Raw genomic sequence first — 56,744 nt, forward strand, 5'->3', positions numbered from 1 at the left:
TCGCCAATCCAAGGACGGCAGCCACGGTAAGAGCCAGGCATCAGGTGATCGGGATCCAACCACCGCACGAAGCGGCAGCACCACCCTCACACTGACGCCACGGTAGCCAGCTGGCTCAAGCAGTAAGGCGGTTGCGGACAGTGGGGTCCAGTCAAGCAGACTGTGACCATGGTGTCCGACGGCAGTCCCGAGCTCGTGCTGAAACGGCGGCCGTTCGGATCCTGGCTGCTCGGACCTGCCGACCAGAGCCCCCAGCGGCTGCGGTATCGGCTGCACCTCCTGATGACGGGGTCCTCGGTCATCACGAACTTCGGCGGCGCGGTCGTAGTCTACGTGCTGACGATGTATGTGCTGCCGGGTCCGGCGCACAGCGGTCGCCTCAAGCTGGTCGACTGGGTCGTCATTCCGTCGTACTTCGTGATCGCGGTGGCGGTGGGCTGCGTGTGGAGCAACCGACTCACGCGGCGCGTTACTCGGTGGGTGGACGAGGAACGGCCGGCCACCCGGAAGGAACAGATCGCGACTCTGCAGCTCCCGCTGCGGCTCACCTTGATCGAGGTAGCGCTCTGGCTCCTGGCGGTTGTCTTCTTCAGTTCGCTGGTGTTGTGGCTGCAGCCGGAGAACCTGCTCCGGGTCGCGGTGACGATGTTCGACGGCATGATCGTCACTTGCTCGGTGTCCTATCTGCTGACCGAGTTCGCGCTCCGGCCGGTCGCCGCGCGGGCGCTGGCCGATTCGGCGCCGCCGCGTCGGTTGCTGGCGGCAGGGCTCAAGGCGCGCACTCTGTTCTTCTGGGCGGTGGGTTCCGGGGTGCCGATCGCCGGGTTGATGCTGGCCGCCGTACTCGCGCTGATCGAGCAGAATGTATCGCCGACCCGGCTGTCGGCGATGATCCTTGCCCTCGGCCTCGTTGCGTTGCTGAACGGGTGGCTGCTCACGATGTTGTCCGCGAAGTCGGTGGTCGCGCCGGTACGATCGGTGCGCAATGCGCTGACGCTGATCGGCGACGGGCAGCTGAACGTCCGGATCCCGGTGTTCGACGGCACTGAGCTGGGGTCGTTGCAGGCCGGGTTCAACCGGATGGCCGACGGCCTGCGGGAGCGGGAGCGGATCCGGGATGTATTCGGACGGTACGTCGGTCCGGAGGTTGTGCACGAGGCGCTGAACAGTGATCGACTCGGCGGGGAGGAACGGTTCGCCGCCGTACTGTTCGTCGACCTGGTCGGGTCGACCGAGCTCGCGGCGGAGCGGCCGCCGGTCGAGGTCGTTCAGTTGCTGAATCGATTCTTCACGATCGTGGTCGACGAGGTGGACCGGCAGGGTGGGTTCGTGAACAAGTTCGCGGGTGACGCCGCGCTGGCGATCTTCGGCGCACCGGCCGAGCTGCCGGACGCAGCCGGAAGCGCCCTGCGGGCCGGACGCGCGCTGGCCCGGCGCCTCGCCGACGAGTTGCCCGAGGCAACCGCCGGCATCGGCGTCACCGCCGGCGTCGTGGTCGCCGGCACTGTCGGCGACGTACGCCGCCACGAGTACACCGTCATCGGCGACCCCGTCAACGAAGCCGCCCGCCTCTCCGAACTAGCCAAAACCCTCCCCAGCCACCTGATCGCCTCCATGACCGCCGTCTCCGAATCAGCGCCCACCGAAGCCACCCACTGGCACCCCGGCGACCAACTAACCGTCCGAGGCCGCCCCCACCCCACCCACCTCGCCCTACCCCACTGACCTTGTGCACGCACCAACCGTCACGTGCGCCGCGAATTGGTTGGAGGCTTCTCAAGGTGCCGACTGCCTCGACTCGATGAGTTGGTGGAGATGAGCGGCGCCGTGGAGCATGGCGTTGGTGCGGTGGTCGTGGGCGGCTCGGCGTTCGGCTAAGGCGGCGCGGAGGGCCTCGGTGCTGCCGGTACGGCGGAGTCCTACGAGCACTGGCTTGATTTGCTCGAAGTAGTAGCGGCCCTCGCGCAGCATATGGATGATCCGGGCATCACGCACCTGCTCCGGACCGTAGCGCCGGTACTTCGTCCCCGGCTCGCGCGTCGGCGCCAGGAGCCCCGCGGCTTCCCACACCCGGAGAGCCGACGTACGCACGCCCAACCGATGCGCAAGCTCACCCACCAGCAGCGAAGGACCCGACGCCGGTGCGTCGTCGAGGAACTCGGCTGCGGCTGCACCAAGCGCCTCACTCGCGGCGTCCGTGGCCAGCCGCTGCTCATGGAGCTCGGCGTGCGTGGCGTCCACGAGCCGATACGCCAATGCCTCATCACCAGCGTGCACGGCTCGCATGATCTCGGTCGCGACCTCAGCACCGAACCCCGGCTGCAGCGCGCGATAGGCGAGCAGAGCCGACAGATGCTCCTCGCCGTACTGGCGATACCCGCTCTCAGTCCGCGGCGCCGGCGGCACGATCCCGGCCGCCTCGTAGTTCCGCACGAGTTGCGTCGAGATCCCGGCCCGCCGAGCCAGATCTACCGGCCGCAGCCCCACGCCGCACCTCCTCCCGAACTCGGCCGATCACCGACCGCCGGCAACATCGACGGTCGAACCCGTCATGTACGACGCGCCGTCGGAAACCAGGAAGGCGATCAGGGCCGCGACCTCCTCGGGCTTGCCCGGGCGACCCAGCGGCGGGGTCGCGCCGAGGCGATCCAGGCGGCCGCTCTCGTGGATCTCGGTCTCGATCAGCCCGGGACGAACGCCGAGCACGCGGACACCCTCTTTCGCCACCTCGTTCGCCAGGCCGGTGGTGAGCGCGTCGACCGCCGCCTTGCTCGCCGCATAGTCGACGTACTCGTTCGCCGATCCCAAGACCGCCGCGCGCGAGGACACGTTGATCAGCACCCCGCCGGATCCGCCGTACGCCGTGGACATGCGCCGTACGGCGGCACCCGCGACCAGGAAGGCGCTGATCGAGTTGATCCGGAACACGCGCTCGAGCCGCGCGGCGTCGTACTCGGCCACCCGGCCGGCCGGCGACACCACGCCGGCATTGTTGATCACGGCACCGATCGGCCCGAGTTCGGCCGTCACCGTGTCGAACAGCCGCTCGATCTGATCCGCTTCGGCGACGTCGGCGTTGACTGCGATCGCCCGCCGGCCGAGTTCCTCACACGCCTTCACAACCCGCCGCGCGTCATCCACGCGGACCCGGTAGTTCACCCCGACGTCCCATCCGCCGGCCGCCAACGCGACCGCCGCCGCGGCCCCGATCCCGCGGCCGCCACCCGTGATCAGGGCAACACGTCGTACGCCAATCTCAGTCATGCCCCAACCCTGCCACGTCGTGGCCTCAGGGCGACGGGATGGTCAGCTGCAGCTGCGTCTCGGTGTCGCTGAACCCGAGTGACCGGTAGATCCGGATCGCGAGGTACTCCGGATCCGCGACCATCACCAGCGTGTGCGCGCCACCTGCGGTCAGCCCGTACGTCGACGCGTGGTGCACCAACGTGGTCGCGATACCACGGTTCCGGTCGTCCGGATGCGTCTCGACAGTCTGGAACCGGGCCAGTCCGCGGCCGTCGAACATCAGCCCGAGCGCCGCCTGCAGCCGGTCACCGCCGAACGCACCGAACCACTTGCCATGCCCGGCGTCCACGAGCCTCCGCTTCGACATCACCTTGCGCCGATGGAAGTCCTCGTACGCCGCGTCCACCGTCATCGTCGCGGTCGCCAGGCCTAACGCGGTCAACTGCTCCCAGTCGTCGTCACTGCTCAGGAACCGGTACGTCGACTCCGTGTTCGGCCGGCTCGGCGGAACCACCGCGCCGGTCGTCATCACCACATCGCGCCCGATCTCGAAGCCGGCCGCGGCCAGTTCGTCCTCGGCACCGACCACACCGTCGACGCTGTCGATGCCTATGGCAACGTGTTTCGCGTCCGGGAACTCCTTGCGGAACAGCTCCGAGCGCGCCTGGGCGTCACCAGGCCCGAACGGCGTACGGAAGAGCAGGAAGTTCCCCCACCAGAACGCCGGGTTGTCCGGCGTGCGCACCACGACGTACTCACCCGTGTCGTGGACCTCGCTGCCCGACAGCTCCTGCAACATCAGGTCGGTCCGGAACCCCAAGCTCGTGATCTCCACCCGCCCATCGTCCTGCGACCGTCAACCGGATTCCGCCTCCACTCAGATCATCGTCAAGCCGCCACCCAGCCTTGACATGCAGCCATTTGGCTGCCTATGGTCTTTATGCAGCCAAGCGGCTGCCTAACCTGATCGGAAGGCGTATGGACGACGAGGTGTTCCGCGCATTGGCCGACCCGAGTCGCCGGCAGCTGCTCGACATGCTGAACGCGAACAACGGCCAGACCCTGCGCGAGCTCTGCGGCGGCCTCGACATGGCCCGGCAGTCGGTGAGCAAGCACCTCACCGTCCTGGAGACCGCCAACCTCGTCACCACGGCGTGGCGCGGCCGGGAGAAGCTGCACTACCTCAATGCCGAGCCGATCAACGCCATCGCCGACCGCTGGATCCACCAGTACGACCGACGCCGGGTCCAGCTGTTCGCCGACCTCAAAACGGTTCTGGAGGCCGAAACCATGAGCAACGACTTCGTCTACACCAGCTATATCAAAACCACGCCCGAGCGGCTGTGGCAGGCACTGACCGACCCGAAGTTCACCCAGGAGTACTGGGGCGTCCAGCTGGAGACCGACTGGAAGGTCGGCTCAGAAATCGTCTGGCGGTACGGCGGTGCCACGATGGCCGGTCCTGGTCAGGTCGTCCTGGAGTACGACCCGTACCGGCGGCTCGCCTACACCTGGCACCACATCACGCCGGAGTTCGCCCAGGTCACGGAGATGAGCGACGAGGTCTTCGAGAAGGCCAGCGCCGAACCGTTGTCCAAGGCGAGCTTCGACCTCGAGCCAGTCGGCGACCAGGTCAAGCTGACCGTCATCCACGGCGGCTTCGAGCCCAGCAGCGAGATCCACGCGTCGATCAGCGAAGGCTGGGTCCAGCTCATCTCCGACCTCAAGTCCTTCGTCGAATCCAGCCCCGAACTCGCCGGCGCCAAGTAGTCAGGGCCGCCGGTGGATGAGCAGGGGAAGAACTGCTCCGGCCCCGGCCTCGAGGAGTTTGGCGGCGCCGACGGTGATCGGCCATTGCGACGAACTCGCATCCACGACCAGCAGCACCGAACGGCCACCGATGGCCTGCGCCGTCGCACCATCCACCTGTAGACCATCACGCCAGACCTTCGCCTCCTCCGCCGATGACAGATCGTCGGTGAAGCCGGTGGCATCGACGGTGAGCTCGGCGCGCTCCAGCCGACCCACCGTCGCCACGTGCTCCGCGATCGCTGTCGTCAACCGCCCGTACCCCGCAGCCGGCAGCGGTACGACGACCTCCGGCCGGCTCGACCAAGAGTTCCGCCACTTCGACAGCGCCGCCACACAGCCGGCCTTCAACGCTTCGAGAGCATCCGGATCGGGCGCGTCGGCGGTGAACACACCACGCAGCACCTCACGCCACTCCGGCGCATCGGCATAAACGATGGTCCGCCCTGGCTCGGGCATCAGGTTCGCCGGGATCTTGCCCCGCGCTCCGAACGCACCGCCCGGCCACATCTTCCGTGGCTCGAGGATGTGGACCTCACCGCGCAGCAACCGGATGATCGCCTGTACCGTCTCCGCTTCCGGCTTCTCCTGCAGGGGATCCGGCAGCTTGCCGAGGCATACCGAGCAGCGTCCGCACGGCTCGGCCGAGGGGTCGTCCAGCGACTCCTGGAGCAGTTGCATCAGGCAACGGTCGCCGCGGGTGTACGCACGCATGATGTCGGCCTCACGCCGTCGTACGGCGACGATCCCGTCGTAATGCGCGGCGTCGAAGGTCCAGTCCGCGCCGGTCCGCACCCAGCCCTTTTCGACCCGCTCAACCACACCATCGACCGCCAACTGCTTCAGCATCAGCTCGACCCGCGTCCGGCGCAGCCCGGTCTCCGCCTCCAACGACGGAACCGATGCCGGCTGATCCGGCCCGTAGCTCTCCAGCCCACGCAGCAACCGATTCACGTTCTCCGGGATCGGAATCGTCGCCGTCGCGAAGTAGTCCCACACACCCGCATCCGCGTCCGACGGCAGTAGCGCGACCATCGCATGATCGATCCCACGCCCGGCACGGCCGACCTGCTGGTAGTACGACACCGGCGACGGCGGCGAGCCGACGTGCACGACAAACCCAAGGTCTGGCTTGTCGTATCCCATCCCCAACGCCGACGTCGCGATCAACGCCTTCAGCCGGTTGTCACGCAGCGCGTCCTCGAGGCTCTCCCGCTCCCCCGCCTCCAACTGACCCGTGTACGCCGCGACTGGCACATCCCGGCCGTGAACCTCCTGGATCGCCGCGGCCAGCCGCTGCGCGTCGGACACAGTCAGCGTGTAGACGATGCCCGACCCAGGCAACTTCGGCAGATGATCGATGACCCAAGCGAACCGATCCAGCGGCGACAACGCATCGACAACCGCAAGCTGCAGACTCGACCGGGCCAGCGGACCCCGCAGTACCAGCGTCGACTCCCCGAGCTGATGCGCGACATCCTCCGTCACTCGCGCGTTCGCCGTCGCCGTGGTCGCGAGCACCGGCGTCTTCGGGTTGAGCTGCTGCAGTACGTCGGACACCCGCCGATAGTCCGGCCTGAAGTCGTGGCCCCAGTCCGACACCGCGTGCGCCTCGTCGATCACCAGCAGACCGATCTGCCCAGCCAGACCATCGAGCACTCGCCGCCCGAAACCGGGGTTGGCCAACCGCTCGGGCGACACCAGCAGTACGTCGATCGCCCCGGAACGAAGGTCATGTTCGATGCTCGACCAGGCGTCGATGTTGGTCGAGTTCAGCGTCGCGGCCCGCAGACCGGCGCGGCCGGCAGCAGCGACCTGGTCGCGCATCAACGACAACAGCGGAGACACCACCAGGGTCGGGCCGGCGTTCTCCGCGCGCCGGATCGCAGTCGCCGCCCAGTACACAGCCGACTTGCCCCAGCCGGTCGCTTGCACGACGAGCACGCGCGCGTTGGGTTCGCACAGCGCGGCGACCGCGGTCTCCTGGTCGTCGCGCAACCGCGCGCTGTCGCCCGCTATCGCGCGGATCACGCCGCTCGCGATCTCGGCCCGCGTGTCGGTCAGGGCGATGGTGTTCTCAGCCATGCCAAGCACCCTAGACGCCCGCTCCCCCAGTTCGCTCGGCCCGACGGACGTCCTGTGGATAAGTCAGGCGCACTTGCCCGGGTGACAAGGCTCGCCACCGGCCGTGACAAGGCGCTGCGGACCCGGGCCTTTGGCGGCCAGAGCGTCGTACGGGTTGGCGAGGGCGCAACGGTCGAGCGAGAGGCAGCCGCAACCGACGCAGTCCTTGAAGTCGTCGCGGAGCTGCTCCAGATGCAGGATGCGCTTGTCGAGCTCGGCCTGCCAGCACTCGGAGATGCGTTCCCAGTCCTGGCGGGTCGGGGTGCGGTTGTCCGGCAGCAGCGCGAGGATCGCCGCGACCTCGGCGAGTGGGACGCCGACCCGCTGGGCGATCCGGATGAGTGCGACCCGGCGCAGGGTGTCCCGCTTGTACCGTCGCTGGTTGCCTGCCGTACGGCGGCTGACGATCAGGTTCTGCCGCTCGTAGAAATGCAAGGCCGAGATCGCCACGCCGCTGCGCTCCGACAACTGCCCGACCGTCAACTCACCCGGCTCGATGTCCACAGATCGAGGCTAGCCGACAAGATCAGGCCGTCACGAGGCGACGTCCGATGCTCGCGGACATCAGCGCGGCCGCCGCGCACAAGCCGCCGGCCAGGTACCAGGCGAGGTTGTAGCTGCCCTGTACGTCGCGGATCGCGCCGGCTCCGGTCGCGGCCAGCGCGGCGCCGATCTGGTGCGACGCGAAGACCCAGCCGAAGACGATCGGCCCGTCGACACCGAACCACTCGCGGCACAATGCCACCGTCGGCGGCACCGTCGCAACCCAGTCCAGCCCGTAGAAGATGATGAACACCCAGATGCTCGGCTGAGCCGTCGGACCGAGCAGAGACGGCAGCACCAGCAGCGAAAGTCCGCGCAGCGAGTAGTACGCGATCAACAGGTACCGCGGATCCCACCGGTCCGTCAGCCAGCCGGACACGATCGTGCCGCCCACGTCGAACACGCCCACCAACGCCAGCAACGACGCAGCGGTCGTCGCCGGCATGCCGTGGTCGTGCGCAGCCGTGACGAAGTGGGTGCCGATGAGCCCGTTGGTGGACGCACCACAGATCGCAAAGCCACCCGCGAGCATCCAGAACGCGGGCCGACGCATGGCGGTCCGCAACGCAGTCAGAGCGCGCAGTGCGCTGCTCCCAGTCGCGTCGACGCGCTGCCCGACTGTGCTGCCCTCCGGAGCGCCGTACGCCGTCAGTCCGACATCGCTCGGGTAGTCGCGCAAAAAGAGCAACACCAGCGGTACGACGGCCAGCGCGGTGCCGGCCGCAACGAGAGCAGGGACGCGCCAGCCGTAGGCGCTGGCCAGGGAGGCGATGAGCGGCAGGAAGATGAGCTGACCGGTCGCACCCGCAGCAGTCAGGATGCCGGTGACCAGTCCGCGCCGCTCGACGAACCAGCGGCCGGTGATCGTCGCGACGAACGTCATCGACATCGATCCGGTGCCGACGCCGACCAGCAGACCCCAGCAGAGCAGTAGCTGCCAGGACGCGGTCATGAAGACGGTGAGCCCGCTGCCGAGCGCGATCAGCACCAGCGCCCCGCTGACCACCCGGCGCAGGCCGAGCCGATCCATCAGCGCGGCGGCGAACGGCGAGATCAGCCCGAACAGCAGGAGGTTGATCGACACCGAAGCCGAGATCGTCGCGTGCGACCACCCGAACTCGTCGTGCAACGGATCCAGCAGCACACCGGGCACCGAGCGGAACCCGGCCGCACCGATCAACGTCACGAACCCGACCGCCGCGACCGCCCAGGCCAGGTGCACGCGGGCCGTCTTCTTCTCCACAATCTGCGTCACCCGCCAAGTTTGACGGTTCGACACGGGTCAAACTACTGGCCAAAATGCCAACATGTGTAAAGATGTGGCCATGCCAACTCCGCCGTCTCACGTTGTGGCTGTTCTGGCCCTCGAACCGGTCGTCGGGTTCGACCTGACCATCCCGCCGACCGTGTTCGGAGCGGCGACCCGCGCCGACGGGACAAAGCTGTACGACGTACGGATCTGCGGGCTGGAGCTGGGCGCGCCGGTGCGGGCCAGCGCTGGGTTCAGCCTCATCCCGGACTACGGACCGGAGGCGCTGGCCGAGGCGGACACGGTGATCATTCCGGGCACCTACATCCCGCAGCCGCGGCACGAGGGCTCGCTGCCTGACGACCTGGCGAAGGCGCTGGACACCATCCGGCCGGGCACCCGGATCGCGTCGATCTGCACCGGCGCGTTCGTGCTCGCCGCGGCCGGGCTGCTCGACGGGCGGCCGGCCACCACGCATTGGCAGCGGGCGCAGATGTTCCGCGACCTCTATCCGCAGGTGAAGCTCGACGAAGAACTCCTCTTCATCGACGACGGCGACATCGTCACGTCCGCCGGGCTCGCCGCGGGCGTCGACCTCTGCCTGCATCTGATCCGCCGCGACTTCGGCAGTGAAGTCGCCAACCGCGCCGCCCGGCATTGCGTCGTACCGCCGTGGCGTGATGGTGGGCAGTCACAGTTCATCGAGCGCGTCGTACCGGACGAAGGCAGCGAGGGCACCGCGCCGACGCGCGCGTGGGCGCTGGCACGGCTCGACGAGGAGCTCAGCCTGCCTGCGATGGCCGAGTACGCACGGATGAGCGTGCGCACCTTCAGTCGTCGCTTCAAGGCCGAGACCGGTCAGTCGCCAGGCACGTGGCTGCTGCAGCAACGCGTGCGGCACGCGTGCCACCTGCTGGAGACGACAGACCTGTCCGTCGACCGCGTCGCCGAATCGGCCGGACTCGGCACCGCTGCTTCCCTGCGTCATCACCTCCGTTCCGAACTCGGGGTCTCTCCCCTCGCCTACCGCAAAACCTTCCGCACCGGTTAGAGCTCGACCAGCTCGTGCGGGCGGTTGTTCATCGACTCCACGCCGTCCTCGGTGACCACGACGATGTCCTCGATCCGTGCACCCCACCGCCCTGGTTGGTAGAGGCCCGGCTCGACGCTGAACGCCATCCCTGGTTCGAGAATCAGCCCGTTCCCACTGACAATGTACGGGTCTTCGTGCACGTCGAGCCCGATCCCATGACCGGTCCTGTGGATAAACAGCTCGCCGAGCCCGGCCGCCTCGATCACCGACCGCGCCGCCGCATCGATCGACTCCGCCGAGACTCCCGGCCGGACCGCATCCACCGCCGCCTGCTGCGCCTCCCGCAGTACGGCGTACGTCGCGGCGACATCCGCATCGCGCGGCGCACCGACGGCGTAGGTCCGGGTCGAGTCGGAGTTGTAGCCCTCGGCAACCGGTCCGCCGATGTCGACGACCACCACGTCACCGGCCTCGATCACCCGGTCCGACACAGAGTGATGCGGGCTCGCACTGTTCAGCCCGCTGCCGACGATGATGAAGTCGGCCGCGGCGTGGCCCTCCTCGACGATCGCGGCGGCGATGTCCGCGCCGACCTCCGCTTCGGTCCGGCCCGGGCGCAACCACTCGCCGACCCGCGCGTGCACCCGGTCGATCGCCGCGCCTGCCTTCCGCAACGCCTCGATCTCCGCCGCGTCCTTGCGCATCCGCAGCTCACGCACGATCGGCCCGGCCAGCTGCTGCTCAGCCTTCGGCAACGCCTCCCGCAACGCCAGCACATGCAACGCAGGCGTGAAGTCACTCACCGCCACGCGATCCGATCCCCGCAGCCGATCCGCGGCAACGGCGTACGGGTCGTCGCCATCGACCCACGTCACCACCTCGACGCCGAGCTGCTCCAGTGGTACGTCGGCGAAACCGGGCGCCTCCAGCTTCGGTACGACGAGCGCCGGCGGCCCCTCCGCCGGGATCACGAGCGTGGTGAGCCGCTCGAACGAGCCGCCCGCCTGACCGAGCAGATAGCGCAGATCTGACCCCGGCGCGATCAACAGACCGGTGCCGGCCGCGGCTTCCCGGGCGCGCTCCAACCGGGCACGCAGTACGGCGGAATCGGGTACGGGACCGTGTGGCGTTCGACTCGACATGAGCCGACGATAACCCGTGATCAGAAACTGTCGGCGGGGCTTGCTACAACTTCTGCCGAGACCTGATCCCAGGGCGAAAGGCGACGATCATGGCACTCCACTATGTGTCCCACGGCGAGGGCGTACCCGTGCTTGCGCTGCACGGCTGGACTCCGGACCACCGGTTGATGTCCGGCTGTCTGGAGCCGGTGTTCGCCGACCTGCCGGGATACCGGCGGCTCTACCCAGACCTGCCCGGGATGGGACAGACCCCAGCTGGCTCGATCGACAGCTCCGACGGGATCATGGCGGAGGTACGCGCGTTCATCGACGAGCAGATCGGCGACGAACCATTCGTCCTGATCGGCGAGTCGTACGGCGGCTACCTCGCGCGCGGCCTCGTCGCCGAGCGCCCCGAGCAGATCCTCGGGCTCAGCCTGATCTGCCCGGTCGGCACGATCCTGGACAACGCGCAGCGGAACGTGCCCGAGCACGTCGTACTGCGGTCGGAGCCGGGCGTGGTCGAGTCGCTGGCCGAGGGCGAGGACTTCACCGACATCGCGGTCGTCCAGACCGCCGCGGCGTTGAAGGCGTATCGCTCCGACGTCGCGCCAGGCCTCGATGCCGCCGACCTCGAGGCGCTGGAACGGATCCGCAAGAACTGGACGCTCTCCATCGCGCCGGAGAGCGGTCCTGCCTACCAGCGACCATCGCTGATCGTCTGCGGCAGGCAGGACTCGGTCACCGGCTTCGAGGACCAGTACGTGCTGCTCCCCCACTACCCACGCGCGACCTTCGCGGTTCTCGACGTCGCCGGCCACAACCTCCAGCTCGAACAGCCCGGCCTGTTCGCCACGCTGACTCGCGAGTGGTTGCAACGAGTCTCGGAGGAGGCCGGCTAGCTCACGGCGCCTCGAGACTTCCGTCCGGCTTGCGGACCTGGGCGACCCAGCGCTCGAACAGGTGGTACGTCGGCGGGAACTTGGCCGCCGCCTGCTCGTCGAGGTCGACACCCCAGCCCGGTTCGTCACTCGGATACAAGTGGCCATCGGCAACAACCGGCGTACCCGGGAAGACCTCGTGCGTCGCGTCGTTGTACTCGTGCGACTCCTGGTATCCGAAGGCCGGCGTGGAGACGTCGAGCGCGAGGTTGGCCGCGACGCCGACGGGCGTGATGTCGCCGGGCGAATGGAACGCCGTCCGGACGCCGGTCAATTCGGCCATCGCGACGAGCTTGCGCGTTGGTGTCAGGCCACCGACCGCTGACGTGTGGAGCCGGAGCAGGTCGACTCCACCGTCGCGGATCAACCGGGCCGCGTCGGTGACCGAGCCGATCTGCTCGCCGACCGCGAGCGGCATCGGCGACGCCGCGCGTACCTCGGGCAGGCGGTGGTAGAGCTCGGGCGCGATCACGTCCTCGAGGAAGGCGAGGTGATAGGGCTCGAGTGAGCGGGCGAGCACGATGGCCTGCTTCGGCGTCAGCCTGCTGTGCACGTCGTGCATCAGGTTGATGTCGTCGCCGAGCCGCTCGCGTGCGGCCGCGAACAGCCGGGGGACCTCGCGCAGGTACTCCTCTGGCTCCCAGCCGTCCCGATGCGGTGAGCGAGGGTATCCGCCGAGCGTGCCGGGTGCGCCGTACGTCCCGGGACCCTTGCCGCCGACCTGCAGCCGAATGTTGCGGTAGCCGGCAGCACGTAGCTGCTCGGCTTGGTCGAGGGTGACGTCTATGCTCGGCCCGGCGGCGTGCGTGTACACCTCGACACCGGCCCGGCTGCGACCACCGATCAGCTCGTAAACCGGCATCCCCGCGCGCTTGCCGGCGATGTCCCACAGCGCTTGGTCCAACCCGGACAGCGCGTTGTTGAGCACCGGTCCACCACGCCAGTACGACGAATAGTGCACGAGCCGGGTGATGTCCTCGATGTCCGCCGGGTGCCGTCCGATCGCCAAGGGTGCGACGTGCTCGGTCACCGCGGCGGCCACTGCGGCGAACCGCTGGGTGAACGTTGCACAGCCCAGCCCGTACAGCCCGTCGTCGGAGGTGTCGACCCGGACGACGACGAGCGGGATCCCCTCCGGTGCGGTGACGATCGGCCGAACCCTGGTGATCCGCAGCTTGTCCCGCCCTGTCCACGGTGGAAGAGCTTCCGGCAATCCGCCGGCGGGATCGAGCAGGTGATGTGAGTCGTGCTCGGTCACACGGTCTCCTCTGGTGATGTGAGCGGCACCGCCCCGGTAGCTCCAGACAGCCGCGAACGAGGCGGAATCGTCGAGCTGTTCAAAGCCTAGACTCCGCGGTCCCCAACGATCGGCCCTGCCCATGCGGGCTACCTGCGGGTAATGTCGGGGCATGGCGAGTGCAAAGCGGCCGGCCGGGTGGGGGTTGCTTGTCGCGTTGGTCCAAGGGCGGACGCGGATCGCCGACGAACGTCTCGAGGCGGCCGTCCGCGGCCAAGTCGTCCTGGTGACCGGGGCGTCGTACGGGATCGGGGAGGCGACCGCTCGGCGGTTGGCGCGGGCGGGCGCGGTTGTGTTGCTCGTCGCGCGTACAGCGGAGCAGCTCGAGCTGGTGGCGGATGAGATCCGCGGCTCTGGTGGGCAGGCGTTCACCTATCCCGCGAATCTGGCCGACCCGGCGGCGGTCGAGGAGCTGGTGCAGACCGTCCTGGCTGAGCACGGGCGCGTGGATGCGCTGGTGAGCAACGCCGGCAAGTCGATCCGGCGGTCGGTCGCGGACTCGTACCAACGGTTCCACGACATCGAGCGGACGAACGCGATCAACTACCTCGGCCCGGCCAAGCTCGTGCTCGAACTGCTGCCGTCGATGCGCGAACGCGGCTCCGGCCACATCGTCAACGTGTCGACGGCTGGGGTCCGCACGCCGCCGCTGGCGCGCTGGTCGGCGTACCTCGCGTCGAAGAGCGCGTTCGACGTCTGGCTGCGGTGTGTCGCGCAGGAGATCCGGGGCGATGGGGTGACCACGTCGACGGTCTACATGGGCCTCGTCCACACCCGGATGAGCGCGCCGACCGCGCTGCTGAACAAGATGCCCGGGCTCACGCCGGAGCAGGCCGCCGATCAGGTCTGTACGGCGGTCGCCGTACGCCCGCACAACATCACTCCACCCCTAGTCCGCCCAGCCGACGCCTTCGGCAACTTGTTCCGAGTCCCCACCGACCGCCTCTTCGAGCTCTACTTCCGGCTCAGTAGCAGGACCTCGAAGCGGCGGCGCGACAAGCAGGAGGAGCGGGGAGAGCAATGAGGACGATGCGACCGATTGGGCCGATGCGGCCGCCGGAGTGGCTGGTGCAGGGGGCGACGGAGGTTGGTGGGGTGTCGGTCGCACTCATCAAGTCGGGCGTCTGGAAGTCGGTGCGGCCGTCGCAGCTGGTTGCGATCGAGCGGGCGTTGCGGCAGTGGGGTCAGTCGATGGCGGCGCTCGGCGTGATTGCCGCGATCCGGTATCCCGATCGGCCTGCGGTGATCGACGAGCAAGGCAGCCTCACGTACGCCGAACTGGATCGCCGCTGTGAGCGGATCGCGGCCGGCCTGCACGCCCAGTACGGCATCGTTGCCGGGAGCAAGGTCGCCGTACTGTGCCGGAACCACCGCGGCTTCCTGGAAGCAACCCTGTCGGCATGTCGCCTCGGTGCCGACGTGTTGTTCGTCAACACCGAGTTCGCTCCGCCGCAGATCGAAGCCGTCCTCGAGCGGCATCGGCCCGATCTCCTGATTCACGACGCGGAATTCGCGCCCGAAACAACCGTCTCCACGGTGGTCGCCTGGCGGGACGACGCTCAGCCAGCGGGGTTGGAAAGTCTCGCGCATTCCGATGCGCCTGAGCCGCCGAAGCCGGACTCACCCGGGCGCATCACCATCCTGACCTCCGGAACGACCGGCACACCAAAGGCGGCGCCACGCGCACCGACCGCGTCCGGCCTCGCCGGGCTGACCGCGAGTGCACTCAACCGGATCGGCCTGAGGTCGGGTGAGCCGATGATCATCTGCCCGCCGCTGTTCCACGGTCTCGGTCTGCTCACGTCGATGCTCGCGCTCTTCCTCGGCTCGCCGATGGTGCTCGCCCGCAAGTACGACGCCGCCGCCGTACTCGCCTCCGTCGAACAGACCCGCGCCGGCGCGATCGTCGCCGTACCGGTGATGTTGCGGCGGATACTCGACCTCGGCGCCGCTGAGATCGCGCAGCATGACTTGCGGTCTCTGCGGGCCGTGCTCTCCGGGGCGTCGACGCTGGGCGCGCCGTTGGCCGAGCGGTTCATTGCGCAGTTCGGGCCGATCCTGTGCGACGGATATGGATCCAGCGAGGTCGGGATCGCCACGATCGCGACGTCCGCCGATCTACTCGCCGCACCAGGGACGGTCGGGCGGCCGTGCCTCGGGAGCTCCATCCGGATCCTCGACGACGAAGACAAGCCCGTGCCGACTGGTGTGACCGGGCGGATCTTCGCCGGCGGCGGGCTGGTGTTCGGCGGGTACTCCGATGGGTCAAGCAAGACGGTCGTCGACGGGCGGATGAGCACTGGCGATCTCGGACATCTCGACCGCGCCGGCCGGTTGTTCGTCGACGGACGCGAGGACGACATGATCGTGTCCGGCGGCGAGAACGTCTACCCAGTCGAGGTCGAGACCTGCCTGGCGACTCACCCGGCCGTCGCCGAGGCCGTGGTCGTCGGCGTGCCGGATGACGAATTCGGCCAGCGGTTGGTGGCGTACATCGTACTGCGCGAGGCTGCGACGGAGGACGAGCTGATCGAGCATGTGCGCGCGAATCTGGCGCGATACAAGACGCCGCGGCAGATCGTCGTATTGGACGAGTTCCCGCGCAACGCGACCGGGAAGGTACTGCGAAGCAAGCTCACTCCGCCCTGATCTCGAAGAAGGCGAAGTCGGCTGGCAGGCGGCCGGCGTAGGAGTCCACGGCGGCCAAGCCGGTGAAGGCGCCGGTGAATCGGAGCGCACTGCCGTAGTCGTCGGACAGCACCGACGCATCGAGGGTCGCGCCGATGTCCTGCCAGGATTCGCCGTCGGTCGAGATCGCGAACTGGAGGCGGTGACCGTCGAGGGTTCCGCGCAGGAGCAGCGGCCCGTCGACCTCGATGGCGGTGACGTCTTCGGTGTAGCGGCCGTCGTCGGACTTCGCCAGTACGACGCGCGGACCTTCCTCGGAGCCGGTGACGCCGAGGAAGAAGTGCGTCGTGGTGTCGTACCAGAAGACGATCCCCGCTTGCTGACCCGAGTACGACGGCTTGCACTCGACCGAGGCGGTCACGACCACCCGAGTACTGGTCAGCCGCTGAGCCACCAAACTCAACCCGAACCGCGACCACAAACTCTGCCTTCCCCTCAACCGCAGCCACCCAGGCCGCTCCTCCAAACTCACCCAATCCCCACTCATCGGCTGCCGCAGAGAATTCCAGTCGGATGACAGCTCCGGACTCTCGAACTCATCCCGCGCGACAGGCGCGGCGGGCAGTGCGGCGAGAGCCGCCGGCTCGGCCGCGGTGGGTAGAGCGGCGAGAGCCGCCGGCTCGGCCGCGGTGGGTGGAGCGATGAGTGGCGCCGGGTGGGCGGCGGCGTCTGCCGGTGTGGGAGGCGGCGAAGCGGACGGCGGGACGGGCACTTCCTCGGCCGGCCAGTGGCCGCCGTGGTGGAGGCGGAGCCAGCCGTCGTCGGTCCAACGGACCTGTTGGAGGCAGGTTTCGCGGCCGAGGATGGAGCGGCGTTCGCCGTGGGCGAGGACGGGGCGGCTGGCGAGGTGGACGAGGTACCACTCGCCGGTCGGAGTCTGGACGAGCTCACCGTGCCCGGCCTTCTGCAGAGTCAGGCCCGGGTTGTCGCGGGACGTCAACAGCGACCCCGAAGGATCCAGCTCGTACGGTCCGTCGATGGTCCGCGACCGCGCCATCAGGATGCCGTGGTTCCAGCCAGTGCCGCCCTCGGCGAGCATCAGGTAGTACCACCCATCGCGGCGATAGAGATTCGGCCCCTCGACCAACTCGTCGTGCGTCAGGATCCGCCGCTGCTCCCCCACCAGGCACCCGCGCAAGAGATCGACCTCCTGCAGCACGATCCCGCCGAACGGGTGATGACCCGGCCGAGCGTCCCACGTCATGTTGACCAGCCAACTGCGCCCGTCGTCGTCATGAAACAGCGACGGATCGAACCCGCCCCCACCCAGGTACGCCGGCTCCGACCACGGCCCGGTCATCGACGACGCGTGAACCAGGAAGATGTCGAGGTCCTTGAACGGCCCGCCCGTCGTGTAGACCACGGCGTACACCAGCCAGAACCGCCCGTCGTGATAGCTCAGCGACGGCGCCCACACTCCCCCGGAGTTCGGCACTCCCCGCAATGGCAGCGCCGCCGGCGACGTCAGCGCGTGACCGATCGGCGTCCAGTCCCGCAGGTTGCGGGAGTGGTGCAGCCGGATCCCCGGATACCACTCGAACGTGCTGTTCGCGATGTAGTAGTCCTCCCCGACCCGCAGGATCGACGGATCCGGGTGGAACCCGGGCAGGATCGGGTTCCGGACAGTTGAGTTGCTCATTTCACCGGGTTTCGTCGAGGCTAAGGCGGAGGAGGTGGGGCACGTGGTGGACGCGGTCCGGTCTGGTCCGACGATGGCTGTCGTCGCGCGGATGGCCGGTGTGTCGGTCCCGACGGTCAGCAAGGTCGTGAACGGGCGTGAGGGCGTCGCGACGGCGACCCGCGACCGGGTGACCGCTGCGCTCAAGCAGGTCGGCTACCTGCGCGAGCCGAGCACCCCCGCCGACCAGCGCGGCTCCGGCCGGCTCGTGGACGTCGTCATGCACGGCCTGCGCAGCACCTACGCGTCGAACGTCCTCGGCGGCATCGAGGCCGCCGCGCGCGAAATCGGCCTCGACGTCGTGGTCGCCGCTTCCGATGCCGAACTCGGAAGCCGTGAGTCGCCGGCGGGCGGCTGGCTCGACCACCTGATCGATCGCGGCACGGGCGGCGTACTGCTCGTATTGGTCGAGACCACCAGCGCGCAACACGAGTGGCTCACCCACTTCGGCATCCCGTGTGTGATCGTCGACCCGATCACCACCCCACCACCCGGCGTACCGACTGTTGCCGCCAGCAACGAGAAGGGCGCGTACGACGTCACCCGGCATCTGCTGGACCTCGGTCACGAGCGCATCGCGCACATCGGCGGCAGTCCGCCGAAGCTCTGCTCCAAGGCTCGTTTGAGCGGCTATCGGACCGCGCTCAACGAGGCCGGGATCGAGCTCCGATCGGACTACGTGCTCGACGGCAACTTCCACGAGCCCGAGGCGATCACGGCGATGCACCAGCTCCTGGACCTGCCCGAACCGCCCACCGCCGTATTCGCCGCCTCCGACCTGATGGCGGTCGGTGCGTGCCGTGCCATCCGCGCCCGCGGCCTCGAGGTCGGCCGCGACATCAGCGTCGCCGGCTTCGACGACGTGGACGAAGCGCGGGTGACCTACCCAGCGCTCACCACCGTCCGCCAACCACTCATCGACATGGGCCGCGTGGGGCTCGACCTCCTCGCCCGTCGCATGCGCGGCGAAGAGATCACCGGTCACACCGAACTGCCCACCGAGCTCGTCATCCGCGAGTCGACCGTGCGCCGGCACTAGCGACCCGTGAACAGTACGACGGTGCTGCGCGGCGGCACGTCGATCGCACGGCGCAACGGGACCCTGGCGCCGGTCCGCAGGTCGGAACCCAGGCCGGTGCCGGTCGGTCGCCAGGTGAACGTCCGGTCCTTACTGGTGTTCATCGCGATCTGGTACCCGGCGTACTCGAGGACATAGAAAGGCGCCCGCCCGACCTCGATCTTCTCGATCCCAACCGTCGTGCCACCGAGCGCCGGGTCCATGTCTGATGGGACCGGCGCCAGGTACAACGTCTGACCGGCGTACACCTGATGCAGTTCAGGCCCCGGCTGCTTCCAGCCGCCGGCCGGCACGCTCGACGCCTGGCCGCTGTCGTTGATCGCGAAGTCCCAGCACACCCAGTCCTGGATCGTGTAGATGTTCGCCGGGTCCTTGGGGAAAACCGACTTCTCGCGAATCGTCCCCGACCGCTCCGACTGCGGCGTCACCAGATGCACGCGCGCAAAGTCATTCACCGCCTGCTTGGCGCGCCAGTACAGCGACGCGTAGAAGATCTCCTCACCGCGCTTGATCGCGACCGCACCGGCCTCCTCGTCGGTGAAGACGAAGTCCGGCCGATCCCATGCCCCAGGCAACCGTTCGGGTGACGCGGGCAACTGTTCGAACACGGGCAGATCGCGCGCGATGAAGTGGAACGCGTTCAACCCGACCCGGCGACTCGTGTTGGAAATCAGCAGATCGAGCTGCGGCGCCAATTGGCCGTCGGCAACCATCTGCTGCGCCCAGCCCACGATGCGCGGATCCTTCAGTACGGCGGCAGCCTCGAGCGGATGCCCATCCCACGCCGTGCGCTGCGCGTAGACCATGTCACCTGGATAGTGCTCGTTGCGCCAGCCGATCATCTGCTCCAGACGCATCGCGCGCTTGCCGTCCTCGTCCTCGGCCGGATGCCGGAACCAGCCCCTGGTGTGGACGATCTTCAGGATCTGATCACGCATCGGCGGATCGTCGGTACCACCCGGGCCGCCGACCACCGACTCGTACATCGCGATCAGCCAGTCCGTCACTTCGCCGTACGTGCCGACATAGCCGAGCTCGCGGGTCAGTCCCTTCGCGGAGACCACGTGGTAGTCGTGCCCGAGCGTCCACGTTTTGGTGCCGTCGGCGAGCTCGGGTCCGCGCCACGGCTCGAGGCCCACACTCTCGTAGAGCCAGCTCCGCGCGCGCTCTTCCGGCCACGCGTCCGCTGGCGACAGCAGCGCCAGACCGCGGTTGGCCTGATAGACACCGATCGAGGTGATCTGCGCCTGGTTGCTGTAGTGCCGCTGATGCTGTCGCCAGTACTCACGGCTCGCGAGCAACATCTCCCGGTACGCCGACCTCCGCGGAACCGGATCGGGTTGCACAGGAGCCGGGGCGACCACTGCGATGTCGTCGAACCACACGACCTCACCGTTCGCCACCGACATCCGGAACTCGAACTCGACCGCACCATCCGGTACGTCGATCGTCGTCTCGAGCTTGACCCAGCCGTCGGAACCCGTCGGCCGGAAGACGCGGTGATCGCCACCGACGAAGACATTCTGCGCGGTCCAGAACAACAGGTTCATATGCGCCGACGTCACGGTCGATGCGGCCTTCGCCCAGCAGGAGAAGGTCAGTTGCCCAGGGCCCGTTTTGGTGCGACTGGCCGGTTGCACGACGATGCTGCCGCCGGCGTTGGCGGTGAGCTTCAGCGACGCAGCGCCGGAGTGTGCGACCGTCAGGTCTTTGAGGGCCGTGCCCTTGTTGGCCCACCCCGGGACGGTCCAGCCCGCTGGCGTCGTACCGCCGACCTCGAAGCCGGGGTTCATCACATCGGTTCCCCCGGAGCTGACGTTCTTGTCGAGCTCCGGCTGGATGTCGTCCCACAGCGTCATCAAGGCGAGTCCGACTCGGCCGAATCCCTGCCACTGCTGGTCGGAGTCGGTCAGCACCTTGCTGTCCGCCTTCCACGCCAGATAGCGGCCGTCAATCGCCTGACAGACCTTCGACAACGCGAGCGGGTTCTTGTACGCCGGACTGTCGGCCCAGTGGTAGCCCTCGGCCAGGGTGATGTAGCCCCACGCGTCCAGGCTCGCCGGGTTGACGGCGTACAGGAGAGCGTTCTGGTCGTCGAGAACGCGCCGGCGGATCCGCGCGATCATCTCGTCGTCGGTGCTCTGCCGAGTCCCGGGCGGCGCGGCCTGACCGAACACGTCACCCGCCGGCGGGTCGAAGTACGGCGTGGTGTGGGTGTAGATGCGGTACAGACCGCGCGACGGCGTGGTCATCGGGCGGTAGAAGCTGTCCTGGTTGCCGTAGGCATAGATCCGGCCCATCGCGCGGATCTCCAGCTCCAGCGACTGACGTCCTTGGGTGACGAACTCGGGCAGCGGCAGAGTGTGCAGGAAGAACCGCTCGGCCAGCCGCGGATGCTGGCTCATCTGATCCGCCTGGTCGATCACCGACTGGTCGAACCAGCCCAGCACCTTGCCGTCGATGAAGAACTGCAGCCGCCACTCGTGATCGGCGTCGGCGAACTCGCTGCCGAACAGCTTCACCGACACGTACGTCGTACCGACCGGGGCCACGGCCACCGTGAATCGAACGGTCCCGCCCCACCAGTCGGCCGGATCCCGCGGATTGAGTACGCGCGCGGCTTGGCCTAGACCACCGCGGATCACGTCCGACAACTCGGCGCTGACCGCATGGGCCTGCTCCGACTCGGGGACGCCGAACTCGACCACATCCAGTACGGCGGATGCCGCCGAACTGGACTGGGCGGTCGTCCAGGTGAACCCACTGGCCACCGCCGTCGCCGCTCCTGCCTTGAGCAAACTTCTCCTGCCGATCGTCATCAGGAAACTCCTCAACGTCTCAGACCGAACATGGGGGATAACGTTTGCCTGGCGGCGAAACTAGGGCGCGGTTTTCCGGTCCGTCAAGGCGCCGTAAGCCTTGGAAAGTTTCGGTCCGCGACTTCGGCAACAGTCTGGAATCAGGGTCTTGTCAACGCCGATTCGCCCTTGTACGTTGCGGGAAAGCGTTTGCCTGTTCATCCCCCGTTCGTTTCCCGAAGGAGGCCATCGTGGCGGCCAGTCCGAGCACCACGGCCCCCGGCCCAGAGCCCTCTGTTCGTGCTCCAGAGCCTGTCGCCGAGCGACATCCGCAACCCGCACGCGCCAAGCAACGCCGGACCCGCAATCGGGCCGGGAAGCGGCCGCAGGTCGCGTTGCTGATCCTGGCGGTGCCGGCGGTCGCGTTCTTCGTGGTGTTCGCCTACCTCCCGATGGCCGGCCTGGTGGTGGCCTTCAAGGACTTCGACGTCAACCTCGGCATCTTCGGCAGCCCATGGTCAGGGCTGGCGAACTTCCGGTACTTCTTCAGCTCCGGCGACGCGCCGCGCATCCTGGTCAACACGTTGTTCCTGAACGTGCTGTTTCTCGGCGCCACGCTGCTGGCCGGCATCACGCTGGCGGTGATGCTGAACGAGGTCCGGCACAAGCTGTTCAAGCGGACCGTGCAGTCGGTGATCTTCTTCCCGTACTTCGTCTCGCCGATCGTGATCAGCATCATCCTGCAGGTCCTGCTGGCCGGCGTCGGCGGTTCCGGCGGCGCGGCGAACGACCTGCTCAAGGTGTTCAGCCTGCCCGAGGTGAGCTGGTACACCGAGCCCGGTCCGTGGCCGTGGATCCTCACCATCGTGAAGGTCTGGCAGCTCGGCGGCTACCTCAGCATCATCTTCCTGGCCGCCATCACCTCCATCCCCGAAGAGGTCTACGAGGCGGGGATGATGGACGGCGCCTCCCGGGCTCAGATGGCGCTGCGCATCACCGTTCCGCTGCTGCGCCCGACGGCCGCCGTACTGCTGGTGCTCGGCATCGGCCGGATCTTCTACGGCGACTTCGGCACCATCTACGCGATCGTCGGCGACAACGGCACGCTCTTCCCGACCACCGATGTCATCGACACCTACGTGTTCCGGTCGCTGCGGCAGCTCGGCGACTTCGGCACCACCGCCGCGATCGGCCTGTTCCAGTCCGTCGTCGGCTTCGTCCTCGTCGTCGCCGCCGTACTGGTGCAGCGCCGCTACGCGAAGGAGACGAGTGTCTTATGAGGCGCCGAGTTGAGCCGTTCACTGTTGTCAGTGTTGTCGGCGTCACGTTGTTCGCGGTCGCGTGCCTGATCCCGTTCTGGATGATCCTGGCCGGGTCGTTGACGTCCGAGTCCAAGCTCTCCATCAGCGGCTACAGCTTCTTCCCCAAGCCGTTCTCGCTCGACGCGTACGAGACGATCTTCACCGGGCCGGCCGTGCTCAGCGCCTATCGCACCAGCGCGTTCATCACCATCGTCGGTACGGCGATCTCGCTGGCCGCGACGTCCGGGATCGCCTGGGTGATCGCTCGCCGGCTGCCGTACATCAGCAAGCCGCTGGCGATCTTCACCTACATCCCGATGCTCTTCACCGGCGGACTCGTCCCGCTCTATCTCCTCGTCACGCAGTACCTCAAACTGCAGAACAACCTGTTCGCGGTGATCCTGCCGTTGCTGGTGGCACCATTCCTGGTCTTCATCCAGGTCAGCTTCTTCCGGCAGCTGCCCGAGGAGATCCTCGAGTCGGCCCGGGTCGACGGCGCGAGCGAGTTGCGGATCTTCTTCCAGATCGGGCTGCCGTTGTCCAAGCCGATCCTGGCCGTCATCGGGCTGTTCTACGCCGTCACGTACTGGAACGAGTGGTTCCACGCGTTGCTGTTCATCTCCGAGCCGGACAAGTACCCGCTGCAGCTGTTGCTGCAGAACCTGATCTCCAGCGTCACCAACGCGGCGACCCTGCCGCAGTCCACCGCGCAGGCCGCGCCGGTCTACCAGATCCGCCTCGCGCTGACCGCCGTCACCATCGGCCCGATCCTGCTCGCGTACCCGTTCGCGCAGCGCTACTTCGTCAAAGGCCTCACCCTCGGCGCCACCAAAGGCTGACCGAGCCCACCTCAAGCAGGAGCACTCTCATGTCACACTCCATCTCCCGTCGCGCCATATCCAGACGAACGCTGCTGGCCGCGAGTGGCGGCGTATCGCTCGCGACCCTCCTCGGCCTGTCCGCCTGCAGCAACGGCAGTACTGGTTCCTCCGGCGGCACCGCCGCGAAGAACCTCAAGCTCCTGCTTCCCGGCGCCGTACCCGACGGCTGGGACGCCGTACTGACCGCGGTGAACAAGAAGCTGCAGGACGACCTCGGGTTCACGATCAGTCCGCAGTTCATCAACTGGAACAACTACGGCAACCAGGCGCTGCTGAAGTTCACCGCCGGCGAGAACTTCGACACCGCGCTGCAGGCCCGCTGGCTGAACATGTCGCAGCTGGCCGGCAGCGGCTCGCTGGTCGACGTCGGCCCGCTGATCGACAAGTACCCGAACCTCAAGAAGACGCTGAACCCGAAACTGCTCGAGCTGAACAAGTGGAGCGGCAAGCTCTGGGGCATCCCACAGGTCAACAGCGCCGGCCGGATCCACCACTTCGCCATCCGGCAGGACCTGGCCGAGAAGTACGGCATCAGCGAGATCAGCGACTACGCCACCCTCGAGAAGTTCTGGTACGACGTCAAGCAGCGCGACGCCAAGATCGTCCCGATCGCGCTCAGCCAGAACCAGTCGAACCTCACCTGTGTCCCCGGACCGGTCGCGATGTTCAATGCGCACGCCTGGGAGAACCCGTCGCGCATCGGTCAGAGCTTCAGCGGCAACTCCATGCCGTTCTTCCTGGCCGCTGACGCCAAGACCAGCGGCAGCTCGTCGCCGATCCCGTTCTGGGACGAGCCCGGCGTCGTCGACGCATTGCGGACAATCCGCAAGTACTACCAGGACGGCATCATCAACCGCGACGCGCTGAACGCCGACGCGGCGACGACCAAGGGCCTGTTCACCAACGGCCAGACCGCCAGCGCGTGGGCGACAACCGATGGATTGTCGACAACCACATTGTTGCCGGGTCTGCTGAAGGCGGTGCCGTCGGCCAAGATGGCGAACGTCGTACCGCTCAAGGGCGGCAAGGCGACGAAGCCGAACCAGACCTTCCAGTCCGACAACTTCACCGTGCTGAACGCCAAGGGCGCGAGCAACGAGAACGCGATGAAGCTGGAGGACTGGCTGTCGATCAAGGAGAACCACGACCTGATCTCGTACGGCATCGAGGGCAAGGACTGGAAGCCGGTCGGCGACGACAAGTTCCAGCAGCTGAGCACCTACGCGTTCCCCGGGTTCGCACTGTGCTGGCGTACGTCGCTCGAGCGCCGCTCGGCTGCCATGACCGAGACCGAGGCCGACTGGTTCACCTGGGCACAGGACTACGAGAACTTCACCGTCGACACCTTCGCCGGCTTCATCCCCGACGTCACCCCGGTGAAGCGCGAGGACGCTCAGATCTCACAGGCCTTCACGCAGTACGGCAACCCGCTGTTCTTCGGCGCCGTCGACGTCGACTCCGGTCTCGACAAGCTCAAGAAGGCGGTCTCGTCGGCCGGGCTGGACAAGGTCCAGGCCGAGATGGAGAAGCAGGCCAACGCGTATCTCGCGGAGAATCGTTGACAATCCTGCAATCGTTCAATCTCGCGGAGGTGACGCTCGGACCCGGCCTGCTCTCGGACAAGGCCGGGCGGATGCTGGACCATCTCCGCGCGTACGACGCGGATCGCCTGCTCCGGGCGTTCCGGGAGAACGCGGGACTGCCGACTCCTTCGGTGCCGAGACCCGGTGGCTGGGAGGACCCAACTGGCGAGGCGAATGGGAACCTGCGCGGGCATTACACCGGACACTTCCTTTCCGCGCTCGCGCAGGCGTTCGCCGGCACGCGCGATCCGGCGTACGCCACGAAGCTGCGGTATCTCGTCGACGGGCTGGCTTCATGCCAGGAGGCTTCGGGGTACCTCGCGGCCTATCCGGAGAAGCAGTTCGTGCAGCTCGAGACGATGACCACAGCCGACTACACGGTCGTCTGGGCGCCGTACTACACCGCGCACAAACTGCTGAAAGGGCTGCTCGACACCTACCTCAGCATCGGCGACCTCCGAGCACTGGAACTCGCGGAGGGCATGTGCCGGTGGATGTTCGAACGCCTCCGACGGCTGCCTGCGGAGGTCCTCCAGCGGATGTGGTCATTGCATGGCAGCGGCGAGTACGGCGGCTTGGCCGAGACGCTGTGTGATCTGTACGGCGTAACGCGGGACCCGGACTGGGTGTCGTTCGGCCGGCTGCTCGATCTCGACGTACTGATCGATGCGTGTGCTGCCGGGCGGGACGTGCTGGACGGCGTACATGCCAATCAGCACATCCCGATTTTCACCGGGATGGTGCGTCTCTTCGAGGTGACGGGTGAGGTGCGGTATCTGCGGGCGGCGGTGAACTTCTGGGACCAGGTGGTTCCTGGGCGGATGTACAGCATCGGCGGAACCAGCTCGCTCGAGTTCTGGGGAGCAGCGGGGTCAATCGCTGGGACGCTGAGCGAGACGAACGCTGAGACCTGCTGCACGCACAACTTGCTCAAGCTGAGCCGGTTGCTGTTCTTGCATCTCGGCGATCCGAAGTACCTGCATTACTACGAGCGTGCGCTCTACAACCAGATCCTTGGCTCCAAGCAGGACGTCGTCTCCGCGGATCGACCGCTGACGACGTACTTCATCGGTCTGCTGCCTGGGTCTGTGCGGAACTATCTACCGAAGGACGGCGCGACGTGCTGCGAGGGCACCGGCCTGGAGAGCGCGACGAAGTATCAGGATTCCATCTACTTCCACGGCGCTGACGACCTCTACGTCAACCTGTACTGCGCCTCGTCGGTGCAGTGGGGCGGGGTGAGGGTTACCCAAACTACGAACTTCCCTTATGAGCAGGGCACGACGCTGACTGTCGAAGGCGGCGGCTCCTTCACACTGCATCTGCGTGTGCCGCCGTGGACCTCGATGCGGGCAGAGGTCAACGGTCAGCCTCTCGAGGTCGACTCTGGCGGATACCTGGCGATCTCCCGCGACTGGATGTCCGGAGACACTGTGCGGATTCATCTGCCGTTCTCCCTCCGCAGCGAGCCGACGCCCGACGATCCCACCTTGGCGTCGGTCTTCTACGGCCCCATCCACCTCGTTGCCCTCGACAACCGCCGTGACTACCTCCGGGCGGACCTCAGCATCTTCCGACCCATCCCCGGCAACCCCCTGCACTTCGACGCCAACGGCACCGAATTCGCCCCGTTCTTCGAGGGAACCACGCAGGCGTTCCACTCCTACATCAGGGTGCGGTAGCCGCTGAGCTTCTGCCGTCTGGCGGCCGCGGTGTCGTTCCATCCGGCGATGGTGATTCCGCGGGCTCCGCCGACGGCCAAGTTGCTTTAGCTGCAGGTGTTTCGCGTGAACCTGGTCGCGTGAAGTCGTCGGCCCTGGACGATCAGAGCCCAACCACAGACCGAGTACACCGCCTGGGGACCTGGCACACGTAAATAACCTGTCCCACGTCCCCAGTTGGTGTCCGCGGCATCGCGAGCAAACCCAGATTCCCGCCATCCGGACGAACCGGACCACATCCTGGGCGATTCGCCGCTGGAGCCGGCGCCTGCCCCCGAGGCTTCGCCGAATCGTGGAAATGTGCTCCCGACACGCGCGGAATCGTTCCAAAATCCACGACTCGATGAGCCCTCCGCGACGGTTCCGCTATCCGGCGCCAACCCACCAACCGTCCGCTCTCAGGACTCGACGCACCCTCAACCGATAGCGGGTTATGTGATCGATAGCCCTCTGATAACCGCCAGCGGTCAAATAGCCCGCTATCGGGCATGGCCCGGCCGGTGCCGGAAAGTCGGCGTCGGCAACGGCATCCGCCTCCCGCTCACCACAACCACCCCGCCCAGGCCGACCTCCCCCGCAACCAGCTCCCATCACCGGATCCACCTCGGGCCGCGACCAGCTTCAGGCTGGAACCACCTCCACGCACCGGAACCACCCCAACGCACCGGACCTACCTCCACGCACCAGAACCACCCCCGGCATGCGACCACTCAGGTGTGCTGCTCCGGACCAGCACACTCCCGCAGCCCGGACCGCGCCCCCACATCACCTCGTCCCTCCCGAAGCCGACCCGCCGACCCCACCCGCACCAGCGGGAGCCGCCCCGTCATCACCTCCATCGCCGGAGCCCTTCCCCTGGCATCACCTCGCACTACCGGGACCTTGCATCGGCATCGGCTGGGCTCGTTGCGGCCGCTGACCGCACCAACGCCGGCGCCGGCTCCGTTGTATTGGGGTTAGTGGGTGGAAAGCCACGTTTTTAGGAGGTCGATGAAGAGGTGGGGGTGTTGTTGGTGGAGGTAGTGGGTGGTGCCGGGCCAGACGGTGATGGTGGAGCCGGGGGGCCACGGGATGGAGCGGGCGAAGGTGGCGGCGTGTTCGGTGGAGTAGAGGCTCAGGCAGGGTTGGTGGATGGTGGGGAGGAATGCTCTGGTCGCCGGCCGTGCGCCGATGCTGCCGTGGGCTAGGTACATCGACTCGTAGAGGTCGGCGAGTACGGCGCCTGGTGTGCGGGCCATCTGAGCTCGGGCCTGCTGATGGAGGGGGCTGTTTTCGAGGCCGGCGAAAGCGCGGTCCACGAAGTCGACGCCGGCCGCGGTGCCGCGGGTGCGGAGGTCGGCCAGTACGGCGGGAGCTCCGGCCATCTCGGCGTCGTCGGCGCCGTACGCCGGGTCGATCACGACGAGCGCTTGGACCAGCGACGGATGCTGTACGGCGAGCCGCGCGACAACCTGGCCACCCATGGAGTGGCCGATAGCAACGACCGGTTCATCGAGCTGTCCGGCGAGATCGCCGACCAGCCGATCGATGGTCAAGCCTGATTCCTCCGCCCGTTCACCGTGCCCGGGAAGGTCGGGCGCCAGCACCTCCGCCTGCGGGGCGAGTAGGGCGGTGATCGGGTCCCAGGAGTGGTGGTTGGCTCCCCAGCCGTGGGCCAGGAGGAGTTTCATGTTAGGCGTCCAGCGGCTTGGTGAGGTTTCGGAATCTTGTCATTCGGTGGAGGACGCCTTGTTCGTCGCCGAAGGATACGGCGAGGGTTTCGGCGCCGGCGTCGGCTAGTTCGAAGGCTTGCCTGAGGGTGGAGTCCAGCTCGGGCTCTCCCCCGGACCAATTGAGCCGCGTGCCTACCTTTACGGGTCGAGAGCTAAGGGACCGCAGTCGGGTGACCGCCGCGGCGAAGGCTGGGCCGTCGAGGCCCAGGCCTTGCCATTCGTCGCCGAAGCGCGCCGCACGCCTGAGTGCGGGAGTCGTCGTGCCGCCGATCATGATCGGGAGGGGCGCGCGGAGTTTGGGCTCGAAGACACCGCCGCGGTCCTCGCCTGCGAAGAGGCCGCGGATGATGTCGAGACCTTCGTCCGTCCGCCGGCCCCGCTCCTCGAACGACGCGCCCACGGCGGCGAACTCGGTCGCGTCCCATCCCGCACCGACCCCGAGGATGACGCGCTCGCCCGACAGCCGATGCAGCGTCGCCGCCTGCTTGGCGACGGCAAAAGGACTGCGCATCGGCAACACCAGCACGGAGGTACCGAGCCGGATCCGCGTCGTGCGAGCCGCGAGGAACCCGATCGTCACCAGTGGCTCGTACACACCGCCGTACGTCGGGCCGAACTCTCCCGGCGGCAGCAGATGATCAGGCAACCACGCCGTACCGTAGCCAAGGTCCTCCGCAGCCACGGCCAGTTCGACCAGCCGTTCGGGCGGCATCGTCGCTGATTCGTCGGGCAGCACCACCTGAAGCTCAACCATGCGCTCGACGCTATCCCCTCACCGGCGCGCCCTCACCGGACCGGTCGAATCGCGGATGACCAGCGACGGCGTCGCGACCGACGTAGGCACCTCGCGTACGCCGGCCAGCAGCCGAGCAAGCGCGTCGAACGACCGCGCCCCCAGGTCGTGAAAGTCCTGCCGCACAGTCGTCAGCGCCGGCCGAAGCATCTCGACGTACGGCTGATCGTCGAACCCGGCCACCGAGATGTCCTCCGGCACCCGCACGCCGCAGTCCAGCAGAGCCCGCAGCACACCCGCCGCGATGTCGTCGCTGCCGCACAGTACGGCGGTGACGTCGCGCCGTTTGGCGATCTGCTTGCCCCAGTCGTACCCGCTGCGTGGCTCCCAGGTCGCATGCATGACGTCGGGGATCTTCGCGCCGGCCGACTTCAGCGCCGCCCGCCAGCCCTCGGTCCGCCCGGAGTGCTTCCCCATCGTCGGACCGGCGACGTGATGCACAGTCTTGTGCCCCAAACTCAGCAGGTACGACGTGACTTCGCGACCACCGGCCCGCTCGTCGATCAACGCGTACGCACGCGGTCCGGTACGACGGGATCCGCCGCCGGCAACCACGGTCGGCACGGTCGACGGCATCGCCTCGATCGCGGCAAGGCCGGCCCGGTCGAACTCCAGCACGATCACTCCCGCGACCGGCTGCACCAGCACTTGGTCGATCGTCGCGGTCACGGCGTCCGGCTCGGCCGAGTCGATCACCGTGATGCCGACGTCCATCGACGCCGTGCGGGCCCCGTGGGCGATGCCTTCGAGGGTGTTCGCGTAGCCGTAGCTCGCCGTACTGCCGGAGATCACCGAAACCAGGGAGCGCCGGCCGGACACGAGCATGCGCGCGGCACCATTCGGCCGGTAGCCGATCTTGTCGATCGCGCGGCGGACTCGCTGCTCCACCTCCGCGCTGACTGGCTTCGAGCCCGTGAGCACCCGCGACACCGTCGGCACGGAGACGCCCGCGATCCGCGCCACATCACCGAGGACGGGCGCGCGCTTGGTCCGCGAAGTCGTTGCCATACAGGGATGATAGCGATTTCCTGCCAAGACACCAGGTGCCCTTCCACAGCGGTCGATGATAACGTTTTCCCCACCCGAAGACGTGTGAGGCGGTGTCACGACATGAGTGTTCCGGTCTTTCAGTGGGGCAACGACGCTCTGCGCCTGCACATCGCCCATGGCGATCAGCTACCACCACGCCTGCTGGCGTTGACCCTTCCCGACGATCCGGAGCCGGATATCGGCGCCTGCCTGCGGTCTGCGCTGCCCGTGATCGAGATCGCGTTGGCCGGCAGTGGACGCCACGGCACGTCCGGCAAACGGCACATCGACGGACTCGCGGCCCAACGACTCCGCCTGGTCACATGGCAGCAGTACGTCGAGGACGACGTACACCGGCTGCGGCTCGATCTCACCGATCCGGACAACGGCCTCGACGTCAAAGTCCACTACGCTCTGGCCGGCCCGACACTCCACACTTGGGCGGAGATCAGCACCACGCAGCCCGTTGTACTGGACTATGTGTCCAGCCTGACGCTCTCCGGGCTCGGGCAAGGGCTGCGATGGGAAGACGAGCTGGCTCTGTGGCACGCGGCGAATCCGTGGAGCGGTGAGTTCCGCTGGCGTCGCGCAACGCTCGCCGAGCTCGGGCTGTACGACGTCGGCATGGTCGACTACGACCAGACCGGGTCGAAGAACCGCATCGCCATGACGAGCACCGGCAGCTGGTCAACGTCAGAGCGGCTGCCGATGGGCATCCTCGAGGACTTGCGGACCGGCCGGATGCTCGCTTGGCAGATCGAACACAACGGAGCCTGGCACTACGAGCTCGGCGACCGCTACGGCGCGGTGTATCTGACGGCATCCGGTCCGACCGCTGCCGAACATCAGTGGTCCCAGCGACTCGAACCTGGCGAGACCTTCCGCACCGTCCCTGCTGCGATTGCGCTGGGCAGCAATATCGAGCAGATCGCCGCTGCGTTCACCGCGCACCGCCGGCGGATCCGGCGACCGCAACGCGACAATCCGATTGTCTACAACGACTTCCTCAACGGCTTGATGGCTGACCCGACCACCGAACGCGAGCTGCCGCTGATCGAAGCCGCGGCGGACCTCGGCGCGGAGATCTTCTGTATCGATGCCGGCTGGTACGACGACGAGCGCGGCGGCTGGTGGGACGCGGTCGGCGAATGGCGGCCGTCAGTCAACCGGTTCCCCGACGGCGGACTGGCGGCGGTGATCGACCGAATCCGAAAGGCGGGGATGCGTCCGGGGCTCTGGCTGGAGCCTGAGGTAGTCGGCGTACGAAGTCCGGTCGCGCGGTCGCTGCCGGATGAGGCCTTCTTCCAGCGAGACGGCCAGCGACTGACCGAGTGGGGTCGTCATCAGCTCGACCTGCGTCATCCGGCGGCGAAGGCACATGTGGATGCTGTCGTGGACCGGCTGATGGCGGAGTTCGACCTGGCGTATCTGAAGCTGGACTACAACATCGACATTGGCCCAGGCACCGACGTCAGGGGAAGCGTGGGCGCCGGGCTGCTCGAACACAACCGTGCGTACCTCGCGTGGGTCGGCGAACTGATGGATCGCTACCCGACTCTCACCATCGAGGGCTGTTCGGCCGGCGGCAGCCGGACCGACGGCGCGTCCGGAGCTGTGTTCTCGATCCAGTCGCTCACCGATCAGCAGAACTTCCGCCTGATGCCTCCGATCTCCGCCGCCTCTCCCTTGGCGATCAGCCCCGAACAGGCCGGCGTCTGGTCGTCAGTCGACGGCTCGATGAGCAACGAGGATCTCGCCTTCTCTCTCATCACGAGCCTGTTGTTTCGCGTCCACCTCGCCGGTCGCATCGACACCCTCACCCCAGCCCAACGGACGATCGTCCGCGACGGCCTCACGACCTACCACGAGCTCCGGTCAACGATCGGCACAGGTACGACGTTCTGGCCGCTCGGCCTCCCCGGCTGGCGCGACGACTGGATCGCGGTCGGCCGGCGTACGACGGACGAGTTGTTGCTTGCGGTCTGGCGGCGCGGGGGCGATGCGAAGATCACCATCCCGTTGCCTGAGGCACGCGATGCCGAAGTGGTCTACCCGCGCTGGGGTGGCGAACTTCTCACCGTGCTGCCCGGTGCTCTCGAGATCGCCCTGCCGCCCAACTCGGCCCGGCTACTCCGGCTGAAGTGAGCGGGGTGGATGCCCGATGTAGGTCGGGATCACGCCCCGAGGGATCGGCCCCTTGATGCGCCGGCCTTCCAGCTGCTGCTCACGAGCATGCGCGAGCAGTCCGACCGAGCGGGACACGATGAAGAATCCACGCGCCAGCTCTGCCGGTAGGCCGAGCTCGGCGTAAATGGTTGCCGTCGCACCATCGACATTCATCGGGATCGGTTTGGAGCCCTCGGCAAGCACCGTCTCCAGTGCCAGCGCGACCTCCAGGTGCCGCCCCTCAACGGTGCCGTCGGCAACGGCGTCCTCGACCGCCTTGATCAACGGATCACGCCGAGGATCGCGCGGATGCCACCGATGACCGAACCCAGGGATATACGCCTGCCGAGCCTTGTACGACGCAACCAGCTCACGCGCGGCGGCCTCCGGCGACGTTCCCAAGTCAACCGTCGCTCGCAGCTCGTACAGCATCTCCAGACATTGTTGCCCAGCGCCACCATGCACATCGCCCAGCAGGTTGACCCCGGTCGCGATCGCGTTGTTCAACGCGAGCCCGCACGACGCCGCCATCCGGGTCGCCGCGATCGAGGGCGCCTGCGGACCGTGGTCGACCCCTGCGACCAGCGTCTGCTCGAGCAGCGAGGCCTGCCGAGCCGTCGGGAGTTCACCACGAACCATCAGCCAGATCATCTGCGGGAAGCTGACCGCCCCGATCAGCTCTTCGATCGCATACCCGTGGAACCGGATCACTCCCGGCCCGATGTCGGAGATCCCAGTGGCCCACCAATCAGCGGTCTCGGTCATATCGCGCCTTCCTCGTGCAGGGTGGCGATCTCTGCTGGGGTGTAGCCGAGCTCGGTAAGGAGTTCGTCGGTGTGTTCGCCCAGGCAGGGCGGCCGCCGGGACGGGCCGACCGCGCGGCCGTCGACGTGCACGCTGCTCCCGAGGACGCGGAGTTCGCGATCCCGGCCGTCGGGCATCGCCACGTCGTGCAGCAAGCCCCGCTCGGTCAACTGGTCGAGCGACAGCGCCTGCTCGACGGTCAGGACAGGTGCGACCGGTACGCCGCTGTCCGCGAGCAACCCGTCCCAGTGCGCGGCCGTCTCCTGCTCGAGCGTCTTCTCCAGTTCGGCCTTGAGTTCGAGCCGGTGCTGCTTGCGTGCCTCGCGGGTGGCGAACCGCTCGTCGGTCAGCAACTCCGGGCGATCAAGCCGGCGACACAGTTCGACGTACTGTTCCTGCTTGTTCGCCGCGATGTTGAGCGCGCCGTCCGCCGTACGGAAAGTCCCGGATGGCGCCGACGTGGCGTTTTCGTTGCCCATGGCACGCGGTTTGCGGTCGGCGACGAGGTAGTCAGAAACGACCCAGCCCATCGCCGCGACCGCCGTCTCCAGCATCGACACGTCGAGGAAGCTGCCGACGCCCGTACGAGCGCGTTTCACCAGCGCGGCCGAGATCGCGAACGCCGCCGCATAGCCACCGAGCGTGTCGGCAATCGGAAAGCCGGTCCGGGTCGGCGCGGTCTCCGGCGTCCCGGTCACGCTCATGATCCCGGACAGCCCCTGGATGATCTGGTCGTACGCCGGTCGCCCGCGCATCGGCCCGGTCTGCCCGAACCCGGACACCGCGCAGTAGACCAACCCAGGATTCAGCGACTGCAACAAGGAGACCGGGAAGCCGAGCCGTTCGAGCACCCCTGGCCGGAAGTTCTCCAGCAGCACATCGGCCTCGCGGACCAGCCGTTCGAAGATCTCCCGGCCACGCGGATGCTTGAGATCGAGAGTGATCGAGCGCTTCGCCGAGTTCTGCGCGAGGAACGAAATACCGAGGCCGTCCGCGGACAACGATGGATCGGCACCGAGGTTGCGGGCTAGGTCGCCGGTGCGCGGCACCTCGACCTTGATCACGTCGGCGCCCATCAAGGCCAGTTGATAGCCGGCGAACGGACCCGCGAGGACGTTGGTGAGGTCCAGCACTCGGACCCCACTCAGCAGATCGGCGTCAGGCTGCACTGAAGCCGCTCCAGCCAGTCGCGGAGATGGTCTCCGCACAGCGCCGTACGGCGTTCACATACGACGGCATGCGTTCGTCGTTGAAGCGAGGGCTGGGACCGCCGACCCCGATCGCGGCGACCACTCGCCCGTCGGAACGTCGTACCGGAGCCGCAACACCGGAGGCTCCCAACTCCCGCTCGCCGTGGCTGACCGCGTAACCACGGCCGGCCGCCTCGGTGACGGCGGCGCGCAGTGTCTTGGCATAGCCGTCGGGTCGCGGCGCGTCGATGGCGACCTCCTCGATCAGAGACGGATCGGCCTCGAGTACGGGCGGATCGGTCAGCAGCACCTTCGATGCGGCACCACCCCAGAGCGGCAAGGACGAGCCGACCGCGATCGTGTGCCGTACGCTCGACGAACCCTGCGCCTGGGCGAGGCAGACCCGCGTCCGGCCGACGCGGATGTAGAGGTTCGCCGTCTCGCCGCTGTCGGCGGCGAGCTTGCCCATCGCGGCGCGGACCGCCGGCGGGATCTCCATGCTCGCGCTGCTCAGCCGCGACCAGCGCAGGAAGCCCGGGCCGATCGCGTACCTGCCGGGCCCACTCGCCGCGACCAGTCCGCGCTGCTCGAGCGTCGTGACCAGGCGCAGCACGGTCGTCTTCGGCAGGCCGCTCGCATGCGTCAGCGCGGCCAGCGTCCAGGCCGGGTGCTCGTCGTCGAACCGCTCGAGCAGGTCCAGCGCCCGGTGCACACTCCGCACCCCGTCACTCATCCGGTTCCTCTCCACGAAGCCGATGGATCCGACGATAACCCGGCGTACCATAGAACGGAATCTCTGAACCGTCTGGTGGAATGCACCGGCTGACCCTCGGCGAGGGCAACTGAGCGGAGCTCGGCCACTCATCAAGCTCCGCGAGCGCCCCCAGGTCGCCGTCGGCTGAGCGGGAATTGGTCGGGTCGCATGTGGTTGATGAGTGGCGAAGGTCCGCTCTGGGAACGCAGGATGGGAGAGTGGAGCCCGTGAAGATCCTGGTCGGTTATGTGCCAACTCCCGAGGGTGAGGCCGCGCTGACCGCGGCTGCCGCCGAGGCCGAGCTGCGTGGGGCGTCCGTGCTGCTGCTCAACACCAGCCGCGGCGACGCCTACATCGACGCCCGCTACGCCAACGAGGAGGAGCTCGCCGCGGCCCAGGCCAGGCTTCGCGACCGCGGCGTCGAGGTGAACATCCAGCAGGCCGTCGGCACCGGCGACGTCGCCGGCGAACTCCTCAAGGCAGCCGCCGCCGAAGACGTCACCCTCATCGTCCTCGGCCTCCGCCGCCGCAGCCCCGTCGGCAAACTCATCCTCGGCAGCACCGCCCAGCGCGTCCTGCTGGAGTCTCCCGTTCCGGTCCTCGCCGTCAAGGCGCCTTCCCGGCACGAGTGAGGTGCGGACGCCCAAGCCATCACAATCGGCGCCGTCCGGGGACGGCGCGCCTGAGGCGAGGTGGCGCGGAGCGGGTTTGATGGCCTGGCGGTCCGCTAAACCCAGGTGAGTGGTTGGGCGTCGCCGCCTAAACTGGTCTGGTTATGCCTGATGCCCGGACCGAGTCGTCGAGTCCCACCCCAGCCCCCGGTCCCGTCCAGGACCCCGCCGCGCGCAGCCGCCGGCCTCGCCGCCGCGGCAGGAAGCCGTCGTCGGGAGCCGTGCAAGTGGCGACGGACGACCCTACCCTCGCCGAGCTGTTGCCTCGGCTTGAAGGGTTGATGGGGTCCGACCGGGAGCAGATCGGCCGGCGGCTGGAGCGGGTTCGTAGTACCAAGGAAGAGCGGAAGCGGGCTCAGGCGCTGCAGAGCGTGCTCGGCGCGGTCGAGCAGGCTGAGCGACGGGTGGAGTTGCGGCGGCTCGCCGTACCGGAGATCACGTATCCGGAAGAGTTGCCGGTCAGCCAACTGAAGGACGAGATCGCGGCCGCGATCCGGGATCACCAGGTGGTTGTGGTCGCGGGCGAGACGGGATCCGGGAAGACGACGCAGATTCCGAAGATCTGTCTCGAGCTGGGCCGCGGAGTCCAGGGCATGATCGGGCACACGCAGCCGCGGCGGCTGGCGGCCCGGACGGTCGCGGAGCGGATCGCGGAAGAGCTCGGGACCGAGCTCGGCGACACCATCGGCTTCGCGGTGCGCTTCACCGACAAGGTGAGCGAACGCTCGCTGGTGAAGCTGATGACCGACGGCATCCTGCTGAACGAGCTGCAGCGCGACCGCGACCTGACCCGGTACGACACGCTCATCATCGACGAGGCGCACGAGCGCAGCCTCAACATCGACTTCATCCTCGGCTACCTCAAGCGCCTGCTCCCCCGCCGCCCCGACCTCAAGGTGATCATCACCTCGGCGACCATCGACCCAGAGCGCTTCGCCGAGCACTTCGCGGACGCCGAGGGCACTCCGGCGCCCATCGTCGAGGTCTCCGGCCGGACCTATCCGGTCGAGGTGCGGTACCGCCCGATCAACGACCCCGACGACCCGAGCACGATCGACCGGGACCAGACCCAGGCGATCCTGGACGCCGTCGACGAGCTCGAGTACGAGGCGTCCGGCGACGTACTGGTGTTCCTCAGCGGCGAGCGCGAGATCCGCGACACCGCGGACGCACTCAACGACAAGTACGCCGCACAGCGCGGCCGGCCCGGCGCCGTCGAAGTACTGCCGCTCTACGCCCGCCTGTCAAACGCCGAGCAACACCGCGTCTTCCAACCACACGGGGGCCGCCGGATCGTCCTCGCCACCAACGTCGCCGAAACCTCGCTGACCGTCCCCGGCATCAAGTACGTCATCGACCCCGGTACGGCGCGGATCTCGCGCTACAGCCATCGCACCAAGGTCCAGCACCTCCCGATCGAGCCGGTCTCGCAGGCGAGCGCGAACCAGCGCAAGGGCCGCTGCGGCCGGACCAGCGACGGCATCTGCATCCGGCTGTACTCCGAGGAGCACTTCGAGAGCCGGCCGGAGTTCACCGACCCCGAGATCCTGCGCACCAATCTCGCCTCCGTCATCCTGCAGATGACCGCGATCGGCCTCGGCGACATCGCCGCATTCCCGTTCATCGACGAGCCGGACAAGCGCAGTATCACCGACGGCCTGCAGCTCCTCACCGAGCTCGGTGCCATCGAGAAGGCCGGCCGTCTGACCCCGGTCGGCCGCCAACTCGCCCAGATTCCGCTGGATCCGCGGCTGGCCCGGATGATCGTCGAGGCGGACAAGCACGGCTGTGTCCGCGAGGTGATGGTGATCGCCGCCGCGCTGTCCATTCAGGACCCGCGCGAGCGCCCGACCGACGCCGAGGCCCAGGCACAGCAGGCGCACGCCCGCTTCCGCGACCCGAACAGCGACTTCCTCGGCTACCTCAACCTCTGGAACTACCTGAAGAAGCAGCAGAAGGAGCTGTCCGGCAACCAGTTCCGCCGGATGTGCCGCAGCGAGTACCTGAACTATCTCCGCGTCCGCGAGTGGCAGGACATCTTCGCCCAGCTCCGCCAGGTCGCGTCGCAGATCGGCGTCACCCTCAACAGCGGCGAGCCGGCCGATCCGCAGACCGTGCACGTCTCGCTGATGTCCGGACTGCTGAGCCATCTCGGCATGAAGGACCCGGCCAACCAGCACCAGTACCTCGGTGCCCGCGGCACCAAGTTCGCCATCTTCCCCGGCTCCGGCCTGTTCAAGAAGCCGCCGCAGTTCGTGATGGCCGCCGAGCTCGTCGAAACCTCCCGGCTCTGGGCGCGCGTCAACGCCAAGATCGAGCCGGAGTGGGCCGAGGACCTCGCCCAGCACCTGATCAAACGCACGTACTCCGAACCGCACTGGGAACGCAAGGCCGGCGCGGTGATGGCCTACGAGAAGGTCACCCTGTACGGCGTACCGATCGTTGCCCGGCGCAAGGTCAACTACGGCAAGGTCGATCCCGAGGTCTCGCGCGAACTCTTCATCCGGCACGCGCTGGTCGAGGGCGACTGGGACACCCACCACAAGTTCTTCCACGAGAACCGCAAGCTGATCGAGGAAGTCGAGGAGCTGGAGGAACGCACCCGGCGCCGCGACCTGCTGGTCGACGACGAGACGCTGTTCGCCTTCTACGACGAACGGATCGGCGCGGAGGTCGTCACCGGTCGCCACTTCGACACCTGGTGGAAGACAGCACGCCAGCGTGACCACGACCTGCTCGACTTCGAGCGGTCGCTGGTGGTCCGCGAAGGTGCGGAGGTCAAGGAAGAGGAGTTCCCGCTCACCTGGAAACAGAACGGGATGACCTTCGACCTGACCTATGCCTTCGAGCCCGGCACCGACGCCGACGGCGTGACCGTGCACATCCCGCTGCTGGTGCTGAACCAGGTCAGCGCGGACGGTTTCGAGTGGAGCGTGCCCGGCTTCCGCGAGGACCTCGTCACCACCCTGATCAAGTCGTTGCCGAAAGCAACCAGGCGCAACATCGTGCCGGCCCCGGACCACGCCCGGCAGGTCCTCCCCCGGCTCGACCCGGCCTCCGGTCCGCTGACCGACGCGTTGGCCCGTGAGCTGCGCAACCTCCGCGACGTGCTGATCGAGCCGTCGGACTGGGACTGGACCCGCGTCCCGGAGCACCTGCGGATGACGTTCCGCGTGATCGACGACAAGGGCAAGACCGTGGCCGAGGGCAAGGATCTCGCCGCGTTGAAGCAGCGGCTCAAGCCGAAGACCACGGCCGCGATCTCCCAGGTGGCGTCGAAGGCGGTGAGTGGCCTGGAACGATCCGGCCTCACCGACTGGACGTTCGGCGACCTCCCGCGCAGCTTCTCCGAGCACCGCAACGGCCTCACCGTCGCGGGTTACCCGGCGCTCGTCGACGAAGGCAAGACCGTCGCGATCCGGCTCCAGGAGACCGAACGCGATCAGGCGGCCGCGATGTGGAACGGCACCCGCCGGCTCCTGCTGCTCACCATGCCGTCGGTGATCGACGTGGTCCAGCGGAACCTGACCAATCAGCAGAAGATGACGCTGATGGCAGGCCCGCACCGCAACGTCGGCGAACTGCTCGACGACGCGATCGCCGCGGCCGTCGACCAACTGATGGCTGCGGCGCATGGCCCGGCCTGGAACCTGACCGCCTTCTCCGTACTCCGGGACGCCGTACGCTCGGAGCTCGCGGACACGGTCCTGACGATCCTCCGGCAGGTCGAGCAGGTGCTGACTCACGCGCGTACGGTCGACAAGCAGATCTCCCGGGCATCCAGCCCGGCGCTGCTCGCCGCGTTGTCCGACGTCCGCGGCCAACTCGAGGGGCTGGTCCACCGCGGCTTCATCACCGAGACCGGTGCGCAGCGTCTACCGGATCTGGTCCGCTACCTGCGCGGGATCGAGCAGCGGCTGGACAAGATCGGCGCCAACGCGATGCGGGACCGTTCCGGGATGGCGATCATCCAGACGCTCGACGACGAGTACCGCGCCCGGCTGAACGCCGTACCGACGGGCAAATACCCCAGCCCCGAGCTCCTCGAAGTCCGCTGGATGCTCGAGGAACTCCGGATCAGCCTCTTCGCCCAAACCCTCGGCACGCCGTACCCGGTCTCGGAAAAACGCATCCGCAAAGCACTACAGCAGGCCTGACTCGTCGGGGGACGAACGCGCGTTGGGAGCCGCGGCGGAACTCGCGGGGGAGACAACAGCTGCCAGCCACGACCCCGGTACGACGAAAATCGCCACTTCCCCTTCTCGGGAAGCGGCGACTGGGTCTGAAAATGCGGCGCCCGCCCTGGGGCGGGCGCCGCTGCGTTCTACTCCAGGCAGATCCTGAAGGGGTGGCCCGCTGGGTCGGCGTAGATCCGCCAGCCACGGGCGTTCTCGGCGGGTGGTGGGTCCAGGGGGTCGAGCGGTTCGGCGCCGAGGGCGGTCACACTCGCGTGACCGCTGGCAAGGTCCTCGACGATCAGGTCGAGATGGAGATCCTGCGCTTCGATGCCGGGCCAGGTGGCCGGCATGTAGTCCTCGGAGCGGCGGAAGGCCAGCGTCGAGAAGCCGAGCGACGAGCCGGGGCCGGTCAGGCTCCGCCAGTCGTCATCGCCGTTCTCGTCGATCTCCAGCCCCAGCAGCCCCGAGTAGAACTGGGCGAGCTCGAGTGGGTCCGGGCAATCCAGCACCACCGAGCCGAGCCGCCCGGCAGTACTGCCCGGCTGCTCTGCCACCTGCGTCATCTATCCTCCAACTTCGGTTTCATCCACCTGCCCCTGTCGGGGGCAGGCACGGCCAGGCCCATCCCGGTCAGAAGGCCCGGCCGCCTACGATGACAGGTCCGCCCGACAGTTCGCATCTTTCGACACGCCTTGTTGACCGGTCAGCTCGTCGCGGACGGTGATCGGCGGCATTGTGTACCAGTAAAATTATCAGTCAGTAGTAGCAGACCTGCGGCGTTCGCTGAGCTTCCGGATCTTGGCGCGCGTACCGCAGTCCTCCATCGAGCACCAGCGGCGCGACCCGTTGCGGCTCTTGTCGAGGAACAGCCAACCGCAGCCGCCCTCGTCGATCGGGCACGCGCGCAACTGCCGCAGATCGACCGTCCGCAGCAACTCGACCGCAGCCGTCACCAGCCGATCCGGGATCATCGACGCCGGCGAGGTACCGACCACAAGCTCGGCGACGGCACCGCCGGGCACCAGCACCGAGCGAGCCGCGGCTGCCGACCATCGGAGCGTCAGAAGCTCAAGCGCAGCAGGAGATTCGCCACTTCGGCTCAGTACGGCGTAGACGGCTTCGCGAATCTCCACGGTCGCATGCAGCGCCTGCTCGGCCGTGCCCGGCGCACTGCTCCACGCCGCAGTCACAGCGGCCACCTCAGCGTCGTTGAGTAACCCCGTACGCCGGGTCCACGCCAGCAGCTCCGCGGGGACCGGAATGTAGTCGAGCTCGTCGTCCACGCCGCCGGCCACGCGCGGCGACACCGTGTTCACCAGCTCGAGTGCGGGATGCCCGCCGACGATGCGGAATACCTCATTGCGGTCCTCGGTCATACGTGAGATGCTACCACCATAAGCTTCTTTACTGGAATCGCAGGTGACGTCATGTTTCTCACGTCCCGCAAACCCCACGCCGCGCTGGTCACGCTCGGCGTCGGCACGTTCTCCTACGTGACCGTCGAAGTCCTGCCGATCGGCCTGCTGACCGTGATCGCCGCCGACCTGCATCGCTCCCGCTCCGATATCGGTCTCCTCGTCACGGGGTACGCCGTGATCGTCGTACTGGCGGCAATCCCGCTGGCCCGGCTGACGCTCGGGCTCCCCCGCCAGCTCGTCCTCGGCGCCACACTGGGCCTGATGGCCGTCGGAGCCGCCGTCTCCGCGCTGGCACCGACGTACGAGGTGCTGCTGGTCGGCCGACTGCTCACGGCGCTGTCCCACGCGCTCTTCTGGTCGATCATCTTCCCGATCGCGACCGGGTTGTTCCCGCCGGCGGTCCGTGGCCGAGTGGTCGCGAGACTCTCGATCGGCTCCGCGCTCGGTCCGGTGATCGGCATACCGCTCGGCACTTGGCTCGGCGAGTGGGCCGGGTGGCGTGTGCCGTTCGCCCTCATGGCCGTGGTCGGAGGCGCGACGTGTCTTGGCGTAGCGAGGCTGCTGCCGCGCGTCGACGTACGGGAGGTCGCGGCTGACCGTGGCATCGCTCCTTCCGTTCGCCGGTACGCCGTACTCGTCGCCAGCACGGCCCTCGGGGTGGCTGGCTTCCTGACCTTCAACACCTACGTGACGCCCTTCCTGCTGGATGTCAGCGGCTTCACGTCCGATGCGCTCGGTCCGATCCTTCTGGCCAGCGGAGTGGGCGGCCTGACGGGGACTCTGCTCATTGGCCGGTTGCTGGACCGGGACCCGTGGTCCGCTGTCGTCCTGCCGCTGTCGGTGATCTGTTTCGCGCTCTTCGGCCTCTATGCGGTCGGACACCAGCCGGTGGCCGCAGTGCTGCTCGTTGCCCTCGCTGGGATGGCCTTCAGCGGGCTGGCGGTCGCCGTACTGAGCAGAACGCTGCAGGTGGCACCCGGTAGCACGGACCTCGCGTCGGCGGGCACCAACTCCGCGTTCAACGTGGGGATCGCCGCAGGTGCGTTCATCGGTGGTGGACTGCTCGACAACACCGGCGTGCGGAGTGTGGCGCTGGTCGGCGGCCTGCTGGCGGTGGTGGCTCTGATGGCGATGACGGCCGACGAGCCGGTGCTGGCTCGTCGCCGCCCGGAGGTGGAAGAGTGCGGGGATGGCTGTCTTTGTGAAGAGGCGGCATGACGCGCCGCGCGGGTTCTTCGAGGTGGAGGCCGCGGGGCTGCGCTGGCTCGCCGTACCGGGTGGAGTGCCAGTCGCAGAGCCCGTCGACGTCTCCCCCAGCCACCTGAGTACGACGCGGCTGGAAGCTGCTGCACCGACTGGAGCCGCCGCCGAGGAGTTCGGGCGGCGGCTGGCGGTGACTCACGACGCCGGTGCCCGGCACTTCGGCGTACCGCCGGACGGGTGGGACGTCGACGGCTACATCGGCGATGCCGCCCTGCCACACGCTCTGGACCCGGTCAAGTCGTGGGGCGAGTTCTACGCGAACCTGCGGCTCCAGCCGTACCTGCGGGCCGCCTACAACCAGGGCACGCTCGACAGCCACCAACTGCAGGTGTTCGAGAAGGTGTGCGTCCGCCTGGAGGCCGGAGCGTACGACGACCCGTCGGAGCCGCCGAGCCGCATCCACGGTGACCTCTGGTCCGGCAACGTCATGTGGTGTCCGGAGGGCGTACACCTGATCGATCCAGCGGCGCACGGTGGCCACCGTGAGACAGACCTCGCCATGCTCGGCCTCTTCGGCCTACCCGAGTTGGACCGGGTCCTGCGCGCGTACGACGAGGCGCATCCGCTGGCTGCCGAGTGGCGCCACCGGGTGGGGCTGCACCGCCTGCATCCGCTGCTGGTCCACGTCGTGCTGTTCGGCGGCGGCTACGTGGCACAGGCGCTGGCTGCGGCTCGCAGCTACAGCTAGCTCTGGAGGACGCGGTCGAGGAGCCAGGCGGTGGTCTCGTCGAGGTCCTGCTCGGCGACGGTCAGGTGAGTCGGCTCCGCGTCCGGGGCGTCCCGGACCTCGAGACGGTAGACGTACCGGTCGGGTTGCGGGCGGCCCGAGCCGAGGCGGCCGGGGTCGAGTGCGGTCAGCGCGGCCTCGAGGCGGTCGCTGTCGGGTTCGGCGGTGGTGTCGAGCTCGCCGTGGGCCATCAGGCCGGCGAAACCGCCGCTGCGCGTCACTGTGACGATCAACCGATCCTCCTGCTGGGGCGTCGTACGGCCACCATTGCGTGCTGTGCAACGAATGTCCAGAGCCGCGCGACACGCCGGAAAATTCGATCAGCTTCGAGCGATCATCACCCGGCGTACCGGTCGATCTGCCCGGCTCGGCGGTGTCCACGACCGAGCCGCGGCGAGCGCCGTACAGACGAACGAGCAGGTCGGCGCGGGATTTCGGTTGCCCAGGGCCTGGCCGGGGATGCCCCGGCCAGTCCGGTCATTCGAGTTTCGGGCCGGACACGGAGCGTGGCAGGCGGCGACTATTAGCGACACGTGTTCGTGGTCACCCCTAGCGCGAGGCCGCAGATCGGCTACAGTTATCGCGTTGCACTTTTGGACTCCCACTGACTTTCGCTGTGCTGCATGGCCGGTTCTGTCTTCTGGGGCCTTTCGGCGACACGTGGCTCATGAGGTGTGGGTCGCGGTTTGTTACAAGCCATCAAGGAGATAGACACAAATGGCTGTCGGTACTGTCAAGTGGTTCAACGCTGACAAGGGCTTCGGCTTCATCACCCCGGACGACGGTGGCGCGGACGTGTTCGCCCACTACTCGGCCATCCAGACCTCGGGCTTCCGTTCGCTGGACGAGAACCAGCGCGTCGAGTTCGAGATCACCCAGGGCCAGAAGGGCCTGCAGGCGGAGAACATCCGCCCGATCTGATCTCATCAGGTCACCCTTCTCGAAACTGAATCGAAGGAGCCGCACACCGGCAACGGTGTGCGGCTCTTTCGCTGTCTGGGTACCTGAGGCGTAGCCGGGAGGTGGAGGATGACAGACAGTGAGCGGTACAGCCGTCCGCAGGAAGACGCGGGTGAACGGCTCGACCGGCACTGGAACGAGCTGCTCCAGGAGCTGCGGCTGGCGCAGACCGGGACCCAGATCCTGTTCGCCTTCCTGCTGAGCATCGCCTTCCAGGCCAAGTTCCAGGACGCGGACACCTTCACCCACGACGTGTACGCCGGAACCCTGGTGGCCTCCGCACTCGCGGTCGGCCTGTTCCTGGCGCCGGTCTCGTTCCACCGGGTCGTCTACCAGCACAAGCTCCGCGACCGGATGCTGCCCATCGCCGGCAAGATGGCCTCCGCCGGCCTGGTCTTCCTGGTCGTCGCGATGGCCGGCGGTGTCCTGCTGGCGGTGGACGTCGTACTCTCCCGCGCTGTCGCCATCATCGTCACAGCGGTAGTCGCGGTCTGGTTCACGGTCTTCTGGTACGTGATCCCGGCCTGGGTCCGCGCTAACGCCAACGGGGGATGACGTCGGCCGCCACGTTCTCGAGCACGTCCTCGGAGCCGGCGTACACGCCCTCGGCTCGCGGCCAGTGCGTGATCACGTCGGTAAAGCCGAGCTCGGCGGCCCGGCCGACCACGTCCTCGAACGCCTCGGCGCTGCTCAGGCAGTAGTGGACCGAGTCGACCGACAGATAGCGGTCGAAGGGGCGGTCCTCGACGACATCGTCCAGCCGGCGACTCAGCTCGGCGACGGATCCGAGCCACGACTCGTAGTCGTCCGACTCGCCACCCGTCGTCAGCCAGCCCGCGCCGTACTTGGTTGCCAGCTTCAATGAGCGCGGTCCGTTCGCGGCCATGATGAACGGCACCCGCGGCTGCTGCACGCAGCCCGGCAGCGTCCGGCCGTTGCGCGTCTCGAAGTACTCCCCCTTGAAGTCCACGTGATCCGTCGTCAGCAGTTCGTCCAGCAGTACGACGAACTCCGCGAACCGGTCCACCTTCTGCCGCGGGCTCAGCGCCTCGCCGCCCTGGATCGTCGCGTCGATGCTGCCGCCCGAGCCGACGCCGCAGAGGAACCGTCCGTTCGACACGTCGTCGATCGCCAGGATGTCGCGGGTCAGGGCGAGTGGGTGCCGGAAGTTCGGCGAGGTCACGAAGGTGCCGAGCTTGATCGTCGACGTGACCAGCGCGGCCGCGGTCAGCGTCGGCGTCGTGCCGAACCACGGTGCATCCTGCAGACCACTCCAGGTCAGGTGGTCGTACGTCCACGCATGGTCGAACCCGAGCTCCTCGGCCCGCCGCCATCGCGGCGCGGCCTCCGGCCAGCGGTACTCGGGAAGGATCGTGATGCCGAAGCGCATGGCCGCACCCTAACGTGACCCAAACCACGATTGTTGCGTTTCGGCACAAACTTCGGCACGGTCGTACGGCAGTTCCCCCGACCAAACCGAAACGGAGGCGCGCCGAAGCGAGGCGTGATTCATCTGTGGCCATCGATATCGACAGCCCGAGCACGAACCCCGACCACGCACAACATCCAGCAATCGCAGCACCCCCACCACCCGGCAGCCGAAGTCGCGGTTCCGGACTCGACCGCGTCGTCTTCGGCGTCACCGCGGTCATCGCCCTGGCCTTCGTCGCCTGGGGCTTCGCCGACGCCACCGGTCTTGGTACGGCGTCCACCTCGGCCCTCGGCTGGGTCGAGCAGAACACCGGCTGGCTCTTCGTCCTGCTGGCCTCCGGCTTCGTCGTCTACGTGATCTGGCTGGCGGCCGGCCGGTACGGGCGGATCCCGCTCGGCGCCGACGACGAGGAGCCCGAGTTCAAGACCGTGTCCTGGGTGGCGATGATGTTCAGCGCCGGCATGGGCATCGGCCTGATGTTCTACGGCGTGAGCGAACCGCTCGCGCACTTCACCAGCCCACCGCCCGGAACCGTCCAGGCCAACTCGTCCGCGGCCCTCGAGACCGCGATGGCGACCACCCTGTTCCACTGGACCCTGCACCCGTGGGCGATCTACGCCGTCGTCGGCATCGCGATTGCCTACGGCACCTTCCGGCGCGGCCGCTCGCAGTTGATCAGCTCCGCCTTCGCGCCGCTGCTCGGTCGTCGTACCGAAGGACCGATCGGCAAGCTGATCGACGGCCTCGCGATCTTCGCGACCCTGTTCGGCTCGGCTGCCTCGCTCGGACTGGGCGCGTTGCAGATCGGCTCCGGCGTACAGATCCTCGGCTGGCTGGACAAGACCGGCAACGGGTTGCTGGTCGGCGTCATCGCCGTACTGACCGTCGCGTTTGTCGCGTCGGCAGTGTCCGGTGTTGCCAAGGGCATCCAATGGCTGTCCAACATCAACATGGTTCTGGCCGTCGTACTCGCGGTGTTCGTCTTCGTCGTCGGACCGACCGTACTGATCCTCAACCTGGTGCCGACCGCGATCGGCGACTACTTCCGCGACCTGGCCGAGATGGCCGCCCGGACCGAGGCGAGCGGCGGCGACGCGATGGCCAAGTGGCTGTCCGGCTGGACCGTCTTCTACTGGGCCTGGTGGATCTCCTGGACGCCGTTCGTCGGGATGTTCATCGCGCGGATCAGCCGCGGGCGGACCATCCGCCAGTTCGTCACCGGCGTACTGCTGGTGCCGTCGCTCGTGAGCCTGGTGTGGTTCTGCGTCTTCGGCGGTGCGGCGATCAACCTGCAACGCAACGGCGTCGACATCGCCGGGCAGTCGACCACGGAGGGCCAGCTCTTCGGCATGCTCGACCACATCCCGCTGTCGTCGGTGACCACGATCCTGGTCGTCGTACTGGTCGCGATCTTCTTCGTGTCCGGCGCGGACGCGGCGTCGATCGTGATGGGGACGCTGTCGGAGCGTGGTGCGATCGAGCCCCGGACGCCGGTGGTGATCTTCTGGGGCGTGCTGACCGGAGGCGTCGCGGCAGTGATGCTGCTCGTCGGCGGTGGCGGTGCCGAGGCGTTGCAAGGGTTGCAGAACCTGACCATCGTCGCCGCGCTGCCGTTCGCGCTGGTGATGGTCGGGCTGGCGGTCGCGCTGGCGAAGGACCTGCGCACGGATCCGCTGATGCTGCGGCACGCGATCGGCTCGGAGGCGGTCGAGGCTGCGGTGATCGAAGGAGTCAGCAACCACGGCGACGACTTCTCCCTGGTCGTTGCGGGGAACGGGCACGACGCCGGGACCGACGTACCGGACTCACCGCAGGAGCGCGGGGAGGTGCCACCGCCCAAACTCGAGCTCTGATCGGACTAGGAATAAATTGAGGGTTCAACTACATTGGAAGAAGCAAGACTTCCGAGAGGTGGAACCCATGTCCGAGCAGATGCCGGTGCTGTACCTGAGCCATGGCGCACCGCCGCTGGCCGACGACCGTCTGTGGACGGCCGAGCTGGCGGCGGTGTCCGCCGGGATGAAGCGACCGACCGCGATCCTGATCGTGTCGGCGCACTGGGAGGCCGCGCCGCTCACCCTCGGCGCGACCGAGACCGTGCCGCTGCTCTACGACTTCTGGGGCTTCCCGGAGCGCTACTACCAGGTGACGTATGACGCCCCCGGCGCACCCGAGCTGGCTTCACAGGTGCGGAAGTTGCTGCACTCCCCCGCCACTCCGGTGTACGACGACCCGTCCCGCGGACTGGATCACGGCGCCTACGTGCCGCTGAAGGAGATGTACCCGGACGCGGACACTCCGGTGCTTCAGGTGTCGATGCCGACGCTGGACCCGGCCGAGCTGTTCCGCATCGGTCAGAAGCTGGCGCCGCTGCGTGAGCAGGGCGTGCTGATCGTCGGCAGCGGATTCACCACCCACAACCTGCGCGAGATGAACCTCGGCGCCGCCGCCGACGCGCCCGCCCCGGCCTGGTCGATCGAGTTCGACGAGTGGACGAAGCGGATGCTCGAGGCCCAGGACGTCGACTCCCTGATCGACTTCCTCCACAAGGCCCCCGCCGCCAACATCGCCCACCCTCGCACCGAACACTTCGCCCCGTTGTTCGTCACGCTGGGCGCCTCCGAGGACAACCTCCGCTCAGCTGACACCGTCGTGGACGGCTTCTGGTACGGCCTGTCGAAACGCTCCTGGAAGATCGGCTGACGCTCTCGACACCAGTCAGTTTGTCCACAGCCTGACTGCGCGTCCCATCCGGCGCTCGCGACGCTCCGTATGATTCTGCTGACGAGAGGAGGCAGGGATGGCAGCCACTGCACCGGAGCATCCGTTCGATCCGTTGATTGATCTCGACGGACTGTGGACCGTTGAGCTGGCACACCGCTACCTGCCCATCGACGGCATGCCGCCGACGCGGTACGAGGCCGCGGCGGGAAGGCTGAGGATGAGTCCACGCGAGGGCAGCGCGAACAGTTGGGCAACCGCCACGCTCATCGCCGTGTTGCACCCCCACGCACATGCGGCAGGGCACGCGGTCTATTCGGCGTTGAATGTCCGCACCGGGCTCAGTGGATGGATCGAGCCCGACCTGGTGATTCTGCACCGGCATGTACGGCAGCAGACCTGGATCGAGGCCGAACAGGTCCTGTGCCCGATCGGAATCAGCTCTCCGTCCTCCTATCACCGGGACCGCATCGACAAGCCGGAGATCTGCGCCGGCGTGGGAATCCCGTACTACATGCATGTCGAGATTCGGACCGATGATGTGCTGATCGAACTTCTCCGCCTCGCAGAGGGCAAGTACGTCCGGCATGCACACGCCCTCGCCGGCCAGACGCTCGAGACGACCGAGCCGTTCGCATTCTCGTTCGACCCAGCCGAGCTCCTCGAACCTCGCTGAGCCGAGTCACCGCTCCGGCGTGCGGAAGGTCGCAAGCGCGCTGGTGCCGATGCTGCCCAGCCAGACGTGGCCGTCGCGCTCGCGGACTCCGGTGGGCATGTGGAAGTTCGGGTGGTGGCCGCGTAGATCGTGGATCAGCGTGCCGTTGTCGTCGTACGCCTGGATCTCGATGACGTCGGCCGCCTTCGGCTTGAGTGCCTCGGGCAGGCGCCAGACGATCGTGCGGAGGAACGGCTGCTTCGGCAGCAGGAAGTCCAGCAACGCGTTGCGCGGTGAGCCGATCGTCACCCAGATCAGCCCGTCGGAGCCGCGGGCGATGTTGTCCGGCAGGCCGGGGATCTCGGCTACCAGTTCCGGCTCGGCGCCGTCGGTGGTGAGGTCGAGTTTGTAGAGGCCGTACGTCGCGGACTCGGCCCAGAAGAGAGTACGACGGTCGCCGCTCAGCGCCACGCCGTTCGGGAACGCGCGGCCCGTGGCCAGGCGGGTCAGTTCCCCGTCCGGCGTCAGGCGATAAACACTCCCGGTCGCCGAGTGCTCGAGCAGGTCCGCCATCCACTCGTCGACACCGAAGCGCGTGGACGAGTCGGTGAAGTAGATCGTCCCGTCCGGGGTCACGTCCGCGTTGTTGCAGAACCGCATCGGCCGGCCGTCGACCTCAGAGAGCAACGTCGCGATCCGTCCGGCCTTGTCCAGCGTCAACAGGCCGCGGTTCGCGTCACAGATCAGCACCTTCCCGTCCGGCAACCACTCCAGCCCGAGCGGCCGCCCGCCGGTGTCGGCGAGCGTCGTGATCGTCCTTCCGTCCGCACTCACGCGGAGAATCCGCCCGTCGACGAGCCCGGTCAGCACACTCCCGTCGTCATCGATGAGCGCGTCCTCGGGCCCCTTCCCCGGCAACGCGACCGTCTCGACCTCGATGCTGTTCGGCTGCCGGCTCGGCGGCGCGGCAGGCGGCGTCCACCGCACCGGCGCAATCCTCGACTTCATGCCGCCGACCCTAGCGCGCACCCCCTTGTCGTGTAACCGCCCGTGCGTGCGGCATCACTCACCCGGCCTTACCGCCCCGAATGCAGCAGCCACCGGTGGGAACAGCGCCCGCACATCGCCGCCCGCTACCCACACCCCGATCACGAACGCCGCGGTTGCTTCCAGCAACCGCGCTCGCGCCAGGCCACCGGCCACCACCGGCTCACACCCGAGGTCCTTCACCAGTACGGCGACCTGCGACATGGCGCCGGGATCGTCGCCACAGATCGGCACGCCCATTGGCGCACCCTCGAACTCGTGTGGCGCGCCGCGCCAGACTGCGTCAGGCGCAAGGTTGAACGCCTTCACCACGTGCGCCTGTGGCACCGCCCGGCTGATGCTCTCGGCCATCACGGGCTCGTCCAGGCTGAAGTCCTGCTGGTTCACCGAGTTCGTGCAGTCGATCAGCGTCCGGCCGGGTGGAACGTCGATCGCCGTCAGCGTGTCCACAGCCACCTCCGCCGGCACCGCGAGGAGCAGCACCTCGCCGTACGTCGTTGCCTCCTGCAACGTTCCGGCCGTCGCGCCGATGCGCTGGGCGAGGTCGCCGGCCCGGTTTGGATCGCGGCCGCCGATCATCACGTCGTACCCACGTCTCGCCCACTGCCCGCCCAGGGACTCGGCCATCAAACCGTTGCCCAGGATTCCGATTCGCATGTGCTGCTCCTTTCGCTTGCCGGAGACAGTAGGCGGTTCGTTGGGCACCTTCCGGTGTGTAACGGGCCGGGCACAATGGACGGATGGAGCCGAGGTTCTTCTCAGACTGCCAGGCCCGGATCGCCGTCGAGCTGATCAGCGGGCGCTGGCCGATGGTCGTGCTGTACGCGCTGGCCGACGGCCCGGCACGACCAGGTGAGCTGCGCAAGCAGATCGGCGGTATCAGCCAGAAGGTCCTCACCGAAACCCTCCGCCGCCTCGAGTACAACGGCTTGGTGGAGCGCCGCCGCTACGCCGAGGCGCCACCACGCGTCGAATACTCACTCACGACCCCAGGCCGCGACCTCCTGATCCCCATCAACGCCCTGGGCGACTGGGCAGCCGAACACGCCAACACAGTCCTCGACGCCCAGCACTCCCCCAACACCTCCACCGCCTAACCCCAGCCGGCAGGCCCGACTCCGGCCGGTATTCCTGGCTGCTCCGCCGGTTCTTGTCCGGGGAGCGCCACCCACCTGTTTCGGCAGGCCAGACTCCCCAAACCGCTCAGACGCCCCCGGGCCTGTGCAGATCGACAGGACGTATGCCCCCACTGACCAGGTGACGGCCGGTCGCGTGAGCGTAGGTCCGGCTGCCAAACGCAGACACCTCCTGTCCAAATGTCCCCTGGTGGCGATCTACTTCGATCAGCCGGGGTAGATGCCGGGCATGGGGGGTGGACCTGGGCGGTAGTTCGGGACGTCGCCGTTGGTGGCGCCTAGGAGGCGGCGGGTCAGGGCGTCTCGGGAGGAGAGGAGTTCGGTGACTGCGGTTTGCAGGTGGTCCGCGGCTGGGGGTGCTCCCGATTCGGCGGCCAGCAGGACGGTTCGTCGTACCAGCTCCTTCATGAAGGAGGCTGTCGTGCCTTCGGTTTGGGTAACGACGTCGTCGACGACTTCGGGCGGCAGGGACAGGCCGGGGCCGTAGAGGTCCAGCAGGCGGGCGCGGCCGGGAGCGTCTGGGAGGGGGATCTCCACAGCGAGGTCGACGCGGCCGGGGCGTTGCATGAGGGCCGGCTCGAGGATGTCGGCGCGGTTGGTGGTCAGCAGGAACGCGACATCGGCGTCCTCTGCGAGACCGTCCATCTCGTTCAGCACCTGGAACAGCAGCGGGTGCTCCATGCCGCGCGAGAAGTCCCGTGCCTCCGCCACTAGGTCGCAGTCCTCCAGTACGACGAGCGCCGGCTGCAGCATCCGGGCCAGCGCACAAGCCTGCGAGATGAAGCCGATACTCGTCCCCGCCAGCAGTACGACGGTGAACTCCGGCAGCCGCGACAGCAGATACCGCACGGTGTGCGTCTTCCCAGTCCCAGGCGGCCCATAGAGCAGCACACCGCGGCGCAAATGCTGGCCGGCCTCCAGCAACGTCTCCCGGTGCTCGGCGATCCCGATCACCTCACGCTCGACCCGCTCCAGCACACCGTCCGGCAGTACGACGTCCTCGCGCGTCACCCCGGGCCGAGGATGCAACCGGAACGGCCCGACGCCGGGCCCGAAGTCATGCCCCTCGAACGACACCACCTTCCGCCGGAACACGTTGTGCTCCCGGATCAGCTCCGGCAGTGCCCCGAGGAACCGATCGGCTCCGCCGACAGCGAGCACCTCGAGCTCGACCGCCCCCCGCCCGTACTGCGGATTGGCGGCACGCAGCAGAGCGACGTACCGCTCACTGCCCTGGACGCCGAGGTAGAACCCGAACGCGACGCACTCCATCTCCTCGTCGACGTCGACCTGCAGCCGCTGGTAGTCGACCGCGCCGATGCCGAACCCGCCGTACTGCGCCATCTCGAGCAGCTCGCCGAGCGAGTGGTGACCTCGGTTTGACCCCATCACACCGATCACGTCGTACTCGTCGAACCACGCCTCGATCGCGAGCTGCACATTCGGCAAGTCGTACGCCGGAAAGCTCGCCGCGACCACTGGCACTTGCTCAGGATCGACACCGAGATGATCACGCAGCCGGTCGCGCAGGTTCTCCCGAGGCGCTCCTTGCTTGTGCTGCTGCATTCGCTCCAGGAATCCGGTGAACAGCCGGGCGAACTCGTCGATCTCTTCCGGCTCGGACATAGCTACCCCCTGCTTGGCCCGTGACCGCTCCGCAGCGGCTGGTACGCCCCAGCATGGCGGACTCAGGTGTCAGGCAGCGGCACGGCTGGAAAGTTGCGGGCTCCGCTGTTCGGATACCGGGCTGATCCGGAGGGTCCTCCGCAACGCCGGATAGGATCGTCCTCATGACAGATTCCGAGTCCACCGACCGTCCGTACGCCGCCTTCCCGGTACGGATCGGCCTGCAGATCCAGCCCCAGCACGCCCAGTACGCCGACATCCGGCGGACCGTCGCCGCGGCCGAAGAGATCGGCGTCGACGTGGCGTTCAACTGGGATCACTTCTATCCCCTGTCCGGTGAGCCGGAGGGCCTGCACTTCGAGTGCTGGACAATGCTCGCCGCCTGGGCCGAGGCGACCGAGCGGATCGAGTTCGGCGCCCTGGTCACCTGTAACTCCTACCGCAACCCCGACCTGCTCGCCGACATGGCGCGCACGGTCGACCACATCAGCGACGGCCGGCTGATCTTCGGCATCGGCTCGGGCTGGTTCGAGAAGGACTACGACGAGTACGGCTACGAATTCGGTACGGCGGGCGGCCGCCTCGACGCCCTCGGCGAGGCACTGCCGCGGATCGAGCGGCGCTGGGCGAAGCTCAACCCGCAGCCGACGCGGGACATCCCGGTGCTGATCGGTGGCGGCGGCGAGAAGAAGACGCTGAAGCTCGTCGCGCAGCACGCCAACATCTGGCACGGCTTCGGCGACGCGGAGACGATCGCGCACAAGCACGCCGTACTGGACGAGCACTGCAAGACGATCGGCCGCGACCCGGGCGAGATCGAGCGCTCGGTGGGCGTCGGCGACAAGAAGCCCGAGGAGGTCGGCAAGAAGCTGCTCGACGTCGGCACCCGGCTGTTCACGGTGCACTCCTCCGGCCCGAACTACGACCTGGGCCTGCTCCGCGAGTGGGTCGCCTGGCGGGACGAGATCAACAACAAGTAGTCGTCCAGGTGGTGCCGGACCGCCCGGCACCACCTGATCACCGTGGACCGTGGCCCGATAGGATTTCGGGCATGTCTACGTTGCCTGCGAACGGTTCGGTGCGGCCCATCACCCGGTGGGGTGAAGATGTCATGCACCGGCTCAACCAGCCTGTCACGGACTTCGGTGACGAGTTGCAGACGCTGGTCGCCGACATGGTCGCGACGATGATCGCGGCCGAAGGTGTCGGTCTGGCGGCGAACCAGGTCGGCGTGGATCTGCAGGTGTTCGTGTTCGACTGCCCGGACGCCGACGGCAACCACGTCCAGGGCGTCGTCTGCAACCCGGTGATCCACCTGCCCGAGGGCAAGGACCGCCGCCTCGACGAGGGCGACGAAGGCTGCCTGTCGTTGCCGGGCGCCTTCACCAAGTGCGTCCGCCCCGACTTCGCCCGGGTCACCGGCGTCGACCAGCACGGCGAGCCGGTCTCCTACGAAGGGACCGGTCTGCTCGCCCGCTGCCTCCAGCACGAGACCGACCACACCCAGGGCACCGTCTTCGGCGACCGCCTCTCCCGCAAGTACCGCAAGCGCCTCTTCGCCGAGGCCGAGGAGTTCGCCCCCGAATACCCGGCCGATTGGCCCGTCTCCCCCATGGCCGTCCACGAAGGCCACCACGAGGAATCCCAGGCCACCTGACCTACCAGCGAGCTTTGTCCAGGTCGGCGAGGATCGCGTCGACCGACTGCTCCGGGGTCTGACCGGTCGTGTCGAGCCAGAGGCCGCGGCGCGGGGTGTTGTCGACGTACACCTGAAAGGCCCGAACGGCATCGGTGAGACTGTCGGACGAGCCTTGCCAGTCGCGGTAGGAGTTGCTGCCGCCGCGGGCCAGCTCGCGTTCGACGACCGACTCGACGGACGGCGTCAGCATGACCAGATGCGGCTCGACGTCATGCAGCTTCCCGAACCACTGATCGACGTAATGCTCGAAGATGTTGTCGCTGCAGACGAAGTCGAACCCGGCGTCGGCGTAGTGCTGGGCGATCAGAGCCGAGGCCTCGTAGCGGAGCTCCAGTTGGCGCAGAGCCTCAGGCGACGGGTCGGGTGTGATGTGGTCGGCTCCGGCTACGACGCCGCGATAAAACACATCACCGTCCAGAGTCGCGGCCGGCGGTCCAAGGCGCGCGGCCAACAACGGCGCAACTGTCGATTTCCCCGCCGCCTGCATCCCGGTGACCAGCACTACCTTCGGCATGCGCCCATCGAATCACTCGCGTCCACTGGTTTTCGCGCCCCACGCGTCGACTGTGAGGGAGTAGATCGTGGCTTCGAATTCGATGCCGTCTTCTTCGAGCATGGCGGTGTGGTCGAAGGTCATGCCCAGGCGGCGCATGACGGCGATGCTGCGTGCGTTCGGGGTGTCGGTGACGGCGATGATGCGCGGGAGGTTCAGGTTGGTGAAGCCGTGCTCGAGCCAGGAGGCCGCAGCCTCGGTCGCGTAGCCGTGGCCCCAGTACCCGCGGGCCAGCCGCCAGCCGATCTCGAGGTCATCCGGGTACCACTGCTCGCGCGACAATCCCCCGGCGCCGAGGAACGCTCCGTCCGAACGTCGCTCGATCGCGAGGAAGCCGTAGCCGTCGGCTTCGTACTTGGCGTTGATGGCTGCCGCGATCTGGTCGGACTGCTCTCGGTTGAGCGGCTCTCCGAGAAACTCCGTCACCTCTGGGTCCGCGTTGAGTGCGGCCCAGGGCGCCAGGTCCTCTTCGCGAAACGGCCGCAGGACCAGGCGCTCCGTCGTACGCATGACTCCCCCTAGGTTCGCGTCGCGTAGAAGGCGACTGCTGCCGAGGATGCCACGTTGAGGGAGTCGACGCCGCCCGCCATCGGGATGCGCACGGTGAGGTCTGCCTTTTCGAGCACGTGCGGCTTGAGCCCGTGCCCTTCGGTGCCGAAGATCACCGCGAGTCGCTCGTCCTGCCGCGCGACCAGCTCGTCCAGCGTGATCGAGTCCTCCGTGAGCGCGAACGCGGCCGCCGTGAAACCCCGATCCTGGAGGACTTGCAGATCACCAGGCCACGACGCCAGCCGAGTCCACGGCACCTGGAAGACCGTGCCCATCGACACCTTGATCGATCGCCGGTACAGCGGATCCGCGCACGTCGGCGTCACCAGCACGAGGCCCACGCCCATCGCCGCAGCTGCTCTGAATCCGGCACCGACGTTGGTGTGATCCACGATGTCGTCGAAGATCGCGATCCGTCTCGTCGTGTCGGTCAGCAGCTCGGCGAGCGGTTGCGCCTTCTGACGTTTGTACGACGCCAGCGCGCCGCGGTGCACGTGGAACCCGGTGACCTGCTCCGCGAGGTCCTCCGACACGACGTACACCGGAGTTTCGGGCCATTGCGCGAGTACA

General features: G+C 67.7%; 50 protein-coding genes (1 of these 50 running past the window's edge). 24 read left to right on the forward strand and 26 right to left on the reverse strand.

Features of this window, described 5'->3' with window-relative positions; genetic code table 11:
- Nucleotides 1-168 precede the first annotated feature (168 nt).
- Nucleotides 169-1,725: an adenylate/guanylate cyclase domain-containing protein gene (locus EV646_RS06100; protein ID WP_132144896.1), complete on the forward strand. Its 1,557-nt coding sequence runs from the start codon at nucleotides 169-171 to the stop codon at nucleotides 1,723-1,725.
- Between the two features lie 51 nt (nucleotides 1,726-1,776).
- Here EV646_RS06100 and EV646_RS06105 read toward each other — a convergent pair whose 3' ends face one another.
- From EV646_RS06105 to EV646_RS06115, 3 genes are read right to left on the reverse strand one after another with little or no spacing between them, the layout of a single operon-like run.
- Nucleotides 1,777-2,487, reverse strand: coding sequence for a MerR family transcriptional regulator (locus EV646_RS06105; RefSeq protein ID WP_132144898.1), 711 nt, complete (start codon nucleotides 2,485-2,487; stop codon nucleotides 1,777-1,779).
- A 27-nt stretch (nucleotides 2,488-2,514) separates the two neighbouring features.
- A complete protein-coding gene (locus EV646_RS06110; protein WP_132144900.1) occupies nucleotides 2,515-3,264 on the reverse strand; it encodes an SDR family oxidoreductase in 750 nt (249 codons plus the stop codon).
- A 25-nt stretch (nucleotides 3,265-3,289) separates the two neighbouring features.
- Nucleotides 3,290-4,081: a GNAT family N-acetyltransferase gene (locus EV646_RS06115; protein ID WP_132144902.1), complete on the reverse strand. Its 792-nt coding sequence runs from the start codon at nucleotides 4,079-4,081 to the stop codon at nucleotides 3,290-3,292.
- Nucleotides 4,082-4,224: 143 nt separating this feature from the next.
- Here EV646_RS06115 and EV646_RS06120 point away from each other — a divergent pair, with 143 nt between their 5' ends.
- Complete coding sequence (locus EV646_RS06120) at nucleotides 4,225-5,016, forward strand: ArsR/SmtB family transcription factor (protein ID WP_132144904.1); 792 nt, start codon at nucleotides 4,225-4,227, stop codon at nucleotides 5,014-5,016.
- Here the strand turns inward: EV646_RS06120 and EV646_RS06125 are convergent, their stop codons facing one another.
- The 3 genes from EV646_RS06125 to EV646_RS06135 form a co-directional block, all read right to left on the reverse strand.
- Complete coding sequence (locus tag EV646_RS06125) at nucleotides 5,017-7,140, reverse strand: RecQ family ATP-dependent DNA helicase (RefSeq protein ID WP_132144906.1); 2,124 nt, start codon at nucleotides 7,138-7,140, stop codon at nucleotides 5,017-5,019. It lies immediately after the preceding gene.
- 63 nt (nucleotides 7,141-7,203) lie between these two features.
- The gene (soxR, locus tag EV646_RS06130) at nucleotides 7,204-7,683 is read right to left on the reverse strand and encodes a redox-sensitive transcriptional activator SoxR (RefSeq protein WP_132144908.1); all 480 of its coding nucleotides are present in this window, start codon (nucleotides 7,681-7,683) and stop codon (nucleotides 7,204-7,206) included.
- 22 nt (nucleotides 7,684-7,705) lie between these two features.
- Entirely contained in the window at nucleotides 7,706-8,977 is a 1,272-nt protein-coding gene (locus EV646_RS06135) for an MFS transporter (RefSeq protein WP_132144910.1), read from the reverse strand.
- A 94-nt stretch (nucleotides 8,978-9,071) separates the two neighbouring features.
- Here EV646_RS06135 and EV646_RS06140 point away from each other — a divergent pair, with 94 nt between their 5' ends.
- Nucleotides 9,072-10,022: a GlxA family transcriptional regulator gene (locus EV646_RS06140; protein ID WP_338419245.1), complete on the forward strand. Its 951-nt coding sequence runs from the start codon at nucleotides 9,072-9,074 to the stop codon at nucleotides 10,020-10,022.
- Here EV646_RS06140 and EV646_RS06145 read toward each other — a convergent pair.
- Nucleotides 10,019-11,146: a M24 family metallopeptidase gene (locus EV646_RS06145; protein WP_132144914.1), complete on the reverse strand. Its 1,128-nt coding sequence runs from the start codon at nucleotides 11,144-11,146 to the stop codon at nucleotides 10,019-10,021. The genes EV646_RS06140 and EV646_RS06145 overlap by 4 nt on opposite strands.
- Before the next feature lie 89 nt (nucleotides 11,147-11,235).
- Between EV646_RS06145 and EV646_RS06150 the strand changes: the two genes are divergently transcribed.
- The gene (locus EV646_RS06150) at nucleotides 11,236-12,027 is read left to right on the forward strand and encodes an alpha/beta fold hydrolase (RefSeq protein WP_132144916.1); all 792 of its coding nucleotides are present in this window, start codon (nucleotides 11,236-11,238) and stop codon (nucleotides 12,025-12,027) included.
- A gap of 1 nt (nucleotide 12,028) precedes the next feature.
- Here EV646_RS06150 and EV646_RS06155 read toward each other — a convergent pair whose 3' ends face one another.
- Nucleotides 12,029-13,324 (reverse strand): enolase C-terminal domain-like protein, encoded by a 1,296-nt coding sequence (locus tag EV646_RS06155; protein ID WP_241995439.1) that lies wholly within the window; start codon nucleotides 13,322-13,324, stop codon nucleotides 12,029-12,031.
- A 151-nt stretch (nucleotides 13,325-13,475) separates the two neighbouring features.
- On the opposite strand from EV646_RS06155, the gene EV646_RS06160 reads away from it, so the two are divergent.
- Both EV646_RS06160 and EV646_RS06165 read left to right on the forward strand, forming a co-directional pair.
- On the forward strand, nucleotides 13,476-14,387 hold the full coding sequence (locus EV646_RS06160; protein WP_132144920.1) for an SDR family NAD(P)-dependent oxidoreductase: 912 nt from the start codon (nucleotides 13,476-13,478) through the stop codon (nucleotides 14,385-14,387).
- A complete protein-coding gene (locus EV646_RS06165; RefSeq protein ID WP_241995441.1) occupies nucleotides 14,384-16,012 on the forward strand; it encodes an AMP-binding protein in 1,629 nt (542 codons plus the stop codon). The genes EV646_RS06160 and EV646_RS06165 overlap by 4 nt, the downstream gene beginning before the upstream one ends.
- Here EV646_RS06165 and EV646_RS06170 read toward each other — a convergent pair.
- Nucleotides 15,999-17,690, reverse strand: coding sequence for a glycoside hydrolase family 43 protein (locus tag EV646_RS06170; RefSeq protein ID WP_132144922.1), 1,692 nt, complete (start codon nucleotides 17,688-17,690; stop codon nucleotides 15,999-16,001). The two genes, EV646_RS06165 and EV646_RS06170, sit on opposite strands and share 14 nt — an antisense overlap.
- 34 nt (nucleotides 17,691-17,724) lie before the next feature.
- Between EV646_RS06170 and EV646_RS06175 the strand changes: the two genes are divergently transcribed.
- A complete protein-coding gene (locus EV646_RS06175; RefSeq protein WP_199236841.1) occupies nucleotides 17,725-18,768 on the forward strand; it encodes a LacI family DNA-binding transcriptional regulator in 1,044 nt (347 codons plus the stop codon).
- Here the strand turns inward: EV646_RS06175 and EV646_RS06180 are convergent.
- The gene (locus EV646_RS06180; protein ID WP_132144924.1) at nucleotides 18,765-21,626 is read right to left on the reverse strand and encodes a Tat pathway signal sequence domain protein; all 2,862 of its coding nucleotides are present in this window, start codon (nucleotides 21,624-21,626) and stop codon (nucleotides 18,765-18,767) included. The genes EV646_RS06175 and EV646_RS06180 overlap by 4 nt on opposite strands.
- Before the next feature lie 230 nt (nucleotides 21,627-21,856).
- Here EV646_RS06180 and EV646_RS06185 point away from each other — a divergent pair, with 230 nt between their 5' ends.
- The 4 genes from EV646_RS06185 to EV646_RS06200 are packed head-to-tail and all read left to right on the forward strand — an operon-like array spanning nucleotide 21,857 to nucleotide 27,052.
- On the forward strand, nucleotides 21,857-22,885 hold the full coding sequence (locus EV646_RS06185) for an ABC transporter permease (protein WP_199236842.1): 1,029 nt from the start codon (nucleotides 21,857-21,859) through the stop codon (nucleotides 22,883-22,885).
- The gene (locus EV646_RS06190; protein WP_132144925.1) at nucleotides 22,882-23,745 is read left to right on the forward strand and encodes a carbohydrate ABC transporter permease; all 864 of its coding nucleotides are present in this window, start codon (nucleotides 22,882-22,884) and stop codon (nucleotides 23,743-23,745) included. The genes EV646_RS06185 and EV646_RS06190 overlap by 4 nt, the downstream gene beginning before the upstream one ends.
- A gap of 29 nt (nucleotides 23,746-23,774) precedes the next feature.
- A complete protein-coding gene (locus EV646_RS06195; protein WP_132144927.1) occupies nucleotides 23,775-25,349 on the forward strand; it encodes an ABC transporter substrate-binding protein in 1,575 nt (524 codons plus the stop codon).
- Nucleotides 25,346-27,052, forward strand: coding sequence for a beta-L-arabinofuranosidase domain-containing protein (locus tag EV646_RS06200; RefSeq protein WP_199236843.1), 1,707 nt, complete (start codon nucleotides 25,346-25,348; stop codon nucleotides 27,050-27,052). Before EV646_RS06195 ends, EV646_RS06200 begins: the two co-directional genes overlap by 4 nt.
- Nucleotides 27,053-28,047: 995 nt before the next feature.
- Here the strand turns inward: EV646_RS06200 and EV646_RS06205 are convergent.
- Genes EV646_RS06205 through EV646_RS06215 form a run of 3 tightly spaced genes read right to left on the reverse strand, consistent with a single transcriptional unit; the run spans nucleotide 28,048 to nucleotide 30,604 of the window.
- Nucleotides 28,048-28,761, reverse strand: coding sequence for an alpha/beta fold hydrolase (locus tag EV646_RS06205; RefSeq protein ID WP_132144929.1), 714 nt, complete (start codon nucleotides 28,759-28,761; stop codon nucleotides 28,048-28,050).
- Nucleotide 28,762: 1 nt separating this feature from the next.
- A complete protein-coding gene (locus EV646_RS06210) occupies nucleotides 28,763-29,557 on the reverse strand; it encodes an LLM class flavin-dependent oxidoreductase (RefSeq protein WP_132144931.1) in 795 nt (264 codons plus the stop codon).
- Between the two features lie 18 nt (nucleotides 29,558-29,575).
- The gene (locus tag EV646_RS06215; RefSeq protein ID WP_132144933.1) at nucleotides 29,576-30,604 is read right to left on the reverse strand and encodes a LacI family DNA-binding transcriptional regulator; all 1,029 of its coding nucleotides are present in this window, start codon (nucleotides 30,602-30,604) and stop codon (nucleotides 29,576-29,578) included.
- A 102-nt stretch (nucleotides 30,605-30,706) separates the two neighbouring features.
- On the opposite strand from EV646_RS06215, the gene EV646_RS06220 reads away from it, so the two are divergent.
- Complete coding sequence (locus EV646_RS06220) at nucleotides 30,707-32,770, forward strand: glycoside hydrolase family 36 protein (protein ID WP_158290905.1); 2,064 nt, start codon at nucleotides 30,707-30,709, stop codon at nucleotides 32,768-32,770.
- Here EV646_RS06220 and EV646_RS06225 read toward each other — a convergent pair.
- Genes EV646_RS06225 through EV646_RS06235 form a run of 3 tightly spaced genes read right to left on the reverse strand, consistent with a single transcriptional unit; the run spans nucleotide 32,753 to nucleotide 35,518 of the window.
- Nucleotides 32,753-33,556, reverse strand: a complete 804-nt coding sequence (locus tag EV646_RS06225; RefSeq protein ID WP_132144937.1) for a citryl-CoA lyase — start codon at nucleotides 33,554-33,556, stop codon at nucleotides 32,753-32,755. The genes EV646_RS06220 and EV646_RS06225 overlap by 18 nt on opposite strands.
- Entirely contained in the window at nucleotides 33,553-34,764 is a 1,212-nt protein-coding gene (locus EV646_RS06230) for a CaiB/BaiF CoA transferase family protein (protein WP_241995443.1), read from the reverse strand. Before EV646_RS06230 ends, EV646_RS06225 begins: the two co-directional genes overlap by 4 nt.
- Nucleotides 34,754-35,518: an IclR family transcriptional regulator gene (locus EV646_RS06235; RefSeq protein WP_241995445.1), complete on the reverse strand. Its 765-nt coding sequence runs from the start codon at nucleotides 35,516-35,518 to the stop codon at nucleotides 34,754-34,756. Before EV646_RS06235 ends, EV646_RS06230 begins: the two co-directional genes overlap by 11 nt.
- Before the next feature lie 248 nt (nucleotides 35,519-35,766).
- Between EV646_RS06235 and EV646_RS06240 the strand changes: the two genes are divergently transcribed.
- Nucleotides 35,767-36,171, forward strand: coding sequence for a universal stress protein (locus EV646_RS06240; RefSeq protein ID WP_132144941.1), 405 nt, complete (start codon nucleotides 35,767-35,769; stop codon nucleotides 36,169-36,171).
- Nucleotides 36,172-36,437: 266 nt separating this feature from the next.
- Entirely contained in the window at nucleotides 36,438-40,367 is a 3,930-nt protein-coding gene (gene hrpA / locus EV646_RS06245; RefSeq protein ID WP_277875089.1) for an ATP-dependent RNA helicase HrpA, read from the forward strand.
- A gap of 167 nt (nucleotides 40,368-40,534) precedes the next feature.
- On the opposite strand, the gene EV646_RS06250 is transcribed toward hrpA, so the two are convergent.
- Both EV646_RS06250 and EV646_RS06255 read right to left on the reverse strand, forming a co-directional pair.
- Nucleotides 40,535-40,951 (reverse strand): VOC family protein, encoded by a 417-nt coding sequence (locus EV646_RS06250; protein ID WP_132144943.1) that lies wholly within the window; start codon nucleotides 40,949-40,951, stop codon nucleotides 40,535-40,537.
- Nucleotides 40,952-41,140: 189 nt separating this feature from the next.
- Nucleotides 41,141-41,764, reverse strand: a complete 624-nt coding sequence (locus EV646_RS06255; protein ID WP_158290906.1) for a CGNR zinc finger domain-containing protein — start codon at nucleotides 41,762-41,764, stop codon at nucleotides 41,141-41,143.
- Between the two features lie 51 nt (nucleotides 41,765-41,815).
- On the opposite strand from EV646_RS06255, the gene EV646_RS06260 reads away from it, so the two are divergent.
- Together EV646_RS06260 and EV646_RS06265 are read left to right on the forward strand one after the other, a co-directional pair.
- Complete coding sequence (locus EV646_RS06260; RefSeq protein ID WP_132144947.1) at nucleotides 41,816-43,024, forward strand: MFS transporter; 1,209 nt, start codon at nucleotides 41,816-41,818, stop codon at nucleotides 43,022-43,024.
- Nucleotides 42,996-43,757: a fructosamine kinase family protein gene (locus EV646_RS06265; protein WP_132144949.1), complete on the forward strand. Its 762-nt coding sequence runs from the start codon at nucleotides 42,996-42,998 to the stop codon at nucleotides 43,755-43,757. The genes EV646_RS06260 and EV646_RS06265 overlap by 29 nt, the downstream gene beginning before the upstream one ends.
- Here EV646_RS06265 and EV646_RS06270 read toward each other — a convergent pair.
- Nucleotides 43,754-44,029, reverse strand: coding sequence for a protealysin inhibitor emfourin (locus EV646_RS06270; RefSeq protein ID WP_199236844.1), 276 nt, complete (start codon nucleotides 44,027-44,029; stop codon nucleotides 43,754-43,756). The two genes, EV646_RS06265 and EV646_RS06270, sit on opposite strands and share 4 nt — an antisense overlap.
- A 484-nt stretch (nucleotides 44,030-44,513) precedes the next feature.
- On the opposite strand from EV646_RS06270, the gene EV646_RS06275 reads away from it, so the two are divergent.
- Nucleotides 44,514-44,717, forward strand: a complete 204-nt coding sequence (locus EV646_RS06275; RefSeq protein ID WP_012921273.1) for a cold-shock protein — start codon at nucleotides 44,514-44,516, stop codon at nucleotides 44,715-44,717.
- Nucleotides 44,718-44,825: 108 nt separating this feature from the next.
- Nucleotides 44,826-45,311, forward strand: coding sequence for a DUF6328 family protein (locus tag EV646_RS06280; RefSeq protein WP_132144951.1), 486 nt, complete (start codon nucleotides 44,826-44,828; stop codon nucleotides 45,309-45,311).
- Here the strand turns inward: EV646_RS06280 and EV646_RS06285 are convergent.
- A complete protein-coding gene (locus EV646_RS06285; RefSeq protein ID WP_132144953.1) occupies nucleotides 45,292-46,146 on the reverse strand; it encodes an LLM class flavin-dependent oxidoreductase in 855 nt (284 codons plus the stop codon). The two genes, EV646_RS06280 and EV646_RS06285, sit on opposite strands and share 20 nt — an antisense overlap.
- Before the next feature lie 125 nt (nucleotides 46,147-46,271).
- Here EV646_RS06285 and EV646_RS06290 point away from each other — a divergent pair, with 125 nt between their 5' ends.
- The 3 genes from EV646_RS06290 (at nucleotide 46,272) to EV646_RS06300 (ending at nucleotide 49,585) form a co-directional block, all read left to right on the forward strand.
- Nucleotides 46,272-48,041, forward strand: coding sequence for a BCCT family transporter (locus EV646_RS06290; RefSeq protein ID WP_132144955.1), 1,770 nt, complete (start codon nucleotides 46,272-46,274; stop codon nucleotides 48,039-48,041).
- A gap of 67 nt (nucleotides 48,042-48,108) precedes the next feature.
- Entirely contained in the window at nucleotides 48,109-48,891 is a 783-nt protein-coding gene (locus tag EV646_RS06295; RefSeq protein ID WP_241995456.1) for a dioxygenase family protein, read from the forward strand.
- 97 nt (nucleotides 48,892-48,988) lie between these two features.
- Nucleotides 48,989-49,585: a Uma2 family endonuclease gene (locus tag EV646_RS06300; protein ID WP_132144957.1), complete on the forward strand. Its 597-nt coding sequence runs from the start codon at nucleotides 48,989-48,991 to the stop codon at nucleotides 49,583-49,585.
- A 6-nt stretch (nucleotides 49,586-49,591) separates the two neighbouring features.
- On the opposite strand, the gene EV646_RS06305 is transcribed toward EV646_RS06300, so the two are convergent.
- Nucleotides 49,592-50,572 (reverse strand): SMP-30/gluconolactonase/LRE family protein, encoded by a 981-nt coding sequence (locus tag EV646_RS06305; protein ID WP_132144959.1) that lies wholly within the window; start codon nucleotides 50,570-50,572, stop codon nucleotides 49,592-49,594.
- 54 nt (nucleotides 50,573-50,626) lie between these two features.
- Nucleotides 50,627-51,268 carry an NADPH-dependent F420 reductase gene (locus EV646_RS06310; RefSeq protein ID WP_132144961.1) on the reverse strand — a complete coding sequence of 214 codons (642 nt, stop codon included), beginning with the start codon at nucleotides 51,266-51,268 and terminating at the stop codon, nucleotides 50,627-50,629.
- An 83-nt stretch (nucleotides 51,269-51,351) separates the two neighbouring features.
- Here EV646_RS06310 and EV646_RS06315 point away from each other — a divergent pair, with 83 nt between their 5' ends.
- Nucleotides 51,352-51,708, forward strand: coding sequence for a winged helix-turn-helix transcriptional regulator (locus EV646_RS06315; RefSeq protein WP_132144963.1), 357 nt, complete (start codon nucleotides 51,352-51,354; stop codon nucleotides 51,706-51,708).
- Nucleotides 51,709-51,954: 246 nt separating this feature from the next.
- Here the strand turns inward: EV646_RS06315 and EV646_RS06320 are convergent, their stop codons facing one another.
- Complete coding sequence (locus EV646_RS06320; RefSeq protein WP_132144965.1) at nucleotides 51,955-53,373, reverse strand: AAA family ATPase; 1,419 nt, start codon at nucleotides 53,371-53,373, stop codon at nucleotides 51,955-51,957.
- A 164-nt stretch (nucleotides 53,374-53,537) separates the two neighbouring features.
- Here EV646_RS06320 and EV646_RS06325 point away from each other — a divergent pair, with 164 nt between their 5' ends.
- The gene (locus EV646_RS06325; protein WP_132144967.1) at nucleotides 53,538-54,353 is read left to right on the forward strand and encodes an LLM class F420-dependent oxidoreductase; all 816 of its coding nucleotides are present in this window, start codon (nucleotides 53,538-53,540) and stop codon (nucleotides 54,351-54,353) included.
- 71 nt (nucleotides 54,354-54,424) lie between these two features.
- Nucleotides 54,425-55,030 carry a peptide deformylase gene (def, locus tag EV646_RS06330; protein WP_132144969.1) on the forward strand — a complete coding sequence of 202 codons (606 nt, stop codon included), beginning with the start codon at nucleotides 54,425-54,427 and terminating at the stop codon, nucleotides 55,028-55,030.
- 1 nt (nucleotide 55,031) lies between these two features.
- Here the strand turns inward: def and EV646_RS06335 are convergent, their stop codons facing one another.
- The 3 genes in view from EV646_RS06335 to EV646_RS06345 are tightly spaced (at most 12 nt apart) and all read right to left on the reverse strand, a layout consistent with a single transcriptional unit that may run on beyond the window.
- Nucleotides 55,032-55,586, reverse strand: coding sequence for a P-loop nucleotide/nucleoside kinase family protein (locus EV646_RS06335; protein WP_132144971.1), 555 nt, complete (start codon nucleotides 55,584-55,586; stop codon nucleotides 55,032-55,034).
- Nucleotides 55,587-55,598: 12 nt separating this feature from the next.
- A complete protein-coding gene (locus tag EV646_RS06340; protein ID WP_132144973.1) occupies nucleotides 55,599-56,135 on the reverse strand; it encodes a GNAT family N-acetyltransferase in 537 nt (178 codons plus the stop codon).
- A gap of 8 nt (nucleotides 56,136-56,143) precedes the next feature.
- On the reverse strand, nucleotides 56,144-56,744 hold the 3' portion of the coding sequence (locus EV646_RS06345; protein ID WP_132144975.1) for a TrmH family RNA methyltransferase. The gene runs 206 nt beyond the window's last position; 601 of the gene's 807 nt are visible here — the last part of the coding sequence; its start codon lies off the right edge, out of view; the stop codon is at nucleotides 56,144-56,146.

This window comes from Kribbella antiqua (assembly GCF_004345665.1).
In the GTDB taxonomy this organism is placed as follows: domain Bacteria; phylum Actinomycetota; class Actinomycetes; order Propionibacteriales; family Kribbellaceae; genus Kribbella; species Kribbella antiqua.

Excerpts from the sequence above, each read along its gene's own strand:
- EV646_RS06110 (WP_132144900.1), bottom strand. The coding sequence starts at position 3,264 with ATGACTGAGATTGGCGTACGACGTGTTGCCCTGATCACGGGTGGCGGC.
- EV646_RS06285 (WP_132144953.1), bottom strand. The coding sequence starts at position 46,146 with ATGCGCTTCGGCATCACGATCCTTCCCGAGTACCGCTGGCCGGAGGCC.
- EV646_RS06325 (WP_132144967.1), top strand. The coding sequence starts at position 53,538 with ATGACAGATTCCGAGTCCACCGACCGTCCGTACGCCGCCTTCCCGGTA.
- EV646_RS06195 (WP_132144927.1), top strand. The coding sequence starts at position 23,775 with ATGTCACACTCCATCTCCCGTCGCGCCATATCCAGACGAACGCTGCTG.
- EV646_RS06250 (WP_132144943.1), bottom strand. The coding sequence starts at position 40,951 with ATGACGCAGGTGGCAGAGCAGCCGGGCAGTACTGCCGGGCGGCTCGGC.
- EV646_RS06125 (WP_132144906.1), bottom strand. The coding sequence starts at position 7,140 with ATGGCTGAGAACACCATCGCCCTGACCGACACGCGGGCCGAGATCGCG.
- EV646_RS06170 (WP_132144922.1), bottom strand. The coding sequence starts at position 17,690 with ATGAGCAACTCAACTGTCCGGAACCCGATCCTGCCCGGGTTCCACCCG.
- EV646_RS06150 (WP_132144916.1), top strand. The coding sequence starts at position 11,236 with ATGGCACTCCACTATGTGTCCCACGGCGAGGGCGTACCCGTGCTTGCG.
- EV646_RS06225 (WP_132144937.1), bottom strand. The coding sequence starts at position 33,556 with ATGACCGAGACCGCTGATTGGTGGGCCACTGGGATCTCCGACATCGGG.
- EV646_RS06120 (WP_132144904.1), top strand. The coding sequence starts at position 4,225 with ATGGACGACGAGGTGTTCCGCGCATTGGCCGACCCGAGTCGCCGGCAG.
- EV646_RS06145 (WP_132144914.1), bottom strand. The coding sequence starts at position 11,146 with ATGTCGAGTCGAACGCCACACGGTCCCGTACCCGATTCCGCCGTACTG.
- EV646_RS06275 (WP_012921273.1), top strand. The coding sequence starts at position 44,514 with ATGGCTGTCGGTACTGTCAAGTGGTTCAACGCTGACAAGGGCTTCGGC.
- EV646_RS06335 (WP_132144971.1), bottom strand. The coding sequence starts at position 55,586 with ATGCCGAAGGTAGTGCTGGTCACCGGGATGCAGGCGGCGGGGAAATCG.
- EV646_RS06305 (WP_132144959.1), bottom strand. The coding sequence starts at position 50,572 with ATGAAGTCGAGGATTGCGCCGGTGCGGTGGACGCCGCCTGCCGCGCCG.
- EV646_RS06255 (WP_158290906.1), bottom strand. The coding sequence starts at position 41,764 with ATGACCGAGGACCGCAATGAGGTATTCCGCATCGTCGGCGGGCATCCC.
- def (WP_132144969.1), top strand. The coding sequence starts at position 54,425 with ATGTCTACGTTGCCTGCGAACGGTTCGGTGCGGCCCATCACCCGGTGG.
- EV646_RS06280 (WP_132144951.1), top strand. The coding sequence starts at position 44,826 with ATGACAGACAGTGAGCGGTACAGCCGTCCGCAGGAAGACGCGGGTGAA.
- EV646_RS06100 (WP_132144896.1), top strand. The coding sequence starts at position 169 with ATGGTGTCCGACGGCAGTCCCGAGCTCGTGCTGAAACGGCGGCCGTTC.
- EV646_RS06215 (WP_132144933.1), bottom strand. The coding sequence starts at position 30,604 with ATGGCAACGACTTCGCGGACCAAGCGCGCGCCCGTCCTCGGTGATGTG.
- EV646_RS06300 (WP_132144957.1), top strand. The coding sequence starts at position 48,989 with ATGGCAGCCACTGCACCGGAGCATCCGTTCGATCCGTTGATTGATCTC.
- EV646_RS06205 (WP_132144929.1), bottom strand. The coding sequence starts at position 28,761 with ATGAAACTCCTCCTGGCCCACGGCTGGGGAGCCAACCACCACTCCTGG.
- EV646_RS06235 (WP_241995445.1), bottom strand. The coding sequence starts at position 35,518 with ATGAGTGACGGGGTGCGGAGTGTGCACCGGGCGCTGGACCTGCTCGAG.
- EV646_RS06265 (WP_132144949.1), top strand. The coding sequence starts at position 42,996 with ATGGCTGTCTTTGTGAAGAGGCGGCATGACGCGCCGCGCGGGTTCTTC.
- EV646_RS06160 (WP_132144920.1), top strand. The coding sequence starts at position 13,476 with ATGGCGAGTGCAAAGCGGCCGGCCGGGTGGGGGTTGCTTGTCGCGTTG.
- EV646_RS06315 (WP_132144963.1), top strand. The coding sequence starts at position 51,352 with ATGGAGCCGAGGTTCTTCTCAGACTGCCAGGCCCGGATCGCCGTCGAG.
- EV646_RS06190 (WP_132144925.1), top strand. The coding sequence starts at position 22,882 with ATGAGGCGCCGAGTTGAGCCGTTCACTGTTGTCAGTGTTGTCGGCGTC.
- EV646_RS06165 (WP_241995441.1), top strand. The coding sequence starts at position 14,384 with ATGAGGACGATGCGACCGATTGGGCCGATGCGGCCGCCGGAGTGGCTG.
- EV646_RS06260 (WP_132144947.1), top strand. The coding sequence starts at position 41,816 with ATGTTTCTCACGTCCCGCAAACCCCACGCCGCGCTGGTCACGCTCGGC.
- EV646_RS06180 (WP_132144924.1), bottom strand. The coding sequence starts at position 21,626 with ATGACGATCGGCAGGAGAAGTTTGCTCAAGGCAGGAGCGGCGACGGCG.
- EV646_RS06310 (WP_132144961.1), bottom strand. The coding sequence starts at position 51,268 with ATGCGAATCGGAATCCTGGGCAACGGTTTGATGGCCGAGTCCCTGGGC.
- EV646_RS06295 (WP_241995456.1), top strand. The coding sequence starts at position 48,109 with ATGTCCGAGCAGATGCCGGTGCTGTACCTGAGCCATGGCGCACCGCCG.
- EV646_RS06340 (WP_132144973.1), bottom strand. The coding sequence starts at position 56,135 with ATGCGTACGACGGAGCGCCTGGTCCTGCGGCCGTTTCGCGAAGAGGAC.
- EV646_RS06210 (WP_132144931.1), bottom strand. The coding sequence starts at position 29,557 with ATGGTTGAGCTTCAGGTGGTGCTGCCCGACGAATCAGCGACGATGCCG.
- EV646_RS06320 (WP_132144965.1), bottom strand. The coding sequence starts at position 53,373 with ATGTCCGAGCCGGAAGAGATCGACGAGTTCGCCCGGCTGTTCACCGGA.
- EV646_RS06220 (WP_158290905.1), top strand. The coding sequence starts at position 30,707 with ATGAGTGTTCCGGTCTTTCAGTGGGGCAACGACGCTCTGCGCCTGCAC.